Annotated in this window: 63 protein-coding genes (2 of these 63 only partly in view); 30 read left to right on the forward strand and 33 right to left on the reverse strand. The window is 70.3% G+C overall.

The annotated features are described in order from the left end of the window. From ACZ6X9_RS18500 to ACZ6X9_RS18545, 10 genes are all read right to left on the reverse strand, one after another. Window positions 1-688, reverse strand: partial view of a hypothetical protein gene (locus tag ACZ6X9_RS18500; RefSeq protein WP_469779036.1) — the 5' portion only. It extends 14 nt beyond the left edge of the window; the window shows 688 of its 702 coding nt (coding positions 1-688); the start codon lies at window positions 686-688; its stop codon lies beyond the left edge, outside the window. A gap of 35 nt (window positions 689-723) precedes the next feature. After that, window positions 724-1,404 (reverse strand): glycosyltransferase, encoded by a 681-nt coding sequence (locus ACZ6X9_RS18505; protein ID WP_469779192.1) that lies wholly within the window; start codon window positions 1,402-1,404, stop codon window positions 724-726. A gap of 115 nt (window positions 1,405-1,519) precedes the next feature. Further along, window positions 1,520-2,161, reverse strand: coding sequence for a hypothetical protein (locus tag ACZ6X9_RS18510; protein WP_469779037.1), 642 nt, complete (start codon window positions 2,159-2,161; stop codon window positions 1,520-1,522). A gap of 43 nt (window positions 2,162-2,204) precedes the next feature. After that, window positions 2,205-3,719, reverse strand: coding sequence for an ATP-binding protein (locus ACZ6X9_RS18515; RefSeq protein ID WP_469779038.1), 1,515 nt, complete (start codon window positions 3,717-3,719; stop codon window positions 2,205-2,207). A gap of 31 nt (window positions 3,720-3,750) precedes the next feature. Then, window positions 3,751-4,206 (reverse strand): DUF6238 family protein, encoded by a 456-nt coding sequence (locus ACZ6X9_RS18520; protein WP_469779039.1) that lies wholly within the window; start codon window positions 4,204-4,206, stop codon window positions 3,751-3,753. Window positions 4,207-4,247: 41 nt separating this feature from the next. Further along, window positions 4,248-5,720, reverse strand: coding sequence for an SCO6880 family protein (locus ACZ6X9_RS18525; protein ID WP_469779040.1), 1,473 nt, complete (start codon window positions 5,718-5,720; stop codon window positions 4,248-4,250). A 94-nt stretch (window positions 5,721-5,814) separates the two neighbouring features. After that, window positions 5,815-7,203 (reverse strand): SCO6881 family protein, encoded by a 1,389-nt coding sequence (locus ACZ6X9_RS18530; protein WP_469779041.1) that lies wholly within the window; start codon window positions 7,201-7,203, stop codon window positions 5,815-5,817. A 35-nt stretch (window positions 7,204-7,238) separates the two neighbouring features. Further along, the gene (locus ACZ6X9_RS18535; protein WP_469779042.1) at window positions 7,239-7,916 is read right to left on the reverse strand and encodes a hypothetical protein; all 678 of its coding nucleotides are present in this window, start codon (window positions 7,914-7,916) and stop codon (window positions 7,239-7,241) included. Then, window positions 7,916-8,224, reverse strand: coding sequence for a DUF6112 family protein (locus ACZ6X9_RS18540; protein ID WP_469779043.1), 309 nt, complete (start codon window positions 8,222-8,224; stop codon window positions 7,916-7,918). The genes ACZ6X9_RS18535 and ACZ6X9_RS18540 overlap by 1 nt, the downstream gene beginning before the upstream one ends. A gap of 131 nt (window positions 8,225-8,355) precedes the next feature. Next, window positions 8,356-9,504, reverse strand: a complete 1,149-nt coding sequence (locus ACZ6X9_RS18545) for a C40 family peptidase (protein WP_469779044.1) — start codon at window positions 9,502-9,504, stop codon at window positions 8,356-8,358. Window positions 9,505-10,033: 529 nt separating this feature from the next. On the opposite strand from ACZ6X9_RS18545, the gene ACZ6X9_RS18550 reads away from it, so the two are divergent. From ACZ6X9_RS18550 to ACZ6X9_RS18640, 19 genes are all read left to right on the forward strand, one after another. Beyond that, window positions 10,034-10,789, forward strand: a complete 756-nt coding sequence (locus ACZ6X9_RS18550; protein WP_469779045.1) for a DNA-methyltransferase — start codon at window positions 10,034-10,036, stop codon at window positions 10,787-10,789. A 132-nt stretch (window positions 10,790-10,921) separates the two neighbouring features. After that, window positions 10,922-11,575 (forward strand): DUF4913 domain-containing protein, encoded by a 654-nt coding sequence (locus tag ACZ6X9_RS18555; RefSeq protein WP_469779046.1) that lies wholly within the window; start codon window positions 10,922-10,924, stop codon window positions 11,573-11,575. Next, entirely contained in the window at window positions 11,572-12,051 is a 480-nt protein-coding gene (locus tag ACZ6X9_RS18560) for a hypothetical protein (RefSeq protein WP_469779047.1), read from the forward strand. The genes ACZ6X9_RS18555 and ACZ6X9_RS18560 overlap by 4 nt, the downstream gene beginning before the upstream one ends. Continuing rightward, the gene (locus ACZ6X9_RS18565; protein WP_469779048.1) at window positions 12,048-12,641 is read left to right on the forward strand and encodes a DUF3631 domain-containing protein; all 594 of its coding nucleotides are present in this window, start codon (window positions 12,048-12,050) and stop codon (window positions 12,639-12,641) included. Before ACZ6X9_RS18560 ends, ACZ6X9_RS18565 begins: the two co-directional genes overlap by 4 nt. Beyond that, on the forward strand, window positions 12,638-13,108 hold the full coding sequence (locus tag ACZ6X9_RS18570) for a GNAT family N-acetyltransferase (RefSeq protein ID WP_469779193.1): 471 nt from the start codon (window positions 12,638-12,640) through the stop codon (window positions 13,106-13,108). Before ACZ6X9_RS18565 ends, ACZ6X9_RS18570 begins: the two co-directional genes overlap by 4 nt. Before the next feature lie 27 nt (window positions 13,109-13,135). Beyond that, window positions 13,136-13,861, forward strand: coding sequence for a hypothetical protein (locus ACZ6X9_RS18575; protein WP_469779049.1), 726 nt, complete (start codon window positions 13,136-13,138; stop codon window positions 13,859-13,861). Between the two features lie 15 nt (window positions 13,862-13,876). After that, window positions 13,877-14,605: a hypothetical protein gene (locus ACZ6X9_RS18580; RefSeq protein ID WP_469779050.1), complete on the forward strand. Its 729-nt coding sequence runs from the start codon at window positions 13,877-13,879 to the stop codon at window positions 14,603-14,605. A gap of 476 nt (window positions 14,606-15,081) precedes the next feature. Further along, complete coding sequence (locus ACZ6X9_RS18585) at window positions 15,082-15,798, forward strand: hypothetical protein (protein WP_469779051.1); 717 nt, start codon at window positions 15,082-15,084, stop codon at window positions 15,796-15,798. A gap of 184 nt (window positions 15,799-15,982) precedes the next feature. Further along, window positions 15,983-16,324 carry an SH3 domain-containing protein gene (locus ACZ6X9_RS18590; RefSeq protein WP_469779052.1) on the forward strand — a complete coding sequence of 114 codons (342 nt, stop codon included), beginning with the start codon at window positions 15,983-15,985 and terminating at the stop codon, window positions 16,322-16,324. Between the two features lie 98 nt (window positions 16,325-16,422). Then, complete coding sequence (locus ACZ6X9_RS18595; RefSeq protein ID WP_469779053.1) at window positions 16,423-16,878, forward strand: hypothetical protein; 456 nt, start codon at window positions 16,423-16,425, stop codon at window positions 16,876-16,878. Beyond that, window positions 16,875-17,321 (forward strand): hypothetical protein, encoded by a 447-nt coding sequence (locus ACZ6X9_RS18600; protein ID WP_469779054.1) that lies wholly within the window; start codon window positions 16,875-16,877, stop codon window positions 17,319-17,321. The genes ACZ6X9_RS18595 and ACZ6X9_RS18600 overlap by 4 nt, the downstream gene beginning before the upstream one ends. Window positions 17,322-17,332: 11 nt before the next feature. Continuing rightward, window positions 17,333-17,758, forward strand: a complete 426-nt coding sequence (locus ACZ6X9_RS18605; RefSeq protein ID WP_469779055.1) for a hypothetical protein — start codon at window positions 17,333-17,335, stop codon at window positions 17,756-17,758. Window positions 17,759-17,792: 34 nt separating this feature from the next. After that, window positions 17,793-18,692 (forward strand): winged helix-turn-helix transcriptional regulator, encoded by a 900-nt coding sequence (locus ACZ6X9_RS18610; RefSeq protein WP_469779056.1) that lies wholly within the window; start codon window positions 17,793-17,795, stop codon window positions 18,690-18,692. Then, complete coding sequence (locus ACZ6X9_RS18615; RefSeq protein WP_469779057.1) at window positions 18,689-19,246, forward strand: hypothetical protein; 558 nt, start codon at window positions 18,689-18,691, stop codon at window positions 19,244-19,246. The genes ACZ6X9_RS18610 and ACZ6X9_RS18615 overlap by 4 nt, the downstream gene beginning before the upstream one ends. Beyond that, window positions 19,243-20,511: an MFS transporter gene (locus ACZ6X9_RS18620; protein ID WP_469779058.1), complete on the forward strand. Its 1,269-nt coding sequence runs from the start codon at window positions 19,243-19,245 to the stop codon at window positions 20,509-20,511. Before ACZ6X9_RS18615 ends, ACZ6X9_RS18620 begins: the two co-directional genes overlap by 4 nt. A gap of 51 nt (window positions 20,512-20,562) precedes the next feature. Then, on the forward strand, window positions 20,563-21,432 hold the full coding sequence (locus ACZ6X9_RS18625) for an SPDY domain-containing protein (RefSeq protein ID WP_469779059.1): 870 nt from the start codon (window positions 20,563-20,565) through the stop codon (window positions 21,430-21,432). Window positions 21,433-21,467: 35 nt separating this feature from the next. Next, entirely contained in the window at window positions 21,468-21,962 is a 495-nt protein-coding gene (locus tag ACZ6X9_RS18630) for a hypothetical protein (protein ID WP_469779060.1), read from the forward strand. 98 nt (window positions 21,963-22,060) lie between these two features. Then, the gene (locus ACZ6X9_RS18635; RefSeq protein WP_469779061.1) at window positions 22,061-22,846 is read left to right on the forward strand and encodes an SPDY domain-containing protein; all 786 of its coding nucleotides are present in this window, start codon (window positions 22,061-22,063) and stop codon (window positions 22,844-22,846) included. Between the two features lie 47 nt (window positions 22,847-22,893). Further along, a complete protein-coding gene (locus tag ACZ6X9_RS18640) occupies window positions 22,894-23,934 on the forward strand; it encodes an MSCRAMM family protein (RefSeq protein ID WP_469779062.1) in 1,041 nt (346 codons plus the stop codon). A gap of 124 nt (window positions 23,935-24,058) precedes the next feature. Here the strand turns inward: ACZ6X9_RS18640 and ACZ6X9_RS18645 are convergent, their stop codons facing one another. From ACZ6X9_RS18645 to ACZ6X9_RS18665, 5 genes are all read right to left on the reverse strand, one after another. Then, window positions 24,059-24,271, reverse strand: a complete 213-nt coding sequence (locus ACZ6X9_RS18645; protein WP_469779063.1) for a LexA family protein — start codon at window positions 24,269-24,271, stop codon at window positions 24,059-24,061. Beyond that, window positions 24,268-24,507 carry a hypothetical protein gene (locus tag ACZ6X9_RS18650; protein ID WP_469779064.1) on the reverse strand — a complete coding sequence of 80 codons (240 nt, stop codon included), beginning with the start codon at window positions 24,505-24,507 and terminating at the stop codon, window positions 24,268-24,270. The genes ACZ6X9_RS18645 and ACZ6X9_RS18650 overlap by 4 nt, the downstream gene beginning before the upstream one ends. 447 nt (window positions 24,508-24,954) lie before the next feature. Continuing rightward, window positions 24,955-25,845, reverse strand: a complete 891-nt coding sequence (locus ACZ6X9_RS18655; RefSeq protein ID WP_469779065.1) for a tyrosinase family protein — start codon at window positions 25,843-25,845, stop codon at window positions 24,955-24,957. Window positions 25,846-25,947: 102 nt separating this feature from the next. Beyond that, window positions 25,948-26,765 (reverse strand): IS5 family transposase gene (locus ACZ6X9_RS18660; RefSeq protein ID WP_469779066.1). Its coding sequence is split into 2 segments (ribosomal slippage): window positions 25,948-26,423 and window positions 26,423-26,765, totalling 819 coding nucleotides; the frame shifts between segments, so codons are not numbered across the junction. A gap of 375 nt (window positions 26,766-27,140) precedes the next feature. Continuing rightward, window positions 27,141-27,680, reverse strand: a complete 540-nt coding sequence (locus ACZ6X9_RS18665; RefSeq protein WP_469779067.1) for a hypothetical protein — start codon at window positions 27,678-27,680, stop codon at window positions 27,141-27,143. Window positions 27,681-28,094: 414 nt separating this feature from the next. Here ACZ6X9_RS18665 and ACZ6X9_RS18670 point away from each other — a divergent pair, with 414 nt between their 5' ends. The 3 genes from ACZ6X9_RS18670 to ACZ6X9_RS18680 all read left to right on the forward strand — a co-directional run bounded on the left by ACZ6X9_RS18670 (window position 28,095) and on the right by ACZ6X9_RS18680 (window position 29,625). Next, window positions 28,095-28,448 carry an SPDY domain-containing protein gene (locus tag ACZ6X9_RS18670; protein ID WP_469779068.1) on the forward strand — a complete coding sequence of 118 codons (354 nt, stop codon included), beginning with the start codon at window positions 28,095-28,097 and terminating at the stop codon, window positions 28,446-28,448. Window positions 28,449-28,577: 129 nt separating this feature from the next. Further along, the gene (locus ACZ6X9_RS18675; protein WP_469779194.1) at window positions 28,578-28,862 is read left to right on the forward strand and encodes a hypothetical protein; all 285 of its coding nucleotides are present in this window, start codon (window positions 28,578-28,580) and stop codon (window positions 28,860-28,862) included. Next, the gene (locus ACZ6X9_RS18680) at window positions 28,807-29,625 is read left to right on the forward strand and encodes an SPDY domain-containing protein (protein ID WP_469779069.1); all 819 of its coding nucleotides are present in this window, start codon (window positions 28,807-28,809) and stop codon (window positions 29,623-29,625) included. The genes ACZ6X9_RS18675 and ACZ6X9_RS18680 overlap by 56 nt, the downstream gene beginning before the upstream one ends. A 422-nt stretch (window positions 29,626-30,047) precedes the next feature. On the opposite strand, the gene ACZ6X9_RS18685 is transcribed toward ACZ6X9_RS18680, so the two are convergent. From ACZ6X9_RS18685 to ACZ6X9_RS18730, 10 genes are all read right to left on the reverse strand, one after another. Continuing rightward, window positions 30,048-30,254, reverse strand: a complete 207-nt coding sequence (locus ACZ6X9_RS18685) for a cold-shock protein (RefSeq protein ID WP_469779195.1) — start codon at window positions 30,252-30,254, stop codon at window positions 30,048-30,050. Between the two features lie 460 nt (window positions 30,255-30,714). Next, the gene (locus ACZ6X9_RS18690; protein WP_469779070.1) at window positions 30,715-31,155 is read right to left on the reverse strand and encodes a hypothetical protein; all 441 of its coding nucleotides are present in this window, start codon (window positions 31,153-31,155) and stop codon (window positions 30,715-30,717) included. Between the two features lie 83 nt (window positions 31,156-31,238). Next, a complete protein-coding gene (locus ACZ6X9_RS18695) occupies window positions 31,239-32,969 on the reverse strand; it encodes a relaxase/mobilization nuclease domain-containing protein (protein WP_469779071.1) in 1,731 nt (576 codons plus the stop codon). Further along, complete coding sequence (locus ACZ6X9_RS18700) at window positions 32,966-33,487, reverse strand: plasmid mobilization protein (protein WP_469779072.1); 522 nt, start codon at window positions 33,485-33,487, stop codon at window positions 32,966-32,968. The genes ACZ6X9_RS18695 and ACZ6X9_RS18700 overlap by 4 nt, the downstream gene beginning before the upstream one ends. Before the next feature lie 137 nt (window positions 33,488-33,624). Further along, window positions 33,625-33,831, reverse strand: a complete 207-nt coding sequence (locus ACZ6X9_RS18705; protein WP_469779073.1) for a hypothetical protein — start codon at window positions 33,829-33,831, stop codon at window positions 33,625-33,627. A 128-nt stretch (window positions 33,832-33,959) separates the two neighbouring features. Then, window positions 33,960-34,151, reverse strand: coding sequence for a hypothetical protein (locus ACZ6X9_RS18710; protein WP_451418783.1), 192 nt, complete (start codon window positions 34,149-34,151; stop codon window positions 33,960-33,962). Beyond that, window positions 34,148-35,719 (reverse strand): DUF2637 domain-containing protein, encoded by a 1,572-nt coding sequence (locus ACZ6X9_RS18715; protein WP_469779074.1) that lies wholly within the window; start codon window positions 35,717-35,719, stop codon window positions 34,148-34,150. Before ACZ6X9_RS18715 ends, ACZ6X9_RS18710 begins: the two co-directional genes overlap by 4 nt. Further along, entirely contained in the window at window positions 35,716-36,354 is a 639-nt protein-coding gene (locus ACZ6X9_RS18720) for a WhiB family transcriptional regulator (protein ID WP_469779075.1), read from the reverse strand. Before ACZ6X9_RS18720 ends, ACZ6X9_RS18715 begins: the two co-directional genes overlap by 4 nt. A gap of 132 nt (window positions 36,355-36,486) precedes the next feature. Further along, a complete protein-coding gene (locus ACZ6X9_RS18725; protein ID WP_469779076.1) occupies window positions 36,487-37,248 on the reverse strand; it encodes an ATP-binding protein in 762 nt (253 codons plus the stop codon). Next, window positions 37,245-38,216 carry a hypothetical protein gene (locus ACZ6X9_RS18730; protein ID WP_469779077.1) on the reverse strand — a complete coding sequence of 324 codons (972 nt, stop codon included), beginning with the start codon at window positions 38,214-38,216 and terminating at the stop codon, window positions 37,245-37,247. Before ACZ6X9_RS18730 ends, ACZ6X9_RS18725 begins: the two co-directional genes overlap by 4 nt. A 1,065-nt stretch (window positions 38,217-39,281) precedes the next feature. Between ACZ6X9_RS18730 and ACZ6X9_RS18735 the strand changes: the two genes are divergently transcribed. Next, window positions 39,282-40,658: a helix-turn-helix transcriptional regulator gene (locus ACZ6X9_RS18735; RefSeq protein WP_469779078.1), complete on the forward strand. Its 1,377-nt coding sequence runs from the start codon at window positions 39,282-39,284 to the stop codon at window positions 40,656-40,658. Between the two features lie 98 nt (window positions 40,659-40,756). Next, entirely contained in the window at window positions 40,757-41,164 is a 408-nt protein-coding gene (locus ACZ6X9_RS18740) for an acyl-CoA thioesterase (RefSeq protein ID WP_469779079.1), read from the forward strand. 89 nt (window positions 41,165-41,253) lie between these two features. Here ACZ6X9_RS18740 and ACZ6X9_RS18745 read toward each other — a convergent pair whose 3' ends face one another. The 7 genes from ACZ6X9_RS18745 to ACZ6X9_RS18775 all read right to left on the reverse strand — a co-directional run bounded on the left by ACZ6X9_RS18745 (window position 41,254) and on the right by ACZ6X9_RS18775 (window position 47,671). Further along, window positions 41,254-42,297: a serine hydrolase domain-containing protein gene (locus tag ACZ6X9_RS18745; RefSeq protein WP_469779080.1), complete on the reverse strand. Its 1,044-nt coding sequence runs from the start codon at window positions 42,295-42,297 to the stop codon at window positions 41,254-41,256. An 81-nt stretch (window positions 42,298-42,378) separates the two neighbouring features. Continuing rightward, entirely contained in the window at window positions 42,379-43,488 is a 1,110-nt protein-coding gene (locus ACZ6X9_RS18750; RefSeq protein ID WP_469779081.1) for a glycosyltransferase family 4 protein, read from the reverse strand. Further along, window positions 43,485-44,021, reverse strand: coding sequence for a dCTP deaminase (locus ACZ6X9_RS18755; RefSeq protein ID WP_469779082.1), 537 nt, complete (start codon window positions 44,019-44,021; stop codon window positions 43,485-43,487). The genes ACZ6X9_RS18750 and ACZ6X9_RS18755 overlap by 4 nt, the downstream gene beginning before the upstream one ends. Continuing rightward, complete coding sequence (gene dcd / locus ACZ6X9_RS18760) at window positions 44,018-44,557, reverse strand: dCTP deaminase (RefSeq protein WP_469779083.1); 540 nt, start codon at window positions 44,555-44,557, stop codon at window positions 44,018-44,020. The genes ACZ6X9_RS18755 and dcd overlap by 4 nt, the downstream gene beginning before the upstream one ends. Continuing rightward, window positions 44,554-45,789 (reverse strand): bifunctional UDP-sugar hydrolase/5'-nucleotidase, encoded by a 1,236-nt coding sequence (locus ACZ6X9_RS18765; protein WP_469779084.1) that lies wholly within the window; start codon window positions 45,787-45,789, stop codon window positions 44,554-44,556. The genes dcd and ACZ6X9_RS18765 overlap by 4 nt, the downstream gene beginning before the upstream one ends. Further along, complete coding sequence (locus ACZ6X9_RS18770) at window positions 45,786-47,099, reverse strand: UDP-N-acetylglucosamine 1-carboxyvinyltransferase (RefSeq protein WP_469779196.1); 1,314 nt, start codon at window positions 47,097-47,099, stop codon at window positions 45,786-45,788. Before ACZ6X9_RS18770 ends, ACZ6X9_RS18765 begins: the two co-directional genes overlap by 4 nt. A 125-nt stretch (window positions 47,100-47,224) precedes the next feature. After that, entirely contained in the window at window positions 47,225-47,671 is a 447-nt protein-coding gene (locus ACZ6X9_RS18775) for an ATP-binding protein (RefSeq protein ID WP_469779085.1), read from the reverse strand. Between the two features lie 300 nt (window positions 47,672-47,971). Between ACZ6X9_RS18775 and ACZ6X9_RS18780 the strand changes: the two genes are divergently transcribed. From ACZ6X9_RS18780 to ACZ6X9_RS18805, 6 genes are all read left to right on the forward strand, one after another. Further along, window positions 47,972-48,835: a helix-turn-helix domain-containing protein gene (locus tag ACZ6X9_RS18780; protein WP_469779086.1), complete on the forward strand. Its 864-nt coding sequence runs from the start codon at window positions 47,972-47,974 to the stop codon at window positions 48,833-48,835. Further along, window positions 48,832-49,080, forward strand: a complete 249-nt coding sequence (locus ACZ6X9_RS18785; RefSeq protein WP_469779087.1) for a DUF397 domain-containing protein — start codon at window positions 48,832-48,834, stop codon at window positions 49,078-49,080. The genes ACZ6X9_RS18780 and ACZ6X9_RS18785 overlap by 4 nt, the downstream gene beginning before the upstream one ends. Window positions 49,081-50,473: 1,393 nt before the next feature. Beyond that, entirely contained in the window at window positions 50,474-51,622 is a 1,149-nt protein-coding gene (locus ACZ6X9_RS18790) for a terpene synthase family protein (protein WP_469779088.1), read from the forward strand. 985 nt (window positions 51,623-52,607) lie between these two features. Continuing rightward, complete coding sequence (locus ACZ6X9_RS18795) at window positions 52,608-52,763, forward strand: hypothetical protein (protein ID WP_469779089.1); 156 nt, start codon at window positions 52,608-52,610, stop codon at window positions 52,761-52,763. 67 nt (window positions 52,764-52,830) lie between these two features. After that, complete coding sequence (locus ACZ6X9_RS18800; protein ID WP_469779090.1) at window positions 52,831-53,136, forward strand: hypothetical protein; 306 nt, start codon at window positions 52,831-52,833, stop codon at window positions 53,134-53,136. A gap of 120 nt (window positions 53,137-53,256) precedes the next feature. Next, window positions 53,257-53,526 carry a hypothetical protein gene (locus ACZ6X9_RS18805; RefSeq protein WP_469779091.1) on the forward strand — a complete coding sequence of 90 codons (270 nt, stop codon included), beginning with the start codon at window positions 53,257-53,259 and terminating at the stop codon, window positions 53,524-53,526. A 217-nt stretch (window positions 53,527-53,743) separates the two neighbouring features. Here the strand turns inward: ACZ6X9_RS18805 and ACZ6X9_RS18810 are convergent, their stop codons facing one another. After that, a protein-coding gene (locus tag ACZ6X9_RS18810; RefSeq protein ID WP_469779197.1) for an IS701 family transposase crosses the window boundary here: on the reverse strand, window positions 53,744-54,966 show its 3' portion. Its footprint extends 22 nt past the window's final position; the window shows 1,223 of its 1,245 coding nt (coding positions 23-1,245); its start codon lies off the right edge, out of view; the stop codon is at window positions 53,744-53,746.

The following is a 54,966-nucleotide window of genomic DNA, read 5'->3' on the forward strand; positions in this document are numbered from 1 at the left end:
GCCTGGCTTTCCTCCCGGATGCGATCCAGGGTGGAGGAGATGACGGCGACACGCCGGGTGTGCACCGCCCGGTGGTAGGCCGGCAGAAACCGGTCGCTGATCGCCTGAGCGGCAAGCTGCCCCGCGCCGGGTACCACGATGCTGCTCGGCGCGTGTGGTTCCTCGTAGTTGTCTCGAAGCCCTCCGGAGCGAACGCACCGACAAGGTAGTCCCGGCGGTGGCCGGGCCGCTCGACGAGGAGCAGCTCGGTGCCGGCACCGTCGGTGAGCACCGCGGCGCAGGGGATCCTCGCCTTCTGGACGGCCTGGGAGAGTTCCCCGGCGTCCCACAACAACGGTACGAGGTCTTCCTGCCAGAGGGGGTGGCTGTAGACGTCCACCGTCGCGCTCCACCGACCGGGCAGATGCGCTGCGATGCCCTCGGCGACGTCACCGATGAAGGACCGGCCGCTGATCTTCACGATGCTCTGGTGACGGTCAGCGGTCCGCAGAAGCTCGACCACCGTGGCCTGAGCAGCCTGCGGATCCTCGACGGCCAAGGCGTACGTACCCTCCTGGCGCCGCCGGAAGCCGGTGGCTTCCAAAGCGGTCTGCGCCCAGGGGTACTTCTCGCCGGTGGCGACGGCGACGATGCCGGCGCTCCGGCTGAAGGAAAGGGTGATCTGCGCGGGGGCGTTCGTGGAAGTCATCGGGCTCTCGATCGTGACGGAGTGGCTGCTGTGCCCTATGCCGCGGCGGCACAGGACATGGCGAGGGCGGTGCGAAGGCTGCGTCCGAAGGCCCAGGCGTGCCGCCGTGCCGCTGTCTCCAGATCGTCGTAGCCGCCTTGCTGGGTCATCTGACCTGTGTGTTTGCGGTACCGGTAGACCGGCAGGGGGAGCAGGATGCCGGGGGCAAGGGTGGTGACGCCGAGGGCCGCGACGTAGTCCTCGCCTTGGACGAGTCCGCCCATGGGTGCCGCGCGCATCAGTTCGCTGCGGGCCAGGATCGTCGTCGGACCGATGGGGATGGTGTCCTTCGGGTCCTTCCAGTACGTCCAGACGTCACCGGCGCCGTGTCGTCCAGGCGGTGTGGGGCACTCCCACAGGGTGGTCGTCCCGTCCGGGTGGAGGTCTTCGCTGTATCCGGCGACCCAGCCGACCTCGTCCGTCTTCAGGACCTGCAGCCGGGCGGCCATGGCGGTGTCGTGGAACTCATCGTCGTCGTCGGCCCAGTTGCAGAACTCGGTGCGTACTTCGTTCAAGGCGAGGTTGCGGGCGCACGCGGCTCCGACGGGGCGCGGCAGTGCCAGGGTGCGCACCCGCGGGTCGTGGGCGAGCGGGGCGGGCAGCCGGGTGGGGTCGGCGCCGTCGATCGCGATCACGGCTTCCCAGGGGACGGACTGCCGGGTGAGGCTGGCGTGCATGGCGGCCAGGTACTCCAGCCGGTCTTCTCGTAGCTGGGTGGCGATGACGACAGTGATCTCGGGGCGGTCGGACACGGGGCGGAGATTCTCCAGGTGGTGGGGGCGGGAGTGGGGCTCAGCGGCGTGCGGAGTTCCGGACGACGCTCATGGTGGGCGCCTTGGCGGGGGCCGGTGGCTGGGCGGCGCGCGGGGGTGCGGTGGCCGGTACCGGGCGACCGGGCGTCCACAGGACGTAGCTGTCGCTGAAGCGGGCGCGGGGGTCGGTCTTCCAGTCCACGACCGGTCCGTGGTCCTCGTACTGGTTGACGACCTCGATGCCGTGGGGGCGGAGGACGTATCCCCAGTCGAGTCCGGAGGCGGAGGCTTCGGTGACAGCCATGCGCTGCGGCGGTGATCCGTCGGAGGTGATGAGGTTGTCGAGCTGACTGCTGGGGTTGCTCTCGCCCCCGGTCAGGGCCTGGCGCAGGGGTTCGGGGGCGCCGTCGAGGAGGTCGGTGCCCAGCTCGGACCATCCGACGGGGACGTTGTCGATGAGGTGCTGGGACATGACCTCCAGGTCGCCGGCGAAGCGGTGCTGGTAGGCGGTGAGGAGGAGGGGGAGGTGGTGGCTGGGGTAGCCGTCCCAGTGGACGTAGATGCCGGTGAACCCGGTGGTGGTGGGGCGGGCGAGGAAAGAGCGCGTGGCCAGGGGAACCTCGTGGAGAAGTCGGGTGCGGGGCGCGGCACGGTGAGTGACGGTGGCTCGGTGGCATGTCACTGTGCATCACCAAGTGGCGCGTACCTAAGGGGAGGTCGGTGAGTCAGTGCATGCGGGCGTCGGTGTCGAAGAGTCGGCCTTCGTGCGGGTGGAGGAGGTGTTGGACGATGAAGGATCGTCCGGCGACCTTCCATAGGCCGCGGCCCCGGTTGAGGTGGGCGATGGCTTCGGTCTCGACGGAGGTGAGGCCGAGGAGGGCTGCTGCGGCGTGGAGTTGGTCGGTTTCCTGCCGGTAGACGATGCGGGTGGAGCAGTCGGCGAGCAGGCCCTCGGCGAGGGCGCGGCCGCGGGATCCGGCGTCGCCGGCGGTGAGCAGGTCGGACAGGCGGTGGATGACCATGAGGTTGGCGATGCCCAGGCCGCGGGAGAGTTTCCACTGGGACTGCATGCGCTGCAGGAGGCCGGGGTGGCGCATCAGGCGCCAGGCTTCGTCGTAGACGATCCATCGCCGGCCGCCGCGGGGGTCGGTGAGGGCGGATTCCATCCAGGCCGAGGCGCAGGTCATGGCGAGGACGAGGGCGGTGTCGTCGCCTGAGCCGCCGAGGCGGGAGAGGTCGATGGTCAGCATCGGCGAGTTCGGGTCGAACCGCACGGTGGAGGGTGCGTCGAACATGCCGGCGAGGTCGCCGTGGACCATGCGACGCAGGGCGTGGGCGAGGTCGCGGGCGGCGTCGCCGAGGTGGCCGGACATGCTGCCGCCGGCGGTGTCGAGGGCGGCGGGGTTGTTGAGGGTGGCGGCGATGTCGCCGAGCAGCGGCGTGCGGCCGGTGGTGGTTGCGTGGGTGACGACGGCGTCGAGGGCGACGTCGAGCGCGGTGTGTTCCATCGGCATCAGGTCCCGTCCGAGGACGGTACGGGCCAGGGAACCGAGGAGCAGCAGGCGGCGCTTGCGGATCTCGCCCGCCCAGTCGGCCTCGGAGACGCTGTTCGGTCGGGGGGCGGCGTCCAGGGGGTTGAGCTTGCCCGGCAGTCCCGGGCCGAGGGCGATCGAGGTGCCGCCGAGGGCGTTCGCCACCGGAGTCCACTCGCCCTTGGGATCGCAGGGGACGTAGACGCGGTAGCCGAAGGCGACGCTGCGCAGGGCGAAAGACTTCGCCAGGGCGGACTTGCCTTGTCCGATGACGCCGGCGAGCAGGACGTTGGGGTTGGTGAAGCCCTCGATCTTGCCGTAGAGGGCGAACGGGTCGAAGCAGAAGCTGGCCTCGGCGTGGACGTCGCGGCCGATGTAGATGCCCTCGGCGCCGAGTCCGCCTTCGGCGAGGAAGGGGTACGCGCCGGAGGCGGTGGCGGTGGTCATGCGGTGGGCGGGCAGCCTGAGCTTGTTGCCCCGGGCCGAAGCCGGGCCTGGGCGTCCGCGGAGCGGGTAGAGGGGAGCGGGTGCTTCCTGCTCGGTCGGCTCCTGCCCGTTCGGGTGGGCGGTGGCTTCGGCGCGGGCCTTGGCGGCGGCCTCGGCGAGTTGGCGGCGGGCGGCCTTGCGGGCGGCGCGGTCGGTGCCGTGCGGGGTGAACAGCGGGGAGGCCGAGGCGCGACGGGCGCGGCGGGCGGGCCGGTGGGTCACTGGTGGTGCTCGATTCGGCGGTGCCCGCTCATCAGGCGCCCGGGGTGGCGGAGCCGTGGAGCGGGGTGTTGAGGTCGGTGGGGGTGGTCCTGCGGCGGATGGCGTGGCCGGCGGCGAGGTGGCGCTGGCAGATGGTCAGCACCGGCGGTCCGTCCGGCAGCCGTTCGGGTCGGCACTCGGTGCCCGCGCCGCTGTCGGGTGCCGGGGGCAGCAGGTGGAAGGCGTCGTGCACCGCGGCGGTGGCCTGCCACAGCCGGGCATGGGCTGTGGCGAGGTGCCGTCCGGCGGCCGGGTGCGGGGGCCGGGTGGCCTCGGCGAGGTGGTCGAGCAACTGGTGCAGCGCGGTGAGGTGCGCGTGCAGCACGTCGAGCTGGACGCGGTCGGCCGGCCCTGGCGCCGCCGCGTCGAGTGAGCGGGCGTGGTGGCGGATGCCGGCGGTGGCGGCCCGCAGGTAGGAGTGCGCGTCGGCGGGGGAGAGGGAGGTCAAGAGAGCAGAATCCTTCCTGCCGGGGTGAGGGCAGGCGCGGGTTACAGGGCGGTGCGGGCCAGGGGCAGGGCGCCGAGGGTCAAGGCGTCGGGTTGCTGGAAGTACAGGCGGCGCAGGTCGACCTGGGCGGTGACGGCGGCGGTCTCGATCTGGGCGCAGGCCGCATCCAGGAGGGCGTCGGTCTCCGCGCTGACGGTGAGCAGGCCGGTCAGGGCGACGTCGGCGTGGCCGGCGATGAGCTGGCGCTCGCGGACCTTGACGTCGGCGTACTCGATGGAGTCGGCCTCGTTGTCGACCTGGCCGCGGCGGGCGCGTTCGTTGGCGTCGGCGATGATCGCGGCCTTCTTGCGCTGTACGTCCCGCAGGGCGGACTCCAGCCCCTGGGGCTTGTAGATGAGGGACAGGCTGCGGCGGACGCCGGCGGTGAACATCAGTCCGTGCAGGAAACCCGGACTGGTTTCGGTGCGGGGCCAGTCCTCGATCCAGTATGTGGCGTGGCGGGCGGAGTCGGTGATCACCCGGTCGGACTCCTCGACCTGGACCACGGGTCCGGCGGCGGCCGGGTCGGCTTCGGCCCGCCCGGATTCCGACCACTGCTGCAGGGCGGAGAGGGCCTTGGGGTCGTAGGCGGTGCGGATGACGGCGGCGATCTCCCGCGCGGTGAGCCAGCCGGTCACCGTCAGCCCGGCGGTGCGGGCGGCCTGCGCGACCGAGGAGGTGGTCTGCTCCATCACCGTGAAGGCGCCGGGCAGCCCGCCGCCGGCCTGGCCGATCAGCCGCTTGGCCGCCTTCATGTCCAAGGAGATCGCCAGGTATGCCTCGTGGGGAGCGGCGGCCGGGCCGGCGGAGGCGACGAGGTCGGCGTAGACCTGCCCGGCCACCGGGGTCTCGGGGCGGCCCTGCTGGGCCCAGTGCCGGGCGAGGGTGTCGCCGGAGTCGGGGACGGTGCGCTCCAGGACCTGCACCGCAGCGACGTGGCCGGTACGGGAGATGCCGGCCAGGGCACGGCCCCACGCGGCGACGTTGTGGTTCTGGGTGGCGGGGTCGAGCAGGGCGAAGGCCCGGGAGGAGACGCGGGCGACGGCGGTCAGGGTCTGGTGGTGCGGGTCGTGCACCGCGGCGGCGCCGTTCGCCGAATCGCCGGGGGTGACCACTCGCAGCGAGGCGGACGTGCCGGGCAGGTGCAGCAGGCCGTCCTGGCGGGGACGGGAGACCGGCCGGGCCAGCCACAGCGTCTGCCCGGTACGCCGGCGGTGGGTGTAGCGCACGACGATCGGAGCCCAGTCGATCAGCGACCGGCCGTTGCGGCGGATCGCGACCAGGGCCGCGCTCGCCACCCACAGCGGGGCGAGCACGACGGCGCCGACCAGCCCGGTGCTCACCACGGTGATCAGCAGCAGCGCGAGGGTGCACGAGACGAGGAGGAGCTGGGGCAGGGACAGGCCGAGCAGGATCCCGCGCCGGGATCGGTGGGGGAATTTGACCGTGAGGGGGGCGACGGAGAGATCAGACATGGGTTCCGGGAGGGGTGCGCGGGGCGGGGCCGGGGGCGGGACGCACCGGTGAAGTGGCCGGTGTGTCCCGCCCCCGGCGTCGAACGGGGCGAGATCAGATGCCGGCAGGAGGTGGCGTCGGGGAGAGAGGCCCGTTCGCCGCGTCACCCGTGGCGGGGGCCGGCGGGGCGCCTTGCGGCGGGGGCGTGGCGCCGGTGGGCGGGGCGGACATCCATCCGCCGCCCTGGCCGGACGCGGCTGCGGATCCTGATGCGCCCTGGCCGCCTCCGCCCTGGCCGGGGCCGCCGCCGAACTGGCCGCTGGTGTCCTCGGTCGGGCGGGTCGGCGGGGGCTGGACGGCCTGCTCCAGGCCGGTCTTCACTCCGCCGCCGGAGGATTCGCTGCCTCCGCCCTGGCCGCCGCTGATGGTGGGGGCGATGTCGCCGGGGAAGCCTCCGCCGGGGATCGCGTCGGGACCCTGCGGTGCCGCGGTGCTGGCGGCGCCTGCTCCGGCAGCGGCGCCGCCGGTTCCGGCTGTGGCGGCGGCCTGTGCGGCCTTGCGGGCGGCGCGTTCGGCGTGCTGCTTGGCGAGCTGGGCTCCGGCCCCGCCGGCGCGGTGGATGTCCTCGCCGTTGGTGCCCTCCGATGCCCAGTGGACGAACTTGAACGTCGCGTAGGGGCACAGCAGCACCAGGATCATGATGACGATGCCGGACATGACGTCGGCGAGCGCGTCGAGGCCGCCCTTGGAGTCCGCCTTGCCCATGGCGGAGATGCCCAGGAGGAAGATCACGGTCATCAGCAGCTTGCTGCAGACCAGGGTGGCGGTGGCTTCGATCCAGCCCCGTCGCCAGCGCCGGGCGACTTCCCAGCCGCCGCCGGCTCCGGCGAAGACGGCGAGGGTGACCATGACGAGGATGCCGACCTTGCGGACCATCATCACGCACCAGTACAGGAAGGCCCCGATGGCGGCGCCGATGCCGCAGAAGGCGCACACCAGCCAGCCGAGGGGGCCGAGGGCGCCGAGCTGGGAGACCTTGACCATGCGCCGCACGGCGTCGGACAGCGAGGACTCGGCGGCCTTGAACAGGCCGTCGGAGAGCGCGTCGACGACTTCGATGGCGACGGTGGTGGCGGCGATGGCGGAGAAGGCGAACAAGACGCCGCTCATCGTGCCGGTGAACGCCTGGCCAAGGGCCTGGCCGTCGCGTTTGACCGCAGCCCGGATGAGCTGGGCGCAGAAGGTCGCGACCAGCAGCACGAGGCCGATGGGCAAGATCAGTTCGTAGTTGCTGCGGAACCAGCCGGCCCCCAGGTCCACCTGGGTGGTCCTGTTGACGGCCTCGGCGGCGAGGTCGGCTGCGGCGGCGGCCAGTTGGCCGGTGCTCTTGGCGATCCAGTTGCCGATGCCTTCGGTGATCGCTTTGCCCGGGTCGGACACGAAGTCGATGGCGTCGGCCGCGGAACAGAGCTTGCCGGCGAGGGGAATGGAACAGAAGTCCACTGAAACGTTTCCTCCTTTCTTCGGTCAGTGGCCCGTCACGGGGCGACGCGGGGGGCGATGGAGACCAGGGAGCAGTCGCGGGAGGGGCGGCACTGCACGGCGAGGGTGACAGAACGGTCCTCGGCCCCGCCCCCGCCCTTCTTCCAGGTGATCTGCTGCTTGCCGGTGACGGTGACGGCGTAGATGTACGCCTCGGTGAGCGCGGACGGGTTCTCCGCCAGGGCCTGCTTGAAGGCCGACGGGAAGTGCGCCTCGGTGACCTTCACGGTGGCGTACTGGGCGTTGTCGGCCATGCGCGACCACAGCACCGGGTCCGGGACCTGAGCGGAGATCGAAGACCAGTCGGTGTACTTGGTCTCCTTGGTCATCCACGCGCTCATGCCGGCCAGTTGCTGGTCGCGGTTGGTGGTGCGCGTGTCGTAGGACCGCAGCATCACGGCGGCGGCCTTGACGTAGGCGAGCGGGTCGGACAACTGCGGCGGCTTGGGGACCGCGCCCGTTCCGGGGTCCGGCTTCGGCGCGGGTTCCGAGGTGCTGCTCGGGGAGGGGACGGCGGTGTCGTCGTCGACGTCCTGGCCGCCGCTGCCGGTGGCCCACGCGGTAAGGCCCGCGACGGCGAGCAGGACGCTCAGCACGAGGACGCCGGCCAGGACGCGGGCCCGGGTGGACCAGGTGGTGCCGTAACCGGAGAGGGACGAGGGGAAGCGCGGCATCAGTGGACCTGCGACCCCAGCGCGGAGAAGAAGGCGACCACGCCGTTCGCGGCACCGAGACCGAGGGCGGCACCGGCTGCGACGACGGCGCCCTTCTTGCCGTTGGCCTCGGCCTGGTGGCCGCCGGTGTGGTGGCCCCAGGCCCACACGCCGAGGGAGACGGCCAGCGCGCCGACCACGGCCACGATGCCGAAGAGGTTGATCGAGCTGACCACGTTCTTCAGCACCGACAGGCCGGGCAGGCCACCCTCCTTCGGCGTGACGCCTGGGTCGTAGGCGAGGGTGATGAGGCGGTCGGCGACAGACATGGGTATGGCGGAACTCCTTGCAGACGCGGGCAGGCGGGAGCCCGCGGTGAGGGGGGAGAAGCGGGAGAGATGACGGCGCCCGAGGGCGGCTGTCGGGCGCCGGAACAGGCCGGAGACCGGCGGGAGGGGCGTCAGATGACCCGGCGGGCGGCGAGGATGGTCCAGTCCTTGACCGGCTGGATGCGCACCGGCTTGGTCGTGCGCGGCGCTTCGATCACCAGGCCCGCGCCCATGTACATGCCGACGTGTTCGGGCACGGCGGCGGTGCCGCGGGCGAAGAGCAGGTCACCGGGCTGCAGGCTCTTGGGTGAGACCGGCTTGCCCTCGTGGACCTGGGTGTAAGTCGTGCGGGTGAGCCGGACGCCGGCATGGGCGTACGCCTGCTGCATCAGCGAGCTGCAGTCACACCGGCCCATCGGGTCCGGACCGTGCGGGTTGGTGCACTCCCCGCCCCACTGGTACAGCGTCCCGAGCTGGTGCATCGCCCACTCGATCGCCTTACGCGCCTTGGGGTTCGCGTCCTTGGGGATCGTGTAGCCCTTCGGGACGGAGCCTTCCGGAATCGGCCCGTAACCGGATCCGTCGTCGCCGGGCTTACAGCCTCCGCCCGCGCTCGACGCGGTGGTGGCCGCGCCCTTGTCCTTCGTGTCCTTGCTGGCCGTGGTGTCCTTGCCGATGTTCGGGAGCGTTTTGACGATGGCCTGCTGCAGGGCACGGGCCAGCGGCTCCCACTGGGCGTACGCGTCGGGCAAACCGGACGCCTGGACGGCCTGGGCGGCCTGGGTGACGGTCATCTGCTCCCAGCCGTGTACCTCGAGCAGCGCCTTGTAGAACCGCGTGCTCGCGTAGACGGGGTCGCGGACCTGCTGAGCGGTGCCCCACCCCTGGCTGGGGCGCTGCTGGAAGATTCCGAGCGAATCCCGGTCGCCGTAGTTCAAGTTGCGGATCCGCGATTCCTGCATCGCGGTGGCGAGCGCGACGATCTGTCCACGCTCCGGGATCTTGAGTGAGATGCCGGTGGCCACGATCGTCTTGGCGTTCGGGATCTGCTCGGCGGGCAGCTCCAGGCCCTCGACGTGGACATCCTTCTTCGAGCCCTTGCCACCGAGGATGGAGGCGACCTGCTTGGCGACGGCCTCGGTGTCGACGTCCGTGCCGGTGGTGCAGCTCGCGGCCTGGGAGTGAGCGCCGCTGGATCCGGCGGCGGCGGTCGCCGCGGCGCCGGCGATCAGGAGAGGGGAGAGGCAGACGACGCCGAGGACGGCGGCTGTGCCCTTCAACCCGCGTCGCCTCCCGGAAGGCGCGGGGAACGCGGCGGTCGTGTTTCAGGCAGGGGAGGAGGGCAGGGAGGGGTCACTGCGGTGTCCTTCGAAGTGAGGCCCGGCCGCGCATGCGCGAGGACGTGGAAAGGATGCGGCGGCCGGGGTGGTGGGTGGACCGAAACCGGCAGTCGGGGGCGCGAGTGGCAGCTCGAAGCCCAGGGCCGGCAGGCAGGGTCAGGTGGACCGGGACAGGGGAAACCTCCGCGAGGCACGTGAAAGGGAAGGAGGCCATCGGCGGTGTGCGCCGGGTTCCCCAAACAGTAAGCGCCGATTCCCGGTTGGCGAAAAAGCCCGGCGGTCAAAGGCCGAGCCAGGAACGTATGGCTGGCTGTGCCACTCAACCGGGGATCGTGGCCTACAGTTTGGGCACCACCCGCGCCCGCTGCTGCGGCTCGTGGGCTTCTATCCTCCCGCAGGCAGCCGCAGATCACGTGACGGTCGCGGCGGCCTTCTCTCTCATATCCCGGACCCGGATTGGGGATTCCCTTTGCCTTTTTCCCTTCACCAGGGCGACGCGCTGAGCGTGCTGTCCAGCCTGCCGGACGGCTGCGTCGACTCCGTCATCACCGACCCGCCGTACAACTCTGGCGGGCGGACGGCGAAGGAACGCACGAGCCGCACCGCGCGGCAGAAGTACGTCACCGCCGATGCCGGCCATCAGTTGCCCGACTTCGCCGGCGAGAACATGGATCAGCGCAGTTACGGCTTCTGGCTCACGCAGATCATGACCGAGGCCCACCGCCTGACCAAGACCGGCGGCACGGCGCTGCTGTTCACCGACTGGCGGCAGATGCCCGTCACCACGGACGCGATCCAGGCCGCCGGCTGGCTGTGGCGCGGGGTGCTGGCCTGGCACAAGCCGCAGGCCAGGCCGCAGAAGGGACGCTTCACCCAGAACTGCGAGTTCATCATCTGGGCCTCGAAGGGAGCCATCGACGGCTCGGCCAACCCCGTGTACCTGCCGGGCTTGTACAGCGCTTCACAGCCGTCGGGGAAGAACCGGCAGCACATCACGCAGAAGCCCGTGGAGGTGATGCGCGAGCTGGTGAAGATTGCTCCGCCAGGCGGTACCGTCCTGGACTTCTGCGCCGGCTCTGGTTCGACGGGCGTGGCCGCCCTGCTGGAGGGTTACGACTTCATCGGCGTGGAGAAGACCAAGCACTACGCCGAGATCGCCGCCGACCGTCTGACCGACACCCTGCGCCAGACCCTCATCCAGGACGACCTCACGCTCTCCGCCTGACCCGCCGCGCGTCTTCCGCTCACGTGCCGGCGCTTTATAGCAGGCATTCCCCGGTTAGTGAAACCGGGGAATGTCCGGATGGTTGGAGCCGCACTTCATGACTGATGGCCGCGGCTGCAAGGAGATCCATTCGTGCCTGAATCCATAGACCCCCGTGACGAGGGGGAATTGGAGCCGATCCGACTTCCGGACTCCAACTTGGAAAGCATCGAGGCCAGCGTCCGCCGCCTGATGGAGCAGTCGGCCGAGCAGGCCCGGCAGCTCGACCACCTGGCTGCCGCACCCGACCCGTCCCCCTCGCCGTTTCCCGCCTTCGGCATGCCGGGCCTGCCCGGTATGCCGCCGCTGCCCGCCGCGCCGCCGGAGCCCCGGCCGATCCTGGAGCTGGAGGGCGAGGAGTACGAGAACGAGCTCGACGCCTTGTCGGACTGGGTGGACGACTTCCTGCTGCCCACCTACGGCGCCGAAGTCACCACTGCCTCGCCGTGGTGCCAGCAGTGGCAGGAGCACGACGACGTCGTGGCCTGGTTGCACGCCCTGTGGATGGCCTACCAGCAGCACAAGGACCCCGAGGCCGGCCCTTCGGGGCCGTTCGTGTGGCACCGCGATTTCCTCACCCACGCCATGACCACCGTGCGGGCGCCGGGCGGACCGCTCTCTGCGTGCATGACCGACCCCGACCGGCCCGCCCACCGCCTGCTGCCCGGCCCGAAGCCCTCCCTGCGCTCGGCACGCGCCGACTCCGAGGAACCGGAGAACACCGACGCGGCCGAGGCCGTCTCATGAACGGTGAGCCGGCCTTCGGTCTGAGCTTCGACCCCCGCGCCCTGACCGACCTGCTCCAGGCCCCCAGCGACATCCGCGACCTCGCCCTCGCCAAGCTCCAGGACGTCGTCAACGCCGAGCTGTTCGGCGGCCGGCTGGCCGGTGACCTGGAGGGCTACCGCAAGGTCTACGTCGACTCGCGCAACGCCTGGCGCATCGTCTACGCCCAGCGTCCCGCCCCCGCCGATTCAGCCCACCGCACCGAGATTCACGTCGTCGCCGTCCGGCAGCGCGCCGGATACGACGTCTACGACACCGCCCGGGCCCGCCTGGGCATCACCCGGCACTCCACGAGCACGCGCACCCACGCCGCCCGCGCCCGTTCGCCCCAACTGGGCGCCCACCAGCCCGTCCCGAAGCCGGGTCCGCCGTACGCGATGCCCGGCCTGCCCCACCCCGCAAGCGCACCCACCCTGTCGAAAGGCCCCCTTCGTTGACGACGCCCCCCGCCCTCCTCGAAGCGCTCGTCACCCGCCTGCTGGAGGACGAACCGCCTTCCGAGAACCCGCACCACCGGCTGCTGCTCGACACCTTCCTCACCGTCCAGCATCTCGACGAGCACATCCTCGACGCCGTCCACCACGGCACACGCGCGGCAACCTGCCGCTTCGAGGGCCTGGTGGATCTCACGGACCTTCTCCTCGCCCGGCTGCACGCCGAAGAAGAGCTGCGAGCGCTGCTGTCGTCAGCCTGCTGCTGCCCCCACACCACAGCGGACGGCACACCCGCGGAAGCCGCCGATGCAGCGCAGCCGTCGGACAGCATCGTCGACGCGTGCCTGAAGGTCTTCACCGACCGCGGCGACCCGGACGCCATGGCCTCCACCGACCTCGTCGCCGCGCTGCAGCACCGTCCCAAAGTCGCCGAAGACCGCCGGCGCTACGCCGAGCTCACCCCGGCGCGCCTGGCCAACCTCCTGTCCCGGTACGAGGTCTTCCCCCGCGACATCACCCTCCCCGACGGCCGCCGCCGCAAGTCCTACCGGCGTGCCTCCCTCCAGGCGGCCGGGCGGGACCGCCGCTGCTGAACCATCCTGCCGTTCACTTCACCCGGCCGGCCCGGGCGGCGGACTGGCACCTTGTCGACGACCTGCACCGGCGCTGCTCACCGGAGAACCTCCAGCGCCGCTGGGGACGCACCCGCATCACCCGCCGCCATCTCGAACGCCTGCTGGAACACAGCACCTGCTGGATCAGCCTCGATGCCGCCGGCCGACCACTCGCCCTGGCCTCCGCCGGCTGGATGAGCCAGGAGGCCGGCGTGGCCGACGTCGCCCTCCAAGTGGCTGACGACCACCAGCGTCGCGGCATCGGCACCACCCTGGCCCGGCACGTCGCCGAGCACGCCCGCGCCCGGGGCGCGCACACCCTGGCCGCGCACACCGACGCGGCCAACACTTCGATGCTCCGCCTTCTTCACCGCCTCGGCTCGGCTCAGCTCACGCGCCACGGCACCCGCATCGATGTACGGGTCCCCCTCGGCCGCAGACCGTGACACCACTCCCAAGGAGCCCTGCAGTTCATGCTCACCACTCGCCCGTCGGCAGCGGCACGAAAGGTGCTGACGGCACTGGACCACCGCGTCGAGGCCGCCACGGGCCATAGCGTCGATCAGCTCTGGGAGCACCGCGACCGCGGTCTGCTCGACGAGTCCCATCGCCGCCTGGCCGACGCCCACCGCAACCTCGCCCAGGCGGAGACTTCGGTGACCTTCCACCGCGCCCTGCTGCACCGCCTGTCCTCCGGCGAGTTTCTCGTCGATACGGCGTTGTTCGCGCGCATCGACCGCACCGTCGGTCAACTGGAGCAGGCCGCAACCACCCGGGACGAACGCCAACAGCACCTGATGGCTGTCCTGGAGCCGCTGGAGACGGTCGCCCGGGAGCACGGCTCGTTCGGCAGCCGGGAGGCGACGGCACCGGACATCGCCGCGCTGCTGGCCATCGCCCAGGGCGCCAAGCTGCACGAGCACCTGCTCAACCAACGCCTGTCGGTCGTCACCGCCTCCGGAATCCGCCTCGGCCACGCTCAACTTCAGCGCCTGGAAGACGCCGGTCTCGTCCAGCGGGACACCTCCCACCCCGTGCACGCCGGGCAGCCCGTCACCCTCACCGACGCCGGCCGCGCGTCCCTGTCCGGCTCACACCGCACGAGCCCGCCCGCCGCGCCCGGTCAGCGGGCCGGGGCCTGGCCGGTGCCGCGGACAGCCGACGCCCGCAGCACCCCTGCCGCCCACCGCCGGCCCTGACCATCGAAAGCGACCATGCCGCACCACGAACCCGACCTGTTCCGCCTCGACGGATACGAAGGCGAACACCCTGACGCAGACGAGCATTTCTGGGAGCACGTCGCCGCCGAGCAGGAGTCGTACACGCTGCTCGCCCAGCACCACACCGACGATGCCCGCCACAGCTTCTACGTTCTGCACGACGGTTCCGCCACCTGGGGCGTCCCGGGCGAACCGCAGATCGCCGCCCTTCATGTACGGCGCGACCCTGTCGCCCGCGTGTTCAGCTTCGAGCACGCCACCCTGCCGTTGCCGGCGATGGCTCAGTCCTGGCTGATCGCTCGCGGCTGTCCCAGGGAGGCGATCGGCCTCCCGGACGGTATGGGCACGCGCCCCGCCGACGAGGCAACCCGCGTCCTGGAAGAGCGGTTGATGAGCGACGGCGACCACTTCGCCCTGCTGCGCAGCTATACCGACGACAACGCTGAGCGGCCGGAGGTCGTGGTCCTCCTTCGAGCCGTGGATGAGCGGGCACCGTTGCCCTTCCGCATCCTGCTGGAAGAAGCCGACCTCGACGCGGGAACGCACACGCTGCGCGAAGGAGGCTTCCTCGCTTACGAGGCTGCCACGTACTGGTGGGAAAACCACTTCACCGGCGATGCCGCCCCCCTGCCGCCCGCTCCGCCGCCCGCGCGCCGCAGCACCCTGCCCGCGACGCCTGCACGACCTGCGCCGGCTGCGCCACCGCGTGGCCGGGGCCGTTGACCACGCGGCACCGTACGCGCGCATCGACCGCACCGTCGACCAGATGAACAGGGTGGCGGGAGCAACTGGCAGCCGCCCTAGACCCTCGGAGACGGTGCTCGCGAGCACTGCCCCGCCGGCGACCCGAGACGAGGGCGCCGGATGCCGGCACGCTCCTGGGGATCGTCCAGGGCGCCAAGCTGCCCGAGCACCTGCTCACCCGGCGGCTGCCGCTCGGCACCGCCGCCGAAAACCGTCTCGCCCACAACCGACTCAAGCGCTGGGCGACGCCCTTTGGTCGGCGCGACACCTGCCACTCCGTCCCCGCCGGCCACACATCACCCCCACCGACTTCGACCGCACGGCGCTGTCCGGCTGAGGCCGCACGACCTCGCCCGCCGCGCCCGGCCGGTGACTCCGAACCTGGCGGGTGCCGCGAACATCTGATGTCCCAGCACCCCGCCACCGGTCTCCACCCCTGACCTCCGAAAGCAACCATGCAGCACCACGAACCCGACAATTTCCGCCTCGACGGCTACACATCTGAACGCCCCGACGTGGAGCGGCTCTGGGAGTACGTCGTCCTCGACGAGGACGAGTTCACGGTGCTGGCCGAACACCACACCGACAATGACGAGCAGAGCTTCTACGTTCTCCACAACGATGCCGTCATCCCGGGCGACCCGCAGATCGTCGCCCTGCACCTGCAACGCGACCCCGCCACCCGTACGTTTCGCTTCGAGGACAAGGACCTGCCGCTGCCGGCGATGGCCCAGTCCTGGCTGATCGCCCGCGGCTGCCCCAAGGAGACGATCCACCTTCAGGACGGTGTGGGCACGCGCCCCGCCGACGCAGCCACCCGCGTCCTGGAAGAGCGGTTGATGAGCGACGGCGACCACTTCGCCCTGCTGCACAGCTACACCGACGACACCGCGGACCGACCGGAGATCGTGGTCCTCCTGCGGGCCCTGGATGAACGGGAACCGTGGCCCTTCCGGATCCTGCTCAGGGAAGCCGACCTCGACGCCGGCACGCACACCCTGCGCGAAGGAGGGTTTTCCACCTTCAAGGCCGCCACCGACTGGTTCCAGGGCCACTTCGCCGGCGCCGGCGCCCCTCTGCCGACCGCCCCGCCGCCCGCGCGCCACAACCCCGTGGCCGCGGCGCCCGCACGGCCTGCGCCGGCCGTACCGCCGCGTGGGCGCAGCCGTTGATGCTGGAGCCCCGCGTGGCGCCGTGACGCCGGAAAGCACTGGGCTTCACGTGAGGGCCGGAACATAGCAGCCCATCTCCGGTTAGCGAAACCGGGACTTCTCCAGACCCTTGTATTCATCCCCAACGGCATTCCGGCGGGGACGTCTCCCTATCTCCCTTTACTTTCCCAGGGGTTACTTCTCCATGCGTGCTTCCAAATTCGCTGTCAACGCCGCTGTCCTCGGGGCGCTGTCGCTGCCTTTCGCCTTCACCGCACAGGCGCATGCCGCACCGGCTGCCGCACCGACCGTCGCGTCCGACTACTGCCACCGGACCGGCCCGTGGGTGATCGACGCGAACGCGGTCACCATCCGTTCGAAGGCCAGCAGCAAGTCCACCGCCGTCGGCATCCTGTACCGGGGGCACAAGTTCACCGTTCACAAGTCGAGCGGGGGCTGGCGCTACATCACCGACCGCACCACCGGTGTGACGGGCTGGGTGTCCGGCGCCTACGTCTACAACGAGGTCTACATCTGTCTGGACTAAAGCCCTGCCCATAACGGCCCAGACTGCCAGGGAGGGAATTCCACCGAGGCGGACCAGGCCCTTTCCCTTGTCGTAAAACTCATCGTGAGGAGCCGGCTGTGTCCGACGACGCCGACGACGTGATGGGCGTCATCACCCAGCAGATCGAAGCCCGATTCCAGATGAGCCTTCCCGAGCTGCGCCGGGCCGTCGCGGCAGTCCCGCGCGCCAACCAGCAGGCGACGGAAGTGGTGCACTGGCATGGCCTGTTGGCCGAGTCGCAGGCGGCGGTCGAGCGGGCTGAGGACCACCTGATTGCCCTTCTCGCCCGAGACCCGGTGCCGCTCGACGATGCGGCGATGGAACTGGCCCACCGGGTGAACATGGCCGTCACTGTCCGGGACGGCCGCGCCATGGTGGTGCGCTTCCTCCTCGACCCGGCCACCCAGGGCAGGCACGGCCCCGGCACCGGGCGCGCGGCCACCACCGCTGCAGCCCGGGGACCGGCCCTGCAGACCACTGTGCCGACGCGTCCGGCCACCGCAGGCGTCCCGGTCCGGGGAGTGGCACGGTGAGCGTGACCACCAAGCCCAGCAGCCAGGACCGCCGACTCGAAGAGACCTTCGGCGCCGCCCTCGGCGAGCTGTACGCGACAGCGACGACCGAGGCGGCGTCGGCGGCGCTGCAACGGGCACTGGAGCTGCGCAGCTTCCTGGCCCTGGCCGAGGAACAGCTCGCACGGGTCCGCGACCGCGTCCACCAAGCGATGGACCCCGACCGTGACATGAGCGAGCTGTCCGCCGACGACCTGCGGATGGACGCCCAGTGGATGGAAGCGGCGCTGGACGCCCGCGACGGATACCGCGTCGCCCTGGACGAGCTGCTGCGCACCATGCCGGCCCCGCTCACCGGCCCGCTTCCTTCTGTGCCGTTCGCCCAGCCGAAGATCAGCGTCGCGCTGCCCCCGGCCGCCCCGGCATCCCCGCATGCCGGGGCGGCTCGGGCCCGCCGACCTTGAAAGGGGGCTGATTGCCCCCCACCACGTCCCAGACGATCGCCGAACGCATCGAAGCCCTCTACGGGCAGCCGCTCGCCGCCCTCGAAGCCCACGCCGCCGCCACGGCGCACGACAGCATGCTGGCCGCCCTCCTCGGCAGCCACGCCGACCTCGCCTTCGCCGAGCGAAACATCGCCTTCCAGCTCGAACGGCTACGGCAACTCACCGAGCCGGGCAGGGACATCGACCCTGTCGACACCGGCCACATCTTCGACTGCGCCCGCCGTATCGCCCAGTCCGTCGCCGTGCGCGACGCCCAGACCAAGAGCGTGACCGCGGTGCTGACCAGCCTGCACCGGGTGCCGGCCCCGGACCTCAAGACCCCGGCGGCATCCCCGACGGCTTCCCCGGCGGCGGCACCGGCCCCAGCGGCACCGGCTGCCGCCCGTAGTCGCTGACGGCTGCGCCCCATACCCTTTCAGGAGTTCCCCCTTGGCCACCACCGGTCTGCCCAGCACCACGCTCACCGACCTCTCCCGCGTCACCGAGACCCTGGAGATGATCGCCCCGCGCTGGAGCGTGTGGGTCCTGATGACGCTCGCCGAACAACCGCTGCGCTACGCGGAGATCAAGCCGAAGCTGCCGTGGCTCGCCGACGGCCAGCTCCACCCCCGGCTGCGCAAACTCACCGACGCCGGCCTGGTCGACCGCACCGAATACGGCCCCCGGCACGTCACCTACGGCCTCACCACCCGCGGCGCGGAGCTGATGCCCGTCCTGACGGTGATCGCCACTTGGGGCAACACGCACCTGGAGAAAGACCTGGTGCCCAATGCGAAGACCGGCGAACTCGAGCCCCAGCGCATCCCGGCGGCCGACAACATCGAAGACGCCCTCGCCCTGCTCACCCCCCGCCACGCCACGCCCCTGCTGTGGGCGTTGAAGGCGCGCGGCACCAGCAGCGCCAAGGAGCTGGCCGCCGACGTGATGCCGCGTTACAGCCTCAGCACCGTCTACCCGCCGCTGCGCCAGCTCATCGACGACGGTCTCGTCGACGTCACCGACGCGCCGGCCTTCCGGCTCTCCGCCACCGGCCACGCCCTGGCCCCGGTCTACAGCGCCATGTCGGCATGGGCAGCCGGCCGCCCGCCGGCCAACGCCCCCGCCCACGCGCTGTGGGGGCAGACGCTCTCCCCCTCTCAGGGCCGGACGGGAACCTGGGTCACCCACCACGCGCGCCTGCCGGCCCCACCGGTCACCACCGCTTCCACAGTCCCTGCGTCCTCGGCGACGCAGCGGCCGGTGGCCCGGTGGCAGCCGGGCGACCTCTTCTCCCACCAGATACCCGCCCGCCCGATCGCGGCCCCGCCGACAGGAGGCCACCGCCGGTGACCACCGCCCCCGTCCTTCGGGCCGCACCGGTGGCCCACGCCGTCACCGTGCTCTCCCACCCGGGGCTGATCCGGCTCGTCACCGAGATCGACGACAACGGCCCCGTCCCTCGCCGCATGCTCGGACGGACCTTCTCCGACCTCCCGCGCCACCAGATCCGTGCCGCCCTGGAGATCGCCCGCACCCACCAGCTCCTGCGCGCCGGCCACCGCGGCGAGCCGTGTTACCTCCTCACCAGCCGCGGCACCGACCTCGCCGACGTCTACGACACCCTCGCCCGCTGGGCCCGCGCCCAGCAGACGCCCGCGCCGGCCAGCGACTTCGTCACCCGCATCCAGCACACCCTCGCGCTGCTTGGCCACCACCGCGTCGCAGGCGCGACCGACCAGAGCACCGGTCCGCACCAGGCTCCGCACGCCGTGGGCGCCGGTGAGCTTTCCTGCCCGCACCGGCCTTGGAGCGCCGTCTCCACGTGGGTCTCAGCCAACCCCTCCGTCTTCGCCGCCTCCACCAACCGCTCCGTCGCCGAGGCCGGGAGGGAGAGCACCCCTTGAGACCTGGCTCCGGGCCACGGCACGCCCGCCGTCCGATCTCCGGCAACGTGCGCGCCATCTACCTGCCGCGCACCGCCGACGCCGGCGCCTTCGCGATGACCACGTACGGCATCCCCCTGCTGGTGCTGGCCACCACCGACTCCGCCGCGCTCACCGGACTGGCGTTCGCGCTGGAGTGGATCCCCCGTCTCAGCGCGTTCACCCTCGCCGGCGCGATGGTCGACCGTCACGGCACCACGCGCGTCCTGCGCTACGCCTCGGTGGCCCGAGCCCTGGTGGTGCTGACCGCCGCCCTCGCGCTCCCCGCCCACTCCGGCGGGCCGACGGCGACGGTCACCGTCATGCTGCTGGCCGCCACCACCGGCGTCCTCACCGAGTTCAGCTACATCGCGTCCGAGACCGCCGGCGCCACCGCCAGCCGCGAGGCCGGCGAGCGGGCACACCACGTGCAGTCGGCACTCCTGGGCATCGAGCAGGTCGCCACCCTGGCCGGACCGGCCCTCGCCGGCCTGCTGCTGCAGCACACCGGCCCCTGCGGCATGCTGACCACCCTCGCCGGCTTCTCCCTGGCCGCAGCCGCCCTTGCTCCCCGCCGGCCTCATCAGCCCGCAGACGCACCGGCACCGGTGATCAAAGGGCTTCGCACTGGGTGGGAGACCTTGCGGTCCCTGCCCGCGCTGGCCTGGCTGGTGACGGGCATGACCCTGGCGAACCTCGGCGTCGGCCTCATGCAGGCCGCCGCCCCCGTCATCGTCGTCCAGCACCTGGGACACTCCAGCGCCGACGTCGGCCTGATCTGGTCGGCAGCCGCCCTCGCCTCCCTCCTGGCCATCACGGTGTGCCGGAGCGCGATCGACCGGTACGGACTATGGGCCGTGGGCGCCACCTCCGCCGCGGTCGTTACCGGCGCCGGCCTGGCGGTCGCCGCCGCTCACACCTACACCACCTACCTGGTCGTCATCGCCGCCCTCATGGCCGGCGAAGGCGGCATGTCCGTGGTCCTGCGCACCCTGCGCTCCCACCTCATCCCGCCCGAGACCTTCGGCGCCACCCTCAGCCTGACCATCCTGATCTTCCTGCTGCCCTTCCCGCTCGCCGGCCTCCTGGTCGCCCTCACCCCGGCCCCCGCGCTGGGCAGCGTCGTCACAGCCTGCGCCGTACTCCAAGCACTCGGTCTCACCGTGACCTTCGCCCGGCTGCGCATGATTCCCGGCCCGCACACCACGAAGAAGGTTCGAAAGAGCGGCGCGGCGCTGTGCAGTTGACCGTGAGCCTTACCCGGCACCGGCCCACGTCCCGACCCCCTGTAGGTGCTCATGCCCGATTCCCCCGAGATCGACGGGGACGTCTACGTCTCCCCGCGCTACCTTGCCGGCAGCACGTTCATCGGCGACCCGGCCCTTAAGCCCCTGCTCGACCTGGGCTGGCGGGCACGTCACGACGAGGACGGCAACTTCTCCCTCTCCTCGCCCGACAGCAAGATCCGCCTGGGTTACCTTCCCGAAGGCGAGGACGACGGCCTGTGGCGGATCTCCGTCTACGACGACGCGTTCGCCCAGCCGCACTGGGGCGTGTGCTTCAACGACACGGCACCCACCGAGTTCGTCACCGCCTTCACCACCGCCCTCGCCCAGGCGTACACCGACGGCCCCGCCACCTACCTCAACGGCCACGATGCGACCGGCCGCAAGGCACCGGCGTTCGACGCCGTGATGCCCCTGATCAACCACGGCTGGAAACTACAGGGCCCGCGCGGGGGCGTCATGGAACTGAAAAGCGCGGACGGCCTGGCCGGCCTAAAATACGTGATCACTCAGCTCGATCCCGGCCGCGAGCTGACCACACTGGACGCCCGCTGGTACCTGTGGGGCGGACCGGCCGGAGCCCGCTGGTACGCCACCGCCTCCACCCACACCCCCGTCCCCCTGGTCACCGCGATCACCACGGCCGTCGTCGACCCGGCCCCGGTGCCGCGCTGGCAGAACGCGATGCCCCGCGCCCTACGCGAGACCGCCCGGCTGACCCCCGTCACGCCGCCACCGCCCCCGGCGCCCACCCCGCTCGACGTGCAACGCACCGCTGCCCACCGCCCACCGGCCCTGGGCACCGTCAGCGTCCCCCGCTGGAGCACCACCTCACGGCCCGCCACCCCTCCCGCGAGCCGCCCCGCCGGCCCCCGCCGCTGACCTCTCTCCCTCTTTCCGCCGGAAGGCCCCTGCCCGTGCCCTTGCACGCCCACCAGTTCTTCACCGAACACCTCCAACTCCCCTTCGACGACAGCGCTGTCGTGGGCAACACCTACTACGCCACCCCCATCGCCGGCTCCCCGCTGCGCCTGCGTATCGACTTCGCGCGCACCATCTTCGAGGGCCGGTACGACGGCCTGCACTTGCGGGTGATCCACCCCGAACAGGGGGTGGTCGACAACGCGATCCTCACCTTCGCCGACCACGGAACCTTCGCCCGGCGGGATGCCGCTCGACAGGTGCGTCCGGGCCAGGACGGGTACGCACTCATGCACGACTGGAAGCGTGACAGCGAACCGCCCTGGAAGGGAGCCGACGTCCGAGGACTGCGCCGCGCGGTCGAACAGTACGCACAGGTGTGGTTTCCCGTCACCGCCACGGCCGCCGCTCTGCCCCGGACGCTGTCTGCCCCGGCGCCGGCCCGACCGCCGGCCTCACCAGCAGGCCACCCACCCTCGCGCACCCGCTGACCCGCTCGGGCAGACGAAACCTCCAGATGGGCGCCGCCGCCCGGCCCACCACGCCGTTCTGCCGGGCTCACCCCACCCACCGCACCCGAGGACCTCCCATGTCGACCGATCCCTTCACCCACCTCGCCCCGGACCAGCAGGTGAAGATCCTCCCTCGCCATCTCGCCGGGCCCGGGGCAGCCGACCTCCGGACAATCTGGCCCTTCCCCGAGGACTGGTCCCTGCACCAGAGCGACGGCGGGGCAGCCCTCGCCACCAGCCCCTGCCTGCGGTTGTTCACCGGCATGGTCCCCGACCCCGACAGCTCCCGGAAGGGAAAGTGGACCGTCACCGCCAACCGCGCCCCGTTCGGCGCCGGCACCTGGCAGATCACCTTCGACGCCACCACCCCCGTCGAACTGCTCCAGGACTTCCACGCCGAACTGCTCGACTTCTACCTCGAAGGCCGCCACAGCGACCGCGACCCGCTGCTCGACGACGACACAGCACCGCACGAGGCGTACGCACACCTCCTCGCCCGCGGCTGGAATCACGAGATCAAGACCGACGGCAGACAGTTCTTCCGCGACCCCGACTCCCTTGGCGTCGTCCAACACCGCTACGCCATCACCAACACCAACACACCGACCTGGACGGCCTGGGGCGGATACCCAGGCGAGCCCCACTGGCGCGCCCAGTTCTCCCACGGCACACCCACGTCGCTGGTCGCGGCCTTCACCACATCACTGGTCTCCACGGAACCGGTGACCCGCACGGCGAAGGACGTCCCCTTCCAGACCCGCCGCCACGTCCACATCGCGGTGACAACCCCGGCCAAGCAGTCGGCCACCTCCTCACCGGTCGCCACGCCACCTGCCTCCCCTGGGCCGAGCCGGGCCCGCTGACCCCCTCACCCTTCCCGGGCGCTCTGCCCCCTCCCTGGAGTTCCTGCGTGCATACCCCTTCCGCCCGCTGTCTTCCGGCCGCGGCCCTGACCGTTGCCGCCGCTGTCACCGGCACCCTGGCCTGGGCCCCGGCCGCCTCCGCCCACGCCCCCGAACCCACCCCCACCGCGACCGCCCCCGCGCATACCGCCCCGGACACACCGACCGGAGGCGTCACGATCACGAAGAAGGACCCGAGCGGAGCCATCCTCGAAGGCGCCGCGTTCAGCCTCCTCGACACCGTCAACGGCACCAAGGCCCTCCAGGGCAAAACCAACGGCGACGGCCTCCTGCACTTCGACGGCATCACCCCCGGCGTCTACCGCCTCAAGGAGATCTCCACCGGCAGCGCTCTGCACGAGCTCGTCCCGGACCAGGACGTCATCGTCACCGCCGGCCAGGACACGCCGCTGACGATCACCGACCCCTTCAAGCCGGCCGAGCTGACGGTCAAGAAGACCGACAAGGCCACCGGCAAGCCCCTGGCCGGTGCCGTCATCAACATCGCGCCCACGGACAAGGGCGACTCCATCACCCTGACCACGGGCAAGGACGGCACGGCCACGGCCAAGCTCACCGTCTCCTCCCGCACCGGCACCGCGTACACGGCCACGGAGACCAAGGCCCCCACCGGCTACCAGATGGACGCCAAGCCGGTGAAGATCACCGCAAAGCCCGGCGCACCGGTCACCGTCACCCTCGCCGACACCGCGAACAACCAGCCGACCAAGCCGCCCACCACCCCGCCGGCCTCCCCGGACACCACCACCCCGGGCAAGCCGTCGCACAAGCCGACACCGGGCAAACCCGGCGCCACCCCGACCACCCCCTCCCCGTCCGCCCCCGGCACCCCGACCACCGACAAGACCGCCGCCAGCACCCCGACGACCACCGAGCCCGAGGGCTCGCTCGCCCACACCGGAGCCAACAGCACCCCCTGGCTGCTCGGCGGAGCCGGCCTCCTCATCGTTGCCGGCGCAGGAGCGGTCTTCGCGCTGCGCCGACGCCATACGGACAACGAGAACGACGACCGCTCGGCCCAAAGCTGACATAACCTGACCAACCGCCGACACGGCCCCTGGGATCTCTCCGGATCTCGGGGGCCGTTCGCATGCCCTACCGCCCGAAGCGCCCGCCGGCGTTCCAGAAGGCAGCCGGCCGGTGATCGCCGGATCAGACGTCGAGACGGATGGAGCGATGACGGGCTCGCTGTCGGCTGATCAGCCCCATCTCTTCCAGCCGGATCAGGTGGTAGGCCACGGACGACGTGCTCGACAGCCCCACCTGTCGGCACAGCTCCCGGATCGTCGGTGCCTCACCCCGCTCGACGATGTGCTCACGCACGGCACGCAGCACGCGGGCCCGGGTCTGGGAAATCCCCGTCACTGGGCGCTCGGGAGACCGGTGGCGCGGGTCCGGCGCCGCAGCTCGACGCGGGTCGGCGACGGCCGGTCGTCTGATCGCCAGAACGGGTGGCGGGCGAGGCGGCCGGAGAGGGTGATCAAGTGCCGTCTCAGCCGGATGGTGTCGGCTGCGGCGGATCTCAGGGCGAGCGTCTCGTAGGTGTGGACCCACCCGCCATCGAGCCGAACAAGATCATCAGGCAACAGCGTTTGTGGCACCCCGGAAGTAGACCATGTGCTCGATTTCCTCGGTGAACCGACTGACTCAATGTGTGCTTTTGGCGTGACTTTGCGCGATAAGTAGCTAATGACCGCTACTTGGCCGCTGTCCTGACGTGAGCGGTCTCAGCGTGGCGAGTTGTGGTCAGGTGTGGAGACCTGCGGGCGGCGTCAACACGGTGCTGGTGGCGTGGAGGCGCACGGCGACGTACCTATTCGTTGCGATGAGTGCGGGCTGGAGGATCTCATCGTGGCGACATCGCCACCCACCCGTGGACGGCCGCCGTCAAGGCGCTGCCATACCCCTCGGCGCGTCTGCCGGGCGATTTCCCCTCATGCGGTCCGCGCCGGTTGGAGGGTGCCACGTGATCCGACGGGACGCGGTACTCGCCTCACCGGCCCGCAGGTCGTGCGTCACTGCTTCGCCTCCGGCGGCCGCGGGCTGCCTCAGGCCGCCGCGTGCCAGCGCCGGTAGGTGTAGCACATGCCGGGTCCTCGGGTGTCGAGGGTGCTGGAGACTGGCACGTTGAAGGGGACCAGGTTGTCGTTAACGGAGACGCTGCCTCCGTTGTAGGTTCTGGCCAGCGTCGGCCTGCGCTGCTGCCATTCGGCCCACAGCAGGTCGATGAAGCACTGGTGCACCCAGAAGAGGGGATCGTTGGGGGAGTACATGAACGACATGTCGCCGTCGTGGCCGCCGATCCCCGTGTGCACCGTCCCGTTCGGCCCACCCTCCACGTGCTGGCGGAGATAGTCATACGAATCGGCCCTCACGAGGATGCTTTCGAGAGCTTCCGGGCTGTAGAACGCGGAGATGGTGTTCCCGCCGTTGTACTGGCGTCGCAGATGGTGGCTGGTGGGGATGGTGCAGGGCCAGTTCGCGAAGGACCCGTCCACGACGACGTGGTCGGAGGGCCTGCCGTTGCCGCCGAAGTACGTCGGCCCCAGCACCGGTGACAGGTTCGGGGCCTTCGCGTCCTTGCTCCAGTCCCAGTAGGGCAGGACCACAGACGGATCGACCGTCTGCAGCTCCCGCTCGAAGAGACGGAGAAAGTACCGGTGCCAGGGCAGGAAGGCCGGCACCCCGTGGCCGTAAGGAGCGTTGTTGTAGTGCATGGCGACGAGCTGGGCGTAGCGGTCAGTGCCACCGCGGCCACGCAACTGGTGGACGGCGCCGGTGAACCTCTGCCACTGCTGTGCGGTCAACTCCCGGACCTCCGGGCGGACGACGATCTTGGCACACGTCGGCTCGGCCCAGGCCGCCGAGGTACCCCGCAGCGCCAGCGCCGAGCCGACTGCCCCGAACGCCGCCAGTTTCAGCACGCCGCGCCTGTCCATGAATGGCGTCATCCCCACCCCGCCTCACTCACGTCGGAGAGTCCGACGCCTGACCATTCCAACGACCCCGCCCCGGACACGACACGCTCCTTAGACCGTGTCCTATGTGGTGAGGCGGAGGAGTCGCTTGTAGCAGCACAGGGCTGCGGCGAGGCCGAGAAAGGCCAGGTAGTTGCGGGGATGACGCTCGTATCGAGGGTTGAGCCGTCGGTAGCCGGTCAGCCACGACATCGTCCGCTCGATCACCCACCTGCGACGGCCCAACCGTTTGCTGGACTCGATGCCCTTGCGGGCGATCCGGACTCCAATGTGCTTGCCGCGTAACCATTTTCGCAGGTCCGGGCGATCGTAAGCCTTGTCCGCATGCAGGCGCCCAGGCTTGAAACGGCGGCCGCGACCGGGGTCGTGTCTCGTTTGGTGACCCGCCACCATGGGCTTCAGCCCTTCGCTGTCATGGACGTTGGCGGCCGAGACGCCGACGACCAAGGGCAGTCCGTTCGCGTCCGACAGGACGTGCATCTTGGAACCCGGCTTGCCCCGGTCCACGGGGCTCGGACCTGTGTGTTCGCCCCCTTTTTAGCCCTGACGTGGGCGGAGTCCAGGACCACGCGGGTCACGTCGATCAGGCCCGCGTCGTCGAGCCGGCGCAGGACCGCCTCGTGCAGCCGCCCCCACACGCCGGCACGCGACCAGATCAGGAACCGGCGGTGGGCGGTCGACTTCGATATGCCGAAACACGGCGGCAGGGTCCGCCAGGCACAACCGCTGACCAGCACATAGACGATCGCGGCGAACACCGTCTCGTCAGGCGTGTCCTGCGTCCCGCCGCCCTGCGGCCGGACCTTCGACGGCGGGATTAGCGGCTCCGCGATCTCCCACAGCCCGTCCGGCACGATCCAGTCCCACGTTCCCCGCCCCATGACCGGTCAACGACCGCCTCACCACATAGGACACGGTCTTAGTGCCTGGCACTTAGCGGCCATGGAACGCGAGGCCCAGCCATGCCGAGTGGCCAGCTATCGGGCCACGAACTGGCCATGCGCGGATCCACGCCACCGTCTGGTCTGCATGGGGCGAGAGACCGCTGGCCAGATTCTGTGCAAAGTCACACTGCGTAAGGTGGGAATGTTGATTTGATCTGTGGAGGGTCACTTTGTGGCCCGACGGCTGGCCGGCCGGGCTGCGAGCGTGGTGCGACGGTCGTCGAGAGTAATGAGTCTGGCGAGCCCGGAGCGGCTACTTGTTGATCTTGTTGGGAAATCGGCCGATTCCCCAACAAGATCATTTAAGTGCCGTCAACAGGGAACGTTGATGGTGTAGGTGCGCTGGCCCGAGTCGAGGGCCTGGTCGCTCCCCCAGTACGGGCCGACCTGGTGGTAGGTCATGGTGACGCTGTAGGTGCCGCAGGCGGTCGTCGACAGGGAGGCGCTTGCCGAACCGGTCGCGGAGCTCTGCTGGGCGTTGACGCTGTAGCTGTGGCTGGTGCCGCCGACGCTGGCCGCGCCCTTGGCGTCCCAGTTCGCCGGGTAGCTGCTGCTCGCGTTGTACCAGGCGCTGCCCCAGTAGTACTGGACGTTGCGCGTGTTGACGACGGCGGAGACCGCTCCGCTGGAATCGGCCCGCAGGCATAGCTGAACCTCGGCGTACGTGTACTGGCCGTTGCCGTAGAAGCTTTCGGTGGGGCCGCAGTAGGTGCCGGCGGGGGCGGCGGCGCGCTCTTGGGCGGTTGCCGGCGCGGCAAGGGCTGCACCGGCCAGGGCGATGACCGCGGCGCCGGCGCCCAGGGTTGCGGATCGTCTGCGGGCGGGGGTGGTGGTGCGTCCGGTGAGTCGCATGGTTGACCCTCCTGTTCCGCGTGAACGCCCCTGGTCGACAGGGGCATGACCAGGACAGCAGCCCCCTGTTTGGCCGGGTGGTGTTATGTATGCGATTCACTCGGTCGAGTTGAGCTGGGGCACCGACCTCGCGGCCTCCATCACTCACATGGGCACAATCGGACCGTAGCCGGTAGCGGCGCACGCCCGACGGCGGTATGCCGCCGGCGCACCTTCGCACCGCCAGCACGCGTCAGCCCCGCGCACGCGCCGGGCCGGTCCCCGCACTCGATCACACGCCGCGGCCCGATCTGTGGGCTTAGCAGTTCGCCTGGGGCAGACAGGAAAGATCGGGAAACGTCTGGCCAAGGCTCGCAGGGCATGTCAACGTAGACGCCTTCGCAGAAAACCGCAGGTCAGAGAGGTGATTGCGCCGTGACCGAGGATGTAGCCCGTCCCGGATTCTCGACGACCGTCGGCGCGTTGCGACTGCGCCAGTGGCGGCTGGGCCCCGGGCAGCCGGGACTCGTGACGGATCAGTTCGGGACGGAGGACTTCAACCTGATCGTGGACGACCGCGCTGATGTCCACATCGGCAGCAAGGACGGCCGCTTCTACCTCGGCTGGTTCCCCGCCGGCCGGCCCGACACCGACGGCGAGGGCTGGAGGCTGTCCGTCACCGGAACTGCCCAGACGCCCGGCTACCACGTCTCCTTCGATATGGAGACCCCCGCCGAGGTCGTCGCCGCCACCGTGGCCTGCGTCCTGGCCACGTCCCGTCCGTCGTGAGGGCCACCGCGCCCCTCCACGAGCTGCCGCCGCAAACCCGCGACACGTTCGCGAGGGGCGCATGCCCGTGCCTGCCTCATCCAGGATCTCCACCCAGGGAGCAACGAGTTGGACCCGCACACCCCGCAGATGAGGGTCGGCGAGCTGATCGACCGCTTGTCCGCCTGTGACCGCTCGGCGACGGTTCGCCTGGCCGTCAACCCCTTCTTCCCGATGGCCCACCAAGTCGCCGAGGTCGTTGAAGCCCGGGACGAGAGTGGAGAGCCGGTGGTCTTCATCGCCGAGGACGCCGAGGGAGAACAGCCAGGGCACCTCCCGCCCGACGTCGCGGTACGGCTCACCTGGCAGGAACCCGTCGATGCTCCGCGGCGCAGACGACGCGGCACGATCCCTCTCGCCGGCAACGACCAGTGAACTTCCCGACCTTCCGGAGGCGCCCCTGAACCCGCACCCCTCCTCCGACTCACCCGCCCCCGCTTCCGCGGAACCGGCCTACTGGGTCAGCCCCCGCCACCTCGCCGGCGACGACGGTCACCTGGCCGAGCGGATCGGCACCCACCTCACCAGCGCCGGCTGGAGGAACTGGCCCACCGCTCGCGACACCCTGCTCTACCTCAGCCCGGACCAACTCCGCGGCGCCGAGTGGATCCTGGCCAGTTACCCCTTCGAACTCGGCGGGCTGCCCGTGGCCTGGCAAATCTCCGTCCGCACCCACCCCGCCAGCGCCATGACCGCGTGGAACGCCTACTTCACCACCGGCACCCCGCACGAGGCGATAGCCGACTTCCTCCTCGCGCTCGACGTCCGAGCCGAACCCGACACCGGCTTCGACGAGCCCGAGACGGTCCTCGCCGCGCTGACCACCCAGGGGTGGATCCGCGACATCGACCGGCCCACCGTCACCGCCACGGACCCGGCCTTCACCTCCAGCGTCTCCCTCGAGCCCCTGCCCGACCTCGTCCACGACGCCGACCCCCGCCCCGACGTGGCCGGCTGGCAGGCATGGGCGGAACCGGCGTTGGGAGAGAGCTATCTGTGGTGCGCCACCTTCAGCGCCAGCGTCCCGCACGACCTGGTCGCCGCCTTCGCCTCCTCGCTCGCCTCACCGGTGCCCGTGATGCGCCGCACGCTGCCCGAGAGCGCGAGGGGTCGGCTCATCGTCCTCCCGGCCGGCTGACCCCGGTGATCGCCTCGTGGCCCGTACCTCTCAGTGAGCAAGCCTGTCGTGGCCGTATGCGCGGATGCCAGCGATTGGCCTGGGCCTCCTTGGGTGCCTTGTGTAGGTGCGTGTCCGGGGGAGACCTTTTTGGGGCAACCATTAAGCCGCAGGCCCCACGTGGAGGAAAGCCCAGGTGGGGCCGCGCTTCGCCCCGTATCCGCTTTGCGACCTCACGGATCGTGGGTGCTGGTCCTCGCCATGAGGCGGCGCAACCTCAGCCCCGAGCGTTACAAAGCGCTGCATGCCTGCTCGCCGCAGAAAGTAGTTGCCTCCACTGCAGCTTGGAGCGCCACGACCCGGGCGTCCCACCGACGGCGAGCGCATTGTTCAAGCCACTGCTACCCGCATACCGCAAAGCACCAATGACCCGGCCCGCATCCTCAGACAGGACGGATTTGATCGGCCTGTGGACCTCTGTTGCCCTGCACTACCTCGAATTCGACGCGTTGCCCCTCGTCCAGAGACCGGTAACCGGAACTCTGGATCGCGGAATAGTGAAAGAACACCTCGGGGCCCCCACCGTCAACTTCGATGAAGCCGAACCCCTTCTCCGCGTTGAACCACTTCACCGTCCCTTGCTGAGGCATGTGCACACCCTTCTCCTGAACCGAAGCTGATCGCCGCGGCGCCAAGACCATTCCCTTGGCATCCCGCTGGGCTGCCCTCTCTTGGAGATTCGGATCTTTCGGGCATATTATCAACATTCGTGTCGCCCAGCCTGGGGATTCAGAGGCGACTACGACGGTCGTGCCGGTACGGTCAACAGATGTTCGCGCAGAGTGCCGAGGGCAGCGGCGCGGCTGTGGCCGGTCTTGTCGTCCGCACCGTCGTGTGTGTGGGGGGCGGCCGACGCAGACGACGACGCCGCAAGGCATGCGGGGGGAGGGGCGGCTGCTTGAGCAGCCCGGCAGTGTCAGGAGCGTGAGGGCGGTCAGGCCGATGACGGCGGTGGTGGTGTGAAGGCGCATGTACGGCCTCCCGGAGGTGGTGCGGGAGGGCTGGCTGTCGGCCGGATCGCCGTTGGGCTGGCGAGTGGCAGGCGTGGGGTCAGTGGCCGAGGTGCTTGAGGCCGTCTTCGAGGGTGGGGTGCCACCGGTCCATCGGGCCGGAGTTGCGGTTGTACCAGGCCGCGTCGAGCCGGGGCTCGAGCGTCTCGTGGCCGGCGCGGCAGCGCAGCCACACCTCATCGTGGACGCTCAGCAGCACCCAGTCCCGGTACGCGTCGCACTGGGGGCAGGAGCGGACTTCGCCGTCGATGACGAGCGGCTTGTCGAAGCGCATCATCATCCCCGCGATCTCGTCCCGGGACGGCACACGCAGGTCCGGCGGCAGGAAGTCGTCCACCCGCGTGTCCGGAGCCCCGGTGACCGGCCCTCCGGCCGCCGGCGGGGCTTGAGGAAAGGGCGTCGCCGGGAGTGCCCGCAGCAACTCCGTTGCTACCTCCTGGTCTTTGCGGAGCTTTCGTATGGCGCGCTTGCGGCTGAACATCCCGTCTCCCTCACGTCGTCCTCGTGGGCCGCACAGAGCGTGCCCCACCGCTTTGACCTGCTGCAACTCACAAATTCCGTAACTCACCTGCGCCCGCGACGACGTTCGGTGCGGGCCCCGGCGGCACGAGCGGACCGTGGTGCCGGCCGCCCCGCGGCGCCCTGGTCGGACAGGGATGGTGCGGAGGCGTCGGCGGGCAGGTCGGCCATGCGGCGCAGCCGCCACACCAGCACGTCGCTGATGGACTCCGCGGTCTTCAACTCCCGGCGGGCGGCGGCTTGGGCGAGCAGGGTGGTCGGGTCGTGGCCGGCGGCTTCGGCGTCGGCCAGGGTGGCGGCCAGGGCGTACCAGCCGGGCTCGGCGAGCACCTGCTCGGCGAGGTGGGGCAGGGTCGTACGTACGGTGGCCGCGTGCCGCCGTTGCAGGGGCTGGGCGAGGTGGCGGCCCCGCTGGTGGAGGGCGGCCAAGGGAGTTCCGGCGGCGGCCCGGTAGGCGGCGCGCAGGTGTTCGGCGGCCTGGTGGGCGGCGGCGGCCTGCTGGGCGTGTTCCTTCTTCCCGTGCCAGTGGGCGGCGGCGAGTACGAGGAAGAAGGCCATGTCGATCAGCATCGCGGTGGTGGCCCCGTCCTCGCCGCGGCCGAGTGCCGGCCCGCTGTAGACCAGGTCGCGGGCGGCCTGCCGCAGGGCACGGTCGTGGCCGCGCTCCGCCCGTACGTGTGAGCGGGAAGCGCGTTCGAAGACGAAGGCGGCCTCGCGTAGCTGCTTTCGGGTGTGGGCGGCGGAGGTCTTGGCGAGCGCGTCCAGAACCTCGCCGGCCGCCGCGATCTGCGCAGCGACCATGGCGTCGTCACCGTGGTCGATGATCAGTACGGCCTGCCACGCGGCAGTGGCGGCACGACGGCGTGCGTCTGCCGGGCCGGCCGCACCTGTACGAGGTTCCCGGCCCGGCAAGGCGCCGACGGCCTGCTCGGGGGCGGCATTGGCGGACCAGCGTTCGCGGATGCGGGGCAGCGACAGGTCGGGGGCCAGCTTGGACCCCGAGTAGAAGACGGGCTCGCCACCCCTGTTCCGGTCGTCGGGCAGCGCGACGGTGTAACCGAGCAGGTCACCGGAGGGGGCGATGCGCCGCCGGATGAGCAGGCCGGCGGCGGCCAGCCGGTCGAAGAACTCCTCCTCGCCCGTGGCGCCGGCCACGGCGCGACGCACGGCCTCCCGCAGCTCCTCGCGCGGGGCGCGCTCGCGCTGCTGCCGTGCGGCCTTGTGGCGTTCGGCGCTGGTGGGCCGCTGGGCGGCAGTCCCGTCCCCGACGTTGAGCCGCCTGAGACCGGACTCGGCCTCGATGAGGCGGGCTTCGGCCTGGGCGCGGCCCGCGTCGTTGTTCAGGCGGGGCCTGCGGCCGTCCTCACGGACGAGGGTGGCGATAATGTGGATGTGATCGTCGGCGTGGCGGACCGCTGCCCACCGGCAGGCGGCGTCATCGCCGTCGGGAGCGATGCCGGTGGCCGCGACCATGCGCCGGGCGACCTCGCCCCACTGCTCGTCGGACAGCACCGGGTCCTCCGGCGCTGCGCGCACGGACAGGTGCCAGACGTGTTTGGCCGGGCGGCGGCTCTTGGCGAGGGCTTCGACCGGTTGGTCGAGGACTCGTTGGAGGTCGGTGTACGTGGCCTGCGGGTCGCGGCCGGGGTCGGGGACCAGGCTGTCCCAGGCCGCCACGAGGTGGGGGTCGACGTGCTCCTCGTGCGTCCCGGGCCCGTACAGGTAGTAGAGCAGGCCGAGGGTGCGGGTGCCGCGCTTGTGGACTCGGGGAATCATGCGGCGTGGCTCTGGTCGTCCAGGTAGTGCTGGGTGAAGGTCTCGACGCGCTTCGCGGCGCGGTGAACGGCGTCGAGGATGGCGCGGGTGTGCGGCACGTCGGCGCCGGCGTTGGTGGCCTTGGCCACCTGGTTGAGGTTGTTGCCGATCTGGCCGAGGTGCCGCCGCACGGCGAACAGCTCGTTCAGCACGTCGCGTTCGGTGGCGATCTCGGCGGCGGTGCGGTCGAGGTCACGGGCGGCTTTGAGCGCGGCGTGCGCGAGGAAACTGGCGACGCTCATGTGGCAGGCGGACGCGGCGCGGACGAGGAGCTGGTACTCGTCGTCGTTCATGCGGCAACTGGGCTGGCGCACGCGCTTGTTCTCGGCGCGCAGGCGCTCACGCTGGCGCACGTGCGGCTGCGGGGGCGCAGCGTGCGCGCAGTGCGCGGTGTGACAGGTGTGCTGCTGGTCCCCTCCCGGATGCGGTCCGCCCTCGGCCGCATCCCGCTGGACCGGCGCCCCCTGGTGCCGGTCCACTCCCGCCACTCCTGGGGCGGGGGAGGCAAGAGCATTGCTCCCGGCGGGAGCAATGCTCTTGCGATAACTTGCTCGCCCCGAGGTCGAGTTGCGATCCATCTCGCCCGGTGTGGGGGCGGCGGTCGTGTGAGGGTTCGTCATCGGATACGGATCCTGGTCGTGCGGAGTTGGTGCTGGATTTCGGCGGCGAGGTCGACCATCGCGGCCGGTCCGTCGAGGAGGAAGACCGGCGCGTGGGGCGTGTGCTGGACGAGCCACTGGCCGTTCGGGGCCCGGACGGCGGCATGCAGCAGGTGGTAGCGGACCAGGACCTCCGCCCAGGTGCCGGCCTCAGCGTCGCTCACCCTGGTTGTGCGCGGGTGTCGAGGGTGGATGACAGGAACCTTTCGTCACGGGCGGCGGCCCGGCGACGTGCCGGGCCGCCGCCTCCCACCAGGTCAGGAACAGGCCGGTGACCTGCGGCTTTGCGGGCTCAACCGCATTGCAGGCAGCGGTCGACGTGCCGGCTCAGAGCCCGGGCCATGCTCCGCTTCACCGTGAACGCGTTCTTCGCGCTCGTCTTCGCCGGCGCGGTCCCCGGGTTCCGCTCGGCGTAACTGCGAAGGAATCGGATGTCCTGCTCGTATCCGGCCTTGATCCGGGCGAAGCGCTCACAGGTCTTCATCGGGCACTACTCCTCGTCGTGGTGGCGTCGGCCGTCTCGCTGCGCAGGCGCTGCAGGACGGGCGTGAGCCGGTCGTTGCGGATGGCGATGTTCTGGGCGCGCATGATCTGCCGGAGCTGGACGCGGGTGACCTCGCCGTTGCCGTCCCGCTTCAGGACGGCGGGGACATGGGGACGCAGGCGCTGGACGATCTCGTCCTCCGTCAGGGACCGCGAGCGCTTGCCCCCGCTGTTCCGGGCGGAGTCCCTGTTCCCTTCCGCAGATCGATTCCCGGTCCCCGTCCCCGAACCGTCCCCGGTCCTGGCCCCGGTCCCCTTCGTCGAGTGGTCTCCGGCCTCCCTTGCCCCTGCCACGTCGCCGGGGACCGCGTCGGCTTGGTCCCCGCCCTTGCTCATAGGGACCGGGCGGGGACCACCCCCGGTGCGCTCGGCCTCGGGGACCAAGCTGCTCCCTGGCCCGTCCACGAAGTCGTTGGCCGGGCGGGGACCGGGGCAGCCGGTTCCGAGGACCGGTTCAGCCCGGTCCCCGGCGGGCTTGAACCCGGGGACCAAGCCGGTCTTCGTCCGATCACCGGTGGCGCTACGCGTCTCCGGCCCTGTAGCGGCGCCGGCTTCCCCGCTCGTCGGCCCCGTGCCCGCATCCGCTGCGGTGTTCCCGCCGCGTTGGCTGCCGGCCCCGCCTGCGCGGCCGCTCTGCGGAGCGGTGGACACCGATGTGTTCGGCTCCCTGGCCGGCTCGGGGACCACGATGCTGTCCCCGCCCGGCTCAGGGACGGTGTCGCAGTCCGGTCCCCGGTCCCCGGAGGAAGGATGGCGTCGGGCTGCCGTCTGGTCCCCGTCGGCGGGATGATGCCGTGATGCCGTTCGGTCCCCGTGGATGTCGGGGACCGCGGCGCGGTCCCGGTCCCCGGTCGTGATCGGGACGGCGGTCCCGGCTCGCGACCCGGCCTGGTCTCCGACGGGACGGTCCCCAGCCGGGGACTGGTCGGTGCGGGGACCGGCGGCCACGGGGGGGACCGGACGGAGCCGGCGGGTGCGCCGGTCCTCCTCGACGGGTCGTTCGGGGGTGGGGACCGACTGACCTCCATCTCCGTCCCGTCCCGCCGTGGCGTCCCCGACCGGAGCGGGCTGGGGATGGTGGCGGGTGATGAGGATGTACAGGTGGACCGCGCCGGCCAGGGCGAGCGGGGCGAGCGTCGAGAGGATGGCCACGACCGTGTCGCCCAGGCGCAGGCCCTGGTGATCGCTTTGCTGGTTGAGGCGGACGGCGTGCAAGGCGTTGGCCCAGATGCTCGCCGCGGTGGCGGTGCCGAAGAGCGTCCACACGTAGGCGCGGGCGTGCCAGGGTGCGGTGCGGGTGAGGATCAGGGCGCGGACGCCGTAGGCGATGAAGCCGTCGATCACGAGCGGGAAGAGGTAGGTCAGGAATCCGCGGACGTGGATGGCGACGGCCATCTGCTGCAGGGCGTCGTAGCTCAGGGCGCAGCCGGCCGAGCCGAGGGCGACGATGGCCAGGCGGTCCCATGCGCTGACGGGGGCGACGGGCAGGGGAGTGCTGGGGTGGGTCATGCGGCCTTTCCGAGCGCGGTGATCAGGGCGCGGGTGTGCACCTGCCGGGCGACGGGCGAGGAGAGGGATTCGTCCTCGTCGTCGCGGTCGCTCTGGTCGGGGGCGGTGGTCTGCTCGTCCTGGCTGTCGTAGAGGTCCCAGTACCGGTCGCGGTCGGCGACGGCGTGGGCGGCCTCGCGCATCAGGTCGCGGGCGTAGTCCAAGTCGAGCTGGAGGGTGTGGGCCAGGCGTTCGGGGGTCCAGCCCCTCACGTAGGCGTGGCGGGTGACGGCTTGGCGTTCGGCGTCGCTGAGGTGGACGTCGCGGCCGGCGAAAGCGGCGCGGACGCGGGCGTAGTCCAGCCGCTTGCTGACCTTCGCGTGCCAGGGCCGGCGCTCGGCCTCGGTCAACCCGCCCCAGATCCCGTCCTTGATCGTGTTGTCCAGGGCGTGGTTGAAGCAGTCCCGTTTGACCGGGCAGCGGCCGCAGATGGACTTGGCCTCGGCGATGGCCTGGTGGTCCCGCGGCTTGGGGAAGAACAGCTCGTCGGCGTCCTCGGGGGGCATGCCGTGGCACAGGCCACGCACGTGCCAGCTATGGTCGGCGATGCCGCGCAGCGGCGTCGGCGGGGCGTCGTTGGTGATGATGTAGCGCAAGGTGGTCTCCGGTTACGCCTCACGGCCGGCGGGCGGGGGGCATCGCGCGCGACGGGGACGGTGAGGCGGGGCAGGGGGGCGCGAGGCGAGAGGTCGGGGCCGTCGCGCCGGGGTTGGTCGTGGCAGGCGGGATCAGGCGCGCTGGAAGCGGCGGTCCGGGCCGGCGAACTCCAGGGCGACGCACATGCCGGACAAGCGGCTCAGGACGCGGTCGCCGACCTTGTCGCGCAGCACCGGCTGACGGGGGTCCATCGCCGACGTGCGGACCGGGGGCAGGTTGCTGGTGATGATCGTCGGCAGGTGGTTCTGCGCCCGCCAGTTCAGCAGCCGGAAGTTGATCTCCTCGGTCCACTCCGAGCCCTTCGCGGCGCCGAGGTCGTCCAGGAGCAGCAGCGGCACGCGGACGATCCGGCGCAGCAGGTACTCGGGGTCCGCACCGGTGCGGGGCCGCATCTCGGCGTAGAGGTCGGCGGCTGTGGTCGCGTGCCACCGCACGCCGCACCCCGCGGCGGTCAGGGCCCGGATCGCCCCATACGCCTCATGCGTCTTTCCGGCACCGGTGGAGCCCCACAGCAGCAGCGAGGGTCCGTGGGCGACCTGCCGTCGGCCGGTGCTGCCGAAGTGCGGGTGCAGACCGCCGACGTGCGGTGCGACCGCGGTCTCGGCGACGGCGCGCACCCACCGGATCACGTCCGGGTGGGTGGGCATCGCCTCGCGGTAGTCCAGGGGGATGCGGGCCTGCGCCGCCTCCAGGGCGGGGATCGGCCCGGGGGAGTCCGGCACCGGCCCGGTATCGCGGAGGTCGATTCCGCGCTCGGCGAGCTTCGCCGCAAGCCGCGCACGGAGCCGATCGGGCACGGCCGGCTGCGGGTCGGCCAGTCGGGGGCGCGTCACAGGCGGCCTCCGAACGTGGTCGGCTCGGTCGGGTTGAGGTACGGGGTGTAGGAGGAGCGGCTGCCGGCCCAGGGCCCCGCGCCGGAGGCGGACGATGCCGACGGCCCGCCCTGCTCGGACTGGGCGTTGACCACCTCGTTCACCAGGCTCGGCAGAACGCTCGGGTGCAGCCCCCGGGTGCGGAGCCGGTCCAGCGCCGTGCGGATGTCCTGCGCGTCGAAGCGCTCCTCCAGCAGCGTCTTGACCTTGCGCCCGAGGAGCCCGATGACATCCTCCGGCGGGCGGCGGTGGCAGCCTGCCACGTACTCACCCACCAGCGACTTCGCCGATGCCGTGACCGGCGCGGTGCGAGGTGCGGGGGCGCCGGCGCCCCCCAACGGGTTATCTCCTAGATCCCTGTTCCTAGGTCCTAGATCCGGACCGTGAGGGCTCGCTGACGCTTCAGTGAGTCCTGCGTGCATCCTCGGTGAGGACTCACTGAATCCGCTCTGACCTGCGGCTTTCCGACCGTGAGGGATCTCGCGGATCCGGTGGGAGCCCTCAGTGAGACCTCCTTGACCGTTCACCGGGGCGGCCGTGACGGCTTCCTGCAGCCCTGCGGAGGACTCGTCGGACGAGGTGCCGTCGTGACGCGGGCAGGCGGGGTGACGGACGCCGCTGGGCCGGTTGATCTTCTGATGACGGCGCCAGGTGACGATGTGCAGGTAGCGCTTGCCGTCCGCCCCCGCGTACCGGCAGATCAGCCCGACGTCGGCGAGCCGGCTCAGGTCGTCCTCGACCTCCAGCGGCCCGTGCTCCGGGCGCAGGGACCACAGCAGCCCGGCGATGACGGCCGGCTGATCCCGGAAACGACCGTGATCATCGGCCTGAGTCAGCAGACCGAAGAAGGTGCGCTCCGCCGCGACGCTCACGGCGGCGAGGGATTCGGAGGAGAATGCCTCCGGCTTGATGGTGCGGATGCGTGCCATCAGACGACACCCCCGTTCCGATGTCCTGGCTCTCGCCGGGGTGCTGGTCCTCGGCCGGCGTGGCGGTGGGGGAAGCAGGCTGCCGCGCGGGCCGTGTTGTCCGGCCTTTTGCGCAGAGCAGTCGGCATGCGACACTCTCCTTCGAAGTGATGCCGCTCCGGTACGCCCCGTGGAAAGGGCCGGCGCGGTATAGGTGGGTAGATCTCCGGCCCTTGCGCGGGCGGGAGTTCCATTCAGCGTTCGGCGTTCGAGAGTTGCCGCTCTCGGACGCCGTTGCTGTTTGCGGGGGCTACCCGCTTCGGCTGGGCCGTGCGTCGTGCATATCGCTCCGTTCGTCGTCCGCCCGCCGGACTGCATACCCGGCGGGCGGACGACGAACATATGCGGCCTCTGCGCCAAGATCCAGACTTAGCTAAGAAATCCTCCACAGCTCGCTGAGAACCCTCGGCGGCTCCCACGCCTGCGTGGAGAGACAGCCGATGGGCTAGCGATCAGCAGGAAGATCGCCCTGCGCACCTTGGCGATGATCTTCACCCGAGACCCCTGTCTGACATCACAGCGTCCCGTTGAACCGCTGGTCAGAAGGATTTAAGTCAAGCGTTAAGGGACCGTCAATCAAGCCGGTTTGACCGATTTATCCGCGTAGATCGGTTGCATGATGCATGTTGATGAGGTCGCAAGTGACTCACAAGTAGCTTGTCCCGTAAGGGGAATGAGGGGTTCCGGCCGTCCAGCGCGAGGCCCTCGACGAGTGGTCTAGTCCGGCCGTCGGGGGTGCCGACGAAAAACGGCAAGGTTTTGCCGATTTCTCGGCCCGGCCGGCATGGGAGGGCGAGATGTCCGTTTCCAGGTGGTTGGTGTCGAGGTCGCGAGAGATGGTTAAATCCTGAATCACGTCATTCTTGCTGCCAGTTCACTCGCGCCACCCGCGGTCAAGATCATTTGAACCTTGCGTATTGTCTACGGAGACGCGACAGGGTGGGGGCCAGCGAATAACGCTGCCCCCTTTTCTCTTGCCCGAAATCGGGTTTCCCTTGCGGGCTGACGATACGAGAGCGAGGGCTAATGGCCGCACAGGTGCGGACCGACAGCGGTGACAATGCTGTTGGGAAGAAGGGCATCGCTGTACGGGCCGACGGACTCGGCGGTGTTGCGGGTCAGTACATCGGCTTCGGCGCGATGCTGAAACGCTGGCGCAAGGCCGCCGGCCTCACGCAGCCGCCCACCGCGCGGGCTCTGGGCATCGGCGAAAGGACATACCGCAACATCGAGCGCGGTGCGACGCCGCGATTCACCCAGGCCCAGTGCGACTCCCTGGCCGAGGTGCTGAAACTCGATCAGGAAGAGCGCCACGCCCTGCTCCTGCACAACGTTGGCACCTACCTCCGGGCGCCGTCGGAAGGCCGCCAAGAGGTGCAGCCGGCACTGAGGCTGCTCATCGACCGCCAGATGCCCAGCCCCACCTATCTGTGCGACCGCAACTGGAACATCCTCGCGTACAACCAAGCCATGGCTGAACTGTGGCCATGGGTGATGGAGCCGCGGGCCAACCTGATCCGCTGGGCTCTGACGACCGCCGAAGGCCGAGCCACTTACCACGACTGGCACAAGCACGCCACGGTCTTCGTCAGGATGCTCCGCTTCGCGCTCACCACCCACGGCGAGGACGCGGACCTCTTGGAGCTGATCGAGGACGTCCGGAAGAACCCCGATGTCCAGCACATCTGGGAATCGGACGACGACCTCGTCGAACACCGCGACGGGCACGTCTTCCTCGCCACCGTGCCGACCCTGGGCTGGAAGACGATCGAGATCGTCAGCCACGTGGCCTACCCCGCGATCATGCCCGACTGCAAGTTCGTCGTCATGACCTGGGTCGAGGCCGAATCCGACGGCCAGCGGGACGCGCTGGGCGGCGCTCGCAACGCCTGGGCGGACGAGACCCACAATTCAGCGCGCGACCGTGACCGGGCCCAGGAACGGATCGTCGGAGCCGAGCGGCGCCGTGCCGCCGACGTCCGCACCGCTCGCACCGTGGTGGAGAGCGCGGAGCAGGCCGCCGCCCGGGCCGGCGAGGGGGGCGTCCCCCTGCCCGCTCTCAGCCGTCTTGTGGCGTCCGACTGCCGACTGACCCTCTCGCCGACCCGGCGCGACGTGGTCTGGGCCGTGGAGGAGGTGCCTGGAGAGTGGGGTGTCACGCGAGTTTCTCCTGCCACGGTGATCGCGCGCGTACCGCGGGGGGCTCTGTCAGCCGAGGCCCGAGCCGAGTTGAAAGCCCTGACCCGAATCACACTGCCCAGTCCCGGCCAGGCCGCCGTCTCCCGCATCGAACAGCTCCTCACCGAACTCGACGAGGAACAGCGTCTGCTCCGTGAGATTCGGGAGGACCTGTCCGAGCACACCACGGTGCCCGACCTCCGAAGTGTGACCGACCAGATCTGAGCCCGGCGGGGCCTGGTCCTGAGCCAGGCCCCGCCGGTGGGGCGTGACAGACTTTCCGCTGCTGGTCGACTTCTCCGGATCTATGTGAAAAGAGCTTCGTGCACACGTACACCTACTCCTGCCCCCTGCGATGGTCCGACGCCGACGCCAACGGGCACATCAACAATGCGATCTTCCTGCAGTACATGGAGGAGGCGCGCACACGCATGTTCCAGGAAGTGCTCGCCACCGACGAGGAGGGACGTCGGCAGAACGCGTTCGTCGTCGCTCGCGCGACCATCGACTATAAGGTCCCGCTCACCTACCGGGACGAACCCGTCGACGTACACGTCTGGACCGTCAAAAGCGCCGGAGCTTCCTTCGAGCTCGCCTACGAGATCCGCGACGCCGACCGCGTGTACGCGGAAGCTGTGACCATGATCGCTGCGTACAACCTCGACACGGGCCGCCCCCGTCGGTTGTCCGCCGACGAACGGGCCTTCCTGGCGCGGTACAGCAGCTCCTAACGAAGGAGCGCCCTGGCCCTTGTGAGGTCCTCGGCAGTGTTGACCGCCACCCCTCGTCCGCGACGCCGACCATGCGAACCCCGGCGGTGTCAGCCGAAGGCCAGGCGGCGGTACGTGTTGCGGATGTCCGTGAGGGGCTGGCGGTCGCGGGTGTAGTAGAGCTTGTTGGTCAGCAGGATGGCCCAGGTTCCTTGTTTGGGTGAGATCCACATGCCGGTGCCGGTGAAGCCGTAGTGGACGTAGGTGCGGTCGGCGGGGTTGGTGCCGGGGGCGGGGTGCCAGAAGAGGCCGCGGGCCGGTTCGAGGGTGCCGGTCTGGACGGTGAGGGACTCCTCGACCCAGTTCGGTCCGAAGCCGGGTGCCGCGGGGGCGGTGGCGGGGTCGAGCATGTAGCGCAGGAAGCGGGCGAGGTCGTTGAGGACGGAGAAGGTGCCGGCGATGCCGCAGACGCCGCCGAGGAGGCGGGCGGAGAAGTCGTGGGCGATGCCCTTGAGGTGGCGGTCGGTTTCCTCGTCGAGCTCGGTGGGGGCACAGCGGGCGGCCATCTCGGGCGGCAGCGGTCCGAAACGTGTGTGGTTCATGGCGAGCGGCTGCCAGATGCGGGTGTGGGCGAGTTGGTCGAGGCTCTGCCCGGAGAGGTGTTCGGCGAGGTAGCCGAGGATGAGGGCGGCCCGGTCGGTGTATTCAACGGCTTCGCCGGGCGGCCGGTGCAGGGCTTCCTGGAGGACCCCGGCCCGGACGGCCGAAGGGTCGGAGCCGTAGAGATTCTTTAGCTGGGCCCGCAGGGGGATTCCGGCGGTGTGGGTCAGCAACTGCCGGGCGGTGACCTGGCCGAGGGGGTGGCCGGTGACCTCGGTCCAGAAGCCTTCGAGGGGTTCGTCGAGCGGGAGGGAGCCGTCTTCGAAGAGGGCGCCGATGGTGGACCAGACGGCGAGGATCTTGGTGAGGCTGGCGACGTCGAAAACGGTGTCCGGCCTCATGGGCACGTCCGGCTGGGTGGGGTCGAGGACGCCGGCGGTGCCGTCCGCCTTGATGCCCGCCGCGTCGCCGGTGGCCCACACGGCACCGGGGTAGACCTTGGTGCGGACGCCGTCCGCGACAAGCTGCTTGATCTTCTCGGTGCTGTCTGCCATGAACACTCCGATGTCGCGGTGCGGGCCCGCCTGTCAGCGTAGTGACGTGGGCGGGCCCGGGTGGGGAACGCGGCGGGTTGGTCAGCTAATCCGGTGACCGAGTTCGGTCAGGGCCCGGGCGGTGGTGCTGAGCCGGTAGCGGGCCGCGTTGCGGCGTCCGGCCTGCCGGAGGGCGGCCAGCAGTCCGGGGGTGGTGCGGAGCCGATCGATGTCGCGGGCGAGGGCGGCGGGGCGGGTGAAGTCGGTGGCGGTGCCGGAGGCGGCGAGGGTGTCGTTCAGGCCGGGAACGGGCTGGTAGAGGACGGGCAGGCCGCAGGCTTGGGCTTCGAGTGCGACCAGGCCCATGGCTTCGAGGGTGGTGGAGGGCATGACGAGCAGGTCGTGGTGGGCGAAGGCCCGCCACAGTTGCGGCCGGCGGAGCCATCCCTGGTAGCGGATCCTCGCCCCGCACTGGCGTATGACGGGGGCGAGGGTGTGGAACTGGTCCTGCGGGGCGGCGATGCTCAGCTCGGCGCCGGGGACGGCCGCCAGTGCCCGCAGCAGGTTCTCGGCGCCCTTCTCGGGGGTGAGCCGCCCGGCATACAGCAGCCGTAGGTGGCCGCCGGGCTGGTCATGGGGCCGCCGTGGTGGGCGGGCGAGGAGCTGGTCGGGGATGCCCCAGGGGATGTGGTGGATCTTCTTGCGGTCTGTGGTGGGTGAGATCCGCAGAAGGCGGTCGGCCATGGACGGGGTGGGGACGACGATGGCGTCGGCGAGACGGGCGGTCTGGGTCAGCACCTGGTGCTGGTCGTGGTGGGTTTCGGCGAACAGCAGGTCGGTGCCGTGCACGAGCGCGATCCGCGGGTGGCGGGGCAGGGCTTTGATCAGGGCGGGGGTGGCGCCGAAGGTGAGGTGGTGCAGGTGTACCACGCTGATCTGGTCGGGGTCGATCGCCTCGGTCAGGGCCCGCCCGAGAGCGGTGACGTAGCGGTGGAAGGAGGGGCCGTCCAGGCACTTGCCGACGACCGGCAGCAGGCCGAGCCCGGCCGGGCGGCGGGGGCGGCGGCCGAGCGGGGCGAGCATGAACGGCCGGGCCGGCACCAAGGGCTTGGGACCGGTGTACAGGTCGAGGAAAAGTTCGACGCTGCCGCCGGGGCTGCCGGCGGGCAGGTCGAGGGCGGTGGCGACCAGCGGTCCGTCGGCGGGGGTCATCGGGGGCCTCCGGCGAGTTCGGTGTAGAGGCGGGAGATGTCGATGCCCTCGGTGGCCGCGTACTTTCCTCCGGCCCGCTGGTAGCTGGCGCGGTCGCCAGCGGTGGCCAGGAAGATCAGCTTGCCGAAGGTCATCCGCGGGTAGATGCGCACGGGCTTGATGGCGCGGATCTCCAGCGTCCAGCGGATCGCGTGCCCGACGTGGCCCAGGGGGGCCGAGACGTGCACCCAGATGCCCAAACAGCCGGTGGTGCGGTCGCCGTTAAGCATCTGCGCGTATGCCTCGGAGCCGGTCTTTTCGTAGGTGACGCCGAGGTAGAGGACTCCGGGTTCGAGGACGGTTCCGGCCTCGGGGATCGTGGTCTCGGTGAAGGCGGTGGGGCGGGCGGCGTCGAGATGGCCGTCGCAGATCCGCAGGGTCTCGCCCAGGCGCCAGTCGTAGGCGTTCGGGGAGAGCCGGGACGGCTCGAAGGGGTCGATGCGGATGTCGCCGGTGTCGACGGCGGCGGCGATGGCCGCCTTGGTGAGGATCATGAGGCTGCTGCCGGGGCCGGGGCGCGGTCCTGCCAGGCCCGGGAGGCTTGGGGGCCGCGGGCGCCTTGGTACTTGCCCGCGTAGGGGTCCACCGGGCCGGTGGCCACGAAGAACATGATCTGCGCGATCGACATGCCGGGGTAGACCTTCAGGGGGCGGACGGGGGTGAGCATGAGGGTCCACTGGCCGTGGAAGCCGATGTCGCCGATGGGGGCGGTGATCTCGACGAACAGGCCGAGCCGGCCGACGCTGGAGCGGCCGAACAGCAGCGGCACGAGCGCGTCGGAGCCGACCTGCTCGAAGGTGTGGCCGAGGTAGAGCTCGCCGGGCTGGAGGACGTAGCCGTCCTTGCCGATGGCGATGGTCGTCGTGGGGTTGGGACGGTAGGCGTCGATGACGGGCTCGGTGTAGGTGGTCAGGTGGTGGCCGAGGCGGACGTTGTAGCTGTTGGGGTTGACCTGGTCTGCGTCGAAGGGGTTGATCTGCAGGCGGCCGTCGCAGAGCGCGGTGACGATTTCGGGGCCGGTCAGGATCATCGCGGGCGCCTTTCGTGGCAGGGCGGGGTGTCGGTCAGGACGTGGCGGACGGCCTGGCCGAGGGAGAAGCCGGCCCGGTGGGTGCGGCCGCCGAGGAAGTTCTCGGCGAGGTAGCCGGTGGTCAGCACGGTGCGGATTCCGGCCGGCAGCGGGCTGGGGGCGGTGGCGAGCGGGCCGACCCGCTCGGTCAGGTAGGTGATCAGGCCGTCCGGGTCGACGAGGTGGGCGTCGGGGACGGGTGCGTGGGTGAGCTGGTTGGCGAACGGCTCGATGGCCATCAGGTCGCCGAAGGTCAGCACCATGCCCAGCGGCTGGGGCCGCAGGGTGGTGTCGTTGAGGACGACGGCGTCGGCTCCCAGTCCGGAGCGGAGCCGGGCGGCGACTTCTGTGAGGACCTGGTGGCGGTTGGGCACGGTGTGGCGGTAAGTCTCGGCGGTGAGCCCCAAGGGGGCCGCGAGCTTCTCGCGCAGGGCGGCGGCCTGCCGGGCGGCGGGCGCCAGAGACGTCGGCCACGTGGTGTGCGTGGTGGGGAAGGTGCAGGTGTGGGCGGCCCAGCCGGCGCCGGCCGGTTCGGCGAGGGCGTATCCGGCGCCGAGCTCCTTGCCCTTGACGACGAGGGTGTTGCCGACCGGTTCGGGCGCGTAGTGGTCGCTGTGGCAGTGCCCGGCGAAGACGATGTCCAGGAACGGGCACTCGGCCGCCAGGGCCAGGTCGCCTATGAATCCGCAATGCGAGAGCAGCACCCAGGAGTCGGCCTGGTGATGATGGGCCAGCAGTACCTCCCGCACCGCTCGCACCGGGTCGGTGACCCGGTGGCCGCGTCGTTGGCGGGCTGGGATGTCGCCGAAGGCGTCGGGGCCGATGACGGCGGTGACCGCGACCCTCCGGCCGCCGACGCGGAAGATCCGCAGGCGGTCGAACAGCGGCTGTCCGCTGGCGTCGTCGACGGCGTTCGCGCAGACGGTCAGCGGGTGCAGGTCCGGCTCGAAGTGGTGGAGCCAGCCGTGATTGCCGGGGGCCAGGACGTCGTACAGCTCGGTCAGGACGGCCCGTTCGATGGTGCCGCCGCCGAGCCGGTAGTAGCCGCTGCCCTCGAAGAAGTCGCCGCAGTCGGCGATCAGCGAGGTGGGCCGTATCCGGTCCAGGTGGTCGAGCATGCCGGGGGCCTGGTCGATGGCGGAGTGGAAGTCGGTCGTGGCCACGATCCGCTCCAGCACCCTCCTGGCGGTCACCGGGCGAGGGGGGTGAGGTCGGCTCCGAGCGTGCGGAGCTTGGCCGGCAGGTCCGCGTGTCCGCGTCGTAGCTGGTCCAGGCCGGTCAGGGTGGTGACGCCCCGGGCGGCCAGGGCGGCGATCAGCAAGGCGGAGCCGGTGCGGATATCGGTGGCCTGCACCGTCGCGCCGGTCAGCCGCTGGGGTCCGGTCAGACGGCACTGGGTCGGCGACAGCGCCTCGATGCGGGCCCCGAACCGGGCGAGCTGGCCCAGGAGGTTGCCGTGGCGGCCGGGATTGATGGAGTCACCGACCAGATGGGTGCCCGGCAGGCCAAGGGCCAGGGCCATCAGGGCCGGTTCGAAGTCGGCGTCCAGACCGTTCGGAGCCAGGGAGGCGATCGCCCGCAGCGGGCGGCCGGTCAGATGGGCAGGGTGCACGGTGATCGCGCCGGGGTCGGTGGTGACCGGGATGCCGGCCTGGGTCAATACGTCGGCTAGCAGCCGGACGTCGGCCCCGTGCAGCCCCTCGATCCGTCCGGCGCCGCCGGTGGCCGCGATGGCACAGGCGAGAGTGCCGGCCTCGATCTTGTCCCCGGGCACCCACCAGGTCAGGCTGCCCGGCGCGGACTTCGGCAGGGGGCCGATGGTGATCTTCTCCTCGCTGACGCGAACCTCCCAGCCGGCTTCCTGCAAGGCGGCCAGGAGGGTGGTCGTCTCGGGCGAAAGATTCGGGTTGCCCAGGACCAGGCGGCATCCGGCGACGACGGCCCGCAACACGGCGGCAATCGTCGCCCCGCGCGAGCGGAACGGCAGGCCGAGCATGACCGTGCCGGGTGTCCGAGTGGAAGCGGTGACGTGGTAGTGCTGGTCGTCGGCCTGAACGGTGTCGCCGAACGTCTCGTACACGCGGAAGTGCTCGCCCATGCCCCGTTCGCCGATCGGGCAGCCGCCGGGCCACGGCAGCCTCGCCGAGCCGTAGGCGGCCAGCAGGGCCGGCACGAGGTAGTAAGACGCTCGGATGTGGGCGGCGGCAGCCAGATCGGGGGCCTCCTGCCCGGTGGCGCCGGGCCACAGGATCAGGCTCTCGGGCTCGCCCACCGGGTACGAGACGCGGAAGCCGATCTCCTGGAGCAAGGTCAGCATCATCTGCACATCCGTGCTGCCGGGGACGTTGCCGAGCTTCACGTGCCGCCTGGTGGCTGCCGCGGCGGCCACCAGCGGCAGGCAGGCGTTCTTCGAGCCGTCCACGCTCACGATGCCGGACAGCGGGCCGCCGGGACGGACGGCCAGCGCGTGCGCGCTGAACGCGGCCGGGGAAGTTGCGGGCAGGGGTGTCACAAAGCCTCCTGAAGTAGTAGGGGTGCCGGGGATGTCTTTCGGACGGGCCCGGCCCACCGGGGCCGGGCCCGCCGGCGACGCCTCGGCGGGAACCTGCCGCCGCCCGCCGAAGTGATCTACAGCGGCAGCAAGACGGTTACGGTCTTGCCGCCTCCGTCCGCGTCGACCGGCACGCAGGTTCTGCCGCCGGCTTCGGCGGCCAGAATCTGAACCAGGTGCAGCCCCCGGCCGCCGCTGCCGTCCAAGCGTGGGGCCTTCGGGCGGCGGGGGATACGCGGGTCGCGGTCGTGGACGGCGACCGTCAGGTGCCGTCTGTCCAGGCCGATGCGGACATCAGCGAAGGCCGAGGCCGCGGCGGCATGCTGCACGGTGTTGGTGACCAGCTCGCTGACGGCGAGCACCGCGGTCTGCACCACCGAGGCCCCCGGCCGCAGCCCCCACAGGTCGAGCTGGGCGGTGACCTCGCGGCGGGCAACGGCCACAGCCTCCGGAGCGGTCGGAACAGAAAAGTGCAGGGATCGGTCGGTCACGGTCACTTTCGGATGGTCCAGGGCCGCGTCCATCGGTTGTTCACGCCTTGGGTCTGGCACCGCATGCATCGCCGGGGCTCCTCCCGTTCGGGGCGGCATCCGCGCATGCCGGTCACCGACGATCAGCGACAGCAGTGCTACGGATCGTGAAGCTCCCTCAGAATGGCCCCGTGCACTTCTCTCACGCAAGTGCGTGAAACAAGTGGGCATATGCCTGCCCGCCCTTTGAGGTAGCGGACCCAATCCCTCGTCAAGAGGTAGGAGTTGGCGCCGTTAGGGCACACTTGCGTACGGCAACCTGCCGTTCGCGGGAGCGTGAAAGGAGGGGGTGTGATGGCCACAGCCAGCGGGCCGACCGTACGCAAGCGCCAGCTCGGAGCCGAGCTGCGGAGGCTGCGCGAGAGCGCCGGCAAAAGGATCGAGGATGTCGCCGAGCACCTGGAGTGCTCGATGTCGAAGATCAGCCGGGTCGAGACCGGGCAGGCCCCGATCAAGGCCCGGGACGTGCGCGACCTCCTCGCCTGGTTCGGTGTCGATGACCCAGCTCAGGTGGAGGCCGTGATGCAGATCCACAAGGATGCTCAACAGCAAGGCTGGTGGGCTCACTATGAGGAGGTTCTGCCGTCCGGCATGGCCACGTACGCCGGGCTGGAGTCCGACGCGGTCGCCCTGCGCTCCTACGAGCCGATATTCGTGCACGGCCTGCTGCAGACCGAGGACTACGCGAGAGCCGTGATCGCGGCCGTCAGGCCGAACGAGCCCAAGGAAGTCGAGCGGCTGGTCCGCTTCCGCATGCAGCGCCAAGACCTCCTGGCCCGCCGGCCCGACCCCCTGGAGCTGTGGGTGGTCGTCGAGGAAGCCGTTCTGTGGCGGCCGGTCGGTGGCGCGGAGGTGATGACGGCACAGATCAAGCACCTCATCCAGGCTGCCGCACTGCCCAACGTGACGATCCAGGTCATGCCGACCGCCAAGGGCGCCCACGCGGCCATGGCCGGGACATTCTCACTGCTGGAGTTCGGCACCAAGGCGCCGACCGTGGTCTACGTCGATTCGATCGCCGGAAACGTGTACCTGGAGAAGGAACGCGATGTCCGCAGGTTCATCCAGACCTTCGACCTCGTACGGGCTGCGGGGCCTGACCCGCAGGAGACCCCCGCCATCTTGGAGAACATCGCACGGAAGATGGAGAAGACATGAGCACCAACGACAGGCGACCGGCTCGCGAGGCTGACCTGAGCGGCGCCTGCTGGCACAAGAGCAGCTACAGCTCGGGCAGCGGAGCATGCGTCGAAGTCGCCACGGCCGCCGGCAGCATCGTCGTCCGGGACTCCAAGCACCCCGGCGGACCCGTCCTGCGATTCCGTCCCGATGAGTGGGCTTCCTTCCTCGGCTGCACCGTCGAGCAAGTGAACACCCCCAACGGATCAGCACATTCCCGCTGACAGCAGTAAGGAAAGACCGGTCCGAACGGAACGTAGTCGCTCGGGCCGGTCATCAACCATTAGCCCTGCCCCGTAGCGGCAACGGACAACCTGCCGAAGGGACTGCGCACCTTACCGCTCCACTGGGTCGCTTCTCGTCCGGCCGCCCCACGGCACCGATCGTCACATCCACATTACGAAGAGCCTCATGACCTGCAAAGCCGGTGGCCACGCCCCTGACCAGCGGTCCGTCGATGGCCTTCGGAGCCGGTGACACCACCTCCGGGCCAGGCGTTCGACAGGGCGAGAAAGTCATGCCAGTTCCGGAAGTCGGGTGCCCCATCGCGGGGCCACCAAGGAGGTAATGGGGGACCGACGGCGAGGACGTGGCGGAGGGGGATGGTGCTCCGGACGCCGACGCGTCGGCGGATGGCCGGGATGGTCCAGGCGAAGGCTACGGCTCCGCCGGTGACACCGAGCAGCGCCCCGACGAGAAAGAGCCCCCGTAATTACTGACGGCGCAGGACAGTACAGACAGGGTGATCGCGTGCAGGCCGACGTAGTGGCAGTCATCGGGAAGGGCAGGAATAAGACCTCGGCCGTGCTCAGGGCCGTCGCGATGGCGAGGGCGGCGATTCCGTCGAGCCCCAGTCGCATGATCACCCTTAGCGAGGCTGGCGGTGAACACCCGGCGGCGCCCCAGGCGGTCGGTCACCGCGCCCGTCGCGAGAACACCGAGCGCCACTGCTTCTTCCAGGTATCGACGTGTCGGCTGCCTACATTGAAGACGTCTTGGTCATCAAGCATGACGAGACGGGTGAGACGGTCTCCTGTATCTCCGCGTCCTTGTTCGCACTTAGGTGGAGGAGAGTTGGGCGCCGAGACCGGTCACAGATGTACAACCTCGTCCTGGCCGCATGGCCACCCGCCGCCGACACCCCGCGCCAAGCTGCCCGCTCACCGGGTCACGGAACTCATCCCAGGGGCAGAGCCCAACCTCTGACGGCATCCGGCCTTCGGAGGAGGACGGAGCGCTGTGCTCAGGGCGCATCCCCCACCAGTTTTCTCCCCGTCATGGAGAGCCAGTGCTCCGGCGCGGGCAGCCGCATGTGAGCCCGGTGGTGTGCGCCGACCGGGCACGGCCTCTGAGGCGACGCACCACCGTCCGCCCGTGCGCTGTCGTGCTTCTGTCCGCCGGGCAGTGCGCCTGTTTGTCCGCATACGGGTAAGCGAAGGCTGGGCATATGGGCTGTGAGGATTTCCGTGCGCGTACGAACGAATGGGGAGCCGACGTAGGTCGGAAAGCGGTCCGTGTGGAGTCCCCTCAGTCATCTGCGCCGCGCGGACGTCTGCTCCCGCGCGGCCCTGCCGACAGCCACGGGTTGACCCGATCACCGGGCATAGCGGAGGTCCCATGAAGAGCCCATGCGAACATCCGGCGACGGTGCCAACGTCCGCGGCGACCGAGACGGACCCGAAGGCACTGCCGTCGCTGACCGCTGAAGACCCGGCGAATGTCCCGGGGGTCACCGTCCATGTCCCGAAGCTGTTGCACCGTACCCGGCCGATGCTGCACCCCACCTATCGCGAGGTGTCGGCGGTCACTGGGGCCTGGGCCCGTCAGCACCTGGTCGCGCTGCCCCTGGACAGGAAGTGGGTTGAAACCTTCCACTCCTGGCAGCAAGACCGCTGGGTTAGCTGGATTTTCCCGGCCGGGCGTACCGGTCGAGTCTGTGAGGCAGCTCGACTCACAGTCACCATGTGCCTGTGGGACAACGTATGCACCGACATGCAGCGCAGTCTGCGCCCCGATGCCGCCACCGACCTACGCGCCATGTTCAACAGTTTCCTGCAAGGCGAGAGCCGACTCGACGCCGATCCCGCAGTCGATCCCGCCGCCGCCATGCTTACCGAAAGCTGTGAAGGCATGTACGCCTTGATGACGGACGGCCAGCGAAGCCGGGTCCGCGATGGCGTTCAGGCACTCCAGAAAAGTGAGAACCTGGCGGAAGCACTGGTGCGTTCCGGCCGTCTACCCAGTCTGGAGGAACGCTTGGAGGTTCGCTACGGTGTCGTGGGAGTCTCGCCTTACACGAACATGCTCGACTACGTGCTCGAGCTGCCCCTTCCCGATCACGTCTTGGACTCGCCGGAACTTGTTGAGGCCCGCCGCCTGTGCGTCTTGCACTGTGCGCTAATCAATGACCTCTTCTCCTTCAAGCGCGAATGCCGCGAGGACGCATGGCGGTTCAACGCACTAGCCCTATTTCACTTCCGGGACGGGCTGAGCCTGCAAGAGGCGACAGACGAACTATGCCGTAAGTTGGCTGATTTCGAGCGACAACTGCTGACTCTCTCGAAAGAGATCCGTCATGGACCGTGGGGGGCTCTACCCGGATTGAATGCCTACCTGGACGGCCTCGCCGACTTCACAGCCGGTAACGCCGCTTTCCACTTCTTCTCCCCTCGTTACGGCGGATGCGGTCATGGGTGGGACGGTGCGACCTTCCAAGGGCAGGCCACTTTCCGCGGCGATAGGCTTGCCTTCCTTGGCGAGGCATAAGCCGGTCAACTCGTGCAGGAGCACGGCTACGGGCCGTTCACGCCTTTTGTCTGGCGTGTGTCGAGCGCCTGGTAGCGGCGGCAGACCACCATCACGCTGAATTTCGTCATGGTGGGGTTCAGGCGAGCATGTTCGCCAAGGTCCCGCTCACCCGCAAAGGGTTACTCGCGCCCGACAGGGTGCACGCGGCCTGCGCTATTGCCGCATGGTGCGGGCGATAACGCCGGTCAAGGGCTGTCACGCACGCCCGCGTCGGTCGGGTCGGAGCCCTCCGGAGGAGCCAGGGCGTGCAGCTACTCCTCCCACTCCCAACTCAGGTTCCGGAAAACCGACCGAGCTTCTGCCTGCTCCCAGCCGCTCTTGGCCACGAGCGCGCGGTGCGGTGCCGACGCGAAGACGACGTCAGGGATCGGACGCATCTACGTCGCCACCGCGGAACCGGACGCCTACTCCCGCAGCGCGGTTTCGAACCGAGAGGCGAGGCGTGGCCCTGTACGGCATCGAGGTGGAGCGGGCGAGGCAGCGCCGCGTTTGCCGGTTCGGCGGCCGCCGTGTTCTGGTTGACCACCGTGGCCGTTGCCGTGGCCGTGGCCGTGGCCGTGGGCATGGTGTGGTTCCGCTCCCGGGCGTCAACGCGCAGATGCTGATGTTGACCCTTCTCGTGCCGTGCCTCATGAGTGGGTGTGGCAGTTGGCTGAGTGCTGGGCGTTCATACGACGACATGCCGATGTCACCGGTCGGTGTGTGAGGTAGCGGGCCGCCCGGCGACCGGACCGGCTCGGCGGGCTTGTGGCCCGTGCGTGGCCTCTGCCCAGTGAAATGAGGAACCCCTATGGGGCAACGGAGCATGCCGGCGACCTGGACTCGCTGTAGGGGAGCCTTTCGCCCGGCCACCCTTCTGACGGCCGCACTGACCTGCACCGTGATCACGGCGGGGGCGGGATCTGCGTCCGCCGATACCAACACAGGCACGGAGAAGTCCACGATGCTCTGCAACGTGGTGCTCCTCTCGCCCGGCGCGCAGGTCGGTGGTTGCCGCAGCGTCCAGGTCGCTCATCAGGACATGGTGAAGAAGGACACCGCCAACACCGCCGTCATCGACTACGCCAAGGTCGAGCACGTCACCGGCCTGCTGCCCTGACCACCCCTGGCGCCGCACCCCAGCCGCGCGGCGCCCCCTGTCTTCCACCTCCGTCGAGGAGTAACGCATGCAAGCACGCAGGTTTCCCCTGGTTGCCGCGCCGATGGCCGTGGCGGCCTTGCTGGCCGCCTCCGGCACGGCCGGCGCCGACACCAACAGGAGCGACCAGACCTCCAGCATCAGCGGCCCGATGACCGCCCTGCTGTCCCCGGCTCACTCCCGCCCGGACAACGGGCAGGCCAACCACCAGATCACCGACAAGGCCGACACCACCAACTGGTCGGTCATCGACTACTGGGGCGGCAAGCCCGAGGGCGCGGGCCAGGGCGCCCCGCACAAGGGCGGCAAGGGCGCCAAGGGCGGATCCCACTAGCTAGGTCACGTCCGGGTGACGAACCCCGGCCGGGACAGGACGTCACAGGCGGCGTCCGCTCGCGCCCTCAGAAGCTCACCACCAGCAAGCACACAGCACGCAACGAAGGCAGGCACACCCATGAACAAGACGTTCACGCGTTCGACCACGCTCGCCCTGATGGGCGCCGCCCTCATGCTGAGCGCGGCCGGCACCGCGATCGCCGACACCAACAAGAACGAGCAGACCTCCAACATCAACGGCCCCACCGCCGCCCTCCTCTCGCCCGGCAGCGGCCCCGGCGACAACCGGCAGATCAACCAGCAGGCGATGATCAAGCGCCACACCACCAACTGGTCGGTCATCGACTACCTCCAGGCCCCCGACGTCACCGCCGCCGCCGGCCTCTGACAGGCCACCCCGCCACGCACCACCCGCTCCCCTCCCGGCCCGGGGGCCACCCCCCGGGCTGGCATAGGTGATGTTTTCAGCATCGCGCCGGGTGGGTCGGTGCCCATAGGCAGCAGCTTCTAGTACTCCAGTTAGAAATCGTTGCCTGAGCTGGTTCTTCTTCGGTAGTGGCAGTGCCGGGCTGTAGCTTGGTGACGTCTGCGCCAGCGGGACCAGTTCAGAGCGTGTGTGGTGGGGCCGTTTCGGGGTTCGGGGCGGGGAAGCAGTACGTCCAGGAGTCGCCGAACCTGTGCCACGGTGAGAGCGATGGTGCTGGTGGTGTCGTTTCTGCGACCCCCTTTTCGGTGGTCCGGGCCGCGAGGGCGGCCAGGAAGGCGTGGGCGAGCATGGCCAGGGTGATGTGCCGGTACCAGCCCGGATAGCGGCGGACCTCGTACTGGTCCAGGCCGCACTCGTTCTTCGCCGCCTGGAAACATTCCTCGATCGCCCAGCGTGAGCCGGCGACCCGCACCAGATTCCCGACCGAGGTGCCGATGGGCGCGTAAGCCATGTAGTAGGCGATCTCGTCGGGCCTGGCCAGGCTGCGGCGGGCCAGCATCCACCGATCGTGCGTCGGGGCGTCGCCGTCGAAGACGTCGATGACCGGCAGCCGGGCTGCGGCCCAGTCGTAGAGTCGCGGGCCCTTCGCCCCGTCGCCGCAGGACAGCCGTTCCCAGGCTTCCTCCGGCGCCTGGGCGATGGCGTGGTCAATCCGTCCGTAGGGGGCGTGAAGCTGCTGGGACTTCGGCACGGCCAGGACGTAGCCGACACCGGCTTCCTCCAGGGTGCGGCGCATACGCCATTCCTGGCCGTAGGCACAGTCGCCGGTCACCCAGGCGATGGGCAGGGGCGAGGCAAGGGCCCGCAGGATCATCGCCCGGGCCAGCTCACCCTTGGTCGAGAACCCCCGGTTCTCGGGAATGCCCGCCGCCCGGCAGCGGTCCGTGTCACCGGTCCATGACTTCGGCAGGTAGAGCTCCCGGTCCACCAGCGCCCGACCTTTGGGCGAGGCGTAGGCGGCGAACACTCCGATCTGGCAATTCTCGGTGCGGCCGGCCGTGCCGGAGTACTGCCGCTGGACACCGGCCGAAGCGGTTCCCTTCTTGAGGAAACCGGTGTCATCAACGATCAACACACCCTCTGGGGAGCCAAGTTGCTCGGCAGCGTAGTGCTGGACGTCGTCCCGGAGCGCGTCGGCGTCCCAGATCGCGCCGTTGAGCAGGTGCTGAAAGCCAGCAGGCCCGCGGTGGCCTGCGTATTCGGCGAGCTGCCAGCCGTTCTTGCGACCTACCGGCGCCAGCAGGCCCCGCACGTAGTCCCTCATCCGCCACCGCAGATCCACCCGCGAGAATCGGCTCGCCACCCGCGCGAACATCGACTCCAGCTCAGCCGCCCACAGGC

The sequence above is a fragment of the Streptomyces sp. NPDC052910 genome (assembly GCF_055585605.1).

Excerpts from the sequence above, each read along its gene's own strand:
- ACZ6X9_RS18540 (WP_469779043.1), bottom strand. The coding sequence starts at position 8,224 with ATGTCTGTCGCCGACCGCCTCATCACCCTCGCCTACGACCCAGGCGTC.
- ACZ6X9_RS18525 (WP_469779040.1), bottom strand. The coding sequence starts at position 5,720 with ATGTCTGATCTCTCCGTCGCCCCCCTCACGGTCAAATTCCCCCACCGA.
- ACZ6X9_RS18735 (WP_469779078.1), top strand. The coding sequence starts at position 39,282 with ATGGCCGCACAGGTGCGGACCGACAGCGGTGACAATGCTGTTGGGAAG.
- ACZ6X9_RS18665 (WP_469779067.1), bottom strand. The coding sequence starts at position 27,680 with ATGCGACTCACCGGACGCACCACCACCCCCGCCCGCAGACGATCCGCA.
- ACZ6X9_RS18635 (WP_469779061.1), top strand. The coding sequence starts at position 22,061 with ATGTCGACCGATCCCTTCACCCACCTCGCCCCGGACCAGCAGGTGAAG.
- ACZ6X9_RS18695 (WP_469779071.1), bottom strand. The coding sequence starts at position 32,969 with ATGATTCCCCGAGTCCACAAGCGCGGCACCCGCACCCTCGGCCTGCTC.
- ACZ6X9_RS18780 (WP_469779086.1), top strand. The coding sequence starts at position 47,972 with ATGGCCACAGCCAGCGGGCCGACCGTACGCAAGCGCCAGCTCGGAGCC.
- ACZ6X9_RS18800 (WP_469779090.1), top strand. The coding sequence starts at position 52,831 with ATGCAAGCACGCAGGTTTCCCCTGGTTGCCGCGCCGATGGCCGTGGCG.
- ACZ6X9_RS18535 (WP_469779042.1), bottom strand. The coding sequence starts at position 7,916 with ATGCCGCGCTTCCCCTCGTCCCTCTCCGGTTACGGCACCACCTGGTCC.
- ACZ6X9_RS18585 (WP_469779051.1), top strand. The coding sequence starts at position 15,082 with ATGCAGCACCACGAACCCGACAATTTCCGCCTCGACGGCTACACATCT.
- ACZ6X9_RS18775 (WP_469779085.1), bottom strand. The coding sequence starts at position 47,671 with ATGGACGCGGCCCTGGACCATCCGAAAGTGACCGTGACCGACCGATCC.
- ACZ6X9_RS18730 (WP_469779077.1), bottom strand. The coding sequence starts at position 38,216 with ATGGCACGCATCCGCACCATCAAGCCGGAGGCATTCTCCTCCGAATCC.
- ACZ6X9_RS18790 (WP_469779088.1), top strand. The coding sequence starts at position 50,474 with ATGAAGAGCCCATGCGAACATCCGGCGACGGTGCCAACGTCCGCGGCG.
- ACZ6X9_RS18745 (WP_469779080.1), bottom strand. The coding sequence starts at position 42,297 with ATGGCAGACAGCACCGAGAAGATCAAGCAGCTTGTCGCGGACGGCGTC.
- ACZ6X9_RS18710 (WP_451418783.1), bottom strand. The coding sequence starts at position 34,151 with ATGAAGACCTGTGAGCGCTTCGCCCGGATCAAGGCCGGATACGAGCAG.
- ACZ6X9_RS18625 (WP_469779059.1), top strand. The coding sequence starts at position 20,563 with ATGCCCGATTCCCCCGAGATCGACGGGGACGTCTACGTCTCCCCGCGC.
- dcd (WP_469779083.1), bottom strand. The coding sequence starts at position 44,557 with ATGATCCTGACCGGCCCCGAAATCGTCACCGCGCTCTGCGACGGCCGC.
- ACZ6X9_RS18655 (WP_469779065.1), bottom strand. The coding sequence starts at position 25,845 with ATGGACAGGCGCGGCGTGCTGAAACTGGCGGCGTTCGGGGCAGTCGGC.
- ACZ6X9_RS18795 (WP_469779089.1), top strand. The coding sequence starts at position 52,608 with ATGCTCTGCAACGTGGTGCTCCTCTCGCCCGGCGCGCAGGTCGGTGGT.
- ACZ6X9_RS18675 (WP_469779194.1), top strand. The coding sequence starts at position 28,578 with ATGAGGGTCGGCGAGCTGATCGACCGCTTGTCCGCCTGTGACCGCTCG.
- ACZ6X9_RS18715 (WP_469779074.1), bottom strand. The coding sequence starts at position 35,719 with ATGACCCACCCCAGCACTCCCCTGCCCGTCGCCCCCGTCAGCGCATGG.
- ACZ6X9_RS18590 (WP_469779052.1), top strand. The coding sequence starts at position 15,983 with ATGCGTGCTTCCAAATTCGCTGTCAACGCCGCTGTCCTCGGGGCGCTG.
- ACZ6X9_RS18750 (WP_469779081.1), bottom strand. The coding sequence starts at position 43,488 with ATGACCCCCGCCGACGGACCGCTGGTCGCCACCGCCCTCGACCTGCCC.
- ACZ6X9_RS18680 (WP_469779069.1), top strand. The coding sequence starts at position 28,807 with ATGCTCCGCGGCGCAGACGACGCGGCACGATCCCTCTCGCCGGCAACG.
- ACZ6X9_RS18785 (WP_469779087.1), top strand. The coding sequence starts at position 48,832 with ATGAGCACCAACGACAGGCGACCGGCTCGCGAGGCTGACCTGAGCGGC.
- ACZ6X9_RS18580 (WP_469779050.1), top strand. The coding sequence starts at position 13,877 with ATGCCGCACCACGAACCCGACCTGTTCCGCCTCGACGGATACGAAGGC.
- ACZ6X9_RS18690 (WP_469779070.1), bottom strand. The coding sequence starts at position 31,155 with ATGTTCAGCCGCAAGCGCGCCATACGAAAGCTCCGCAAAGACCAGGAG.
- ACZ6X9_RS18805 (WP_469779091.1), top strand. The coding sequence starts at position 53,257 with ATGAACAAGACGTTCACGCGTTCGACCACGCTCGCCCTGATGGGCGCC.
- ACZ6X9_RS18560 (WP_469779047.1), top strand. The coding sequence starts at position 11,572 with ATGAACGGTGAGCCGGCCTTCGGTCTGAGCTTCGACCCCCGCGCCCTG.
- ACZ6X9_RS18505 (WP_469779192.1), bottom strand. The coding sequence starts at position 1,404 with ATGCACGCCAGCCTCACCCGGCAGTCCGTCCCCTGGGAAGCCGTGATC.
- ACZ6X9_RS18685 (WP_469779195.1), bottom strand. The coding sequence starts at position 30,254 with ATGCCTCAGCAAGGGACGGTGAAGTGGTTCAACGCGGAGAAGGGGTTC.
- ACZ6X9_RS18575 (WP_469779049.1), top strand. The coding sequence starts at position 13,136 with ATGCTCACCACTCGCCCGTCGGCAGCGGCACGAAAGGTGCTGACGGCA.
- ACZ6X9_RS18755 (WP_469779082.1), bottom strand. The coding sequence starts at position 44,021 with ATGATCCTCACCAAGGCGGCCATCGCCGCCGCCGTCGACACCGGCGAC.